This is a genomic window from Flavobacterium chungangense LMG 26729 (assembly GCF_000735715.2).
GTDB lineage: Bacteria > Bacteroidota > Bacteroidia > Flavobacteriales > Flavobacteriaceae > Flavobacterium > Flavobacterium chungangense.
This window is the reverse complement of sequence record NZ_JASY01000002.1, coordinates 749,728-807,398: the sequence shown is the minus strand read 5'-3', so window position 1 is coordinate 807,398 and position 57,671 is coordinate 749,728. Positions and strand designations below refer to the sequence as shown.

Sequence of the window (57,671 nt, the reverse complement as noted above, 5' to 3'; positions counted from 1 at the left end):
ACATGAACTATCATGATCATAAAAATGCAATCAAACTTTCTTTTCCAGAATTGGAATTGCATTTACTTGATGAGTCAGAATTCCAATCTTTCAAAAATGAGAATTTTGCAAAACAATATATCAATTCTTGCATAGAATTATGTAATAATGCATCTGACAAATTAGAAATTAATATAAATTTTGGGGTAAAATATGATTACTCTTCTAATGCTCAAGCAACTGTTAAAGGTAAACGTGGAGTAATACTCCTTAACTTAGGATTGATTGAAAAATTAGAATCTATAATCTCCGATTCAATTGAAATTTTCTCAATGGAAAATGTTTCACGGTTAACAATTCAGGAAAACGATAAAACAGAATTAAAAGCCTTATTGTCCGATTTATGTTTTTCATATATATTTTACCATGAGCTTGCACATATTTTACAACTGACAAATGCATCTTCAGACGGATACCATAATTTTCAAGAACTATATATATATGAAAATAAATTTGATGTTAGAAAACATTTATATGAAATTGATGCAGATAATTTTGGAATTTGCATGAGTATGTCCAAATTAATTGATTATGCAAGCAATAAAAATTATCCAATTAGTACTGTTTTAATATTTAATCTATTAACCTTATTCGTATTTTCAATTGCTAATATTATTATAGAATTTTCTAAAAATCAATTTAATGACATTTACTATAAAAGCCATAGTCACCCTCACCCTCTAATAAGAATAGTAAAATGTAGTGAGCGAATTGTCTCTTTTGCATCAGATAATTTAAATATTAAAGAAGAACTTTCTTATGTTGTTTTACAAAGATCAGTAACAATGATGAGCCAAATTCAATATAGCAATGGCGTAATAGATTATTTGAAGTTATTACAAGATAATATATCAGATATCGAAATTTACAACAATGAAATTGAAGTTTTAAATGAATCTTACAGAGAACTTATTCGATTCCGAATTCAAAAATTATTTAATAGCCTTTTAATAAGTAAATAAAACCGCTCGTTAACATAATCAAACTCAAATCATTTTCTTGAGGGTACGAGCGAGACGCTCGCACTAGTACAAACAATTTAATAATTTTAAAAACGCTAATCCCACTAAATAGCATGAGGGATAGAAGTGGAAATCCTTTTGTGCCGGGGTTCGGCATAAAAGATTGCAGCGGATAGCCCGACCCGCTTTTTTCGGCGGGGCATGCCCATAAAAAAACCTTAGGTCAAATGATGAACTAAGGTTTGTTTTATTTTTATATTCTGTTCGTTGCTCTGTGGATGTGATTTCTCCTTCGTCGAAATGACAAAAAATGAGTCGAATTTTGTTAACTACATCATATCGATATATCGATCGTGATATCCTAACAAATACAACACTCCATCCAGACCTAAACTCGAAATCGAATTTGAGGCACTTTCTTTTACTTTTGGTTTGGCGTGGAAAGCAATTCCAAGACCAGCTAAGTTGATCATTGGCAAATCGTTTGCTCCGTCTCCAACTGCAATGGTCTGGTTGATGTGGATTCCTTCTTTTTCGGCAATGGCAGTTAGATATTCTGCTTTTTTGATACCATCTACGATATCACCTATATATTTACCGGTTAATTTACCATCTTTAATTTCTAACTGATTGGCGTGAACATAATCGATTCCCAGCTCTTTTTGCAGGTATTCTCCAAAATAGGTAAATCCTCCAGATAGAATTGCCGTTTTATAGCCGTAATATTTTAAAGCTTTCATCAAACGGTGTGCTCCTTTTGTGATTGGAAGGTTTTCGGCAACTTTTTGCAAAACGTCTTCGCTTAAACCTTCGAGTAAAGCCATACGTTTTTTGAAACTTTCGTTGAAGTCAATTTCGCCGTTCATGGCAGATTCTGTAATCGCTCTTACCTGTTCGCCTACTCCATTTAGTTCTGCCAGCTCATCGATAACTTCTGTCTGGATTAATGTAGAATCCATATCGAAGCAAACCAGACGTCTGTTTCTTCTGTAGATATTGTCTTCCTGAAACGAAATATCAACGTCCAGTGTTCTGGAAATTGCCATAAAATTAGCCGTCATTTCGATCTTGTTTACAATATCGCCGGTAACGGATAACTGGATGCAGGAACGTGGATACTCTTCCTTTTCAACAACAGAAGTTCTTCCTGTCAATCTGATGATAGAGTTGATGTTCAGGTTTTGATCTGTCATTATTTTAGTTACAGCTGCCAATTGTACGGCCGTTAATTTTTCTCCTAAAATATTAATGATATAACGCTGATTGGATTGTGATTTTACCCAGGTTTCATAATCTTCGACAGAAATAGGAATAAATTTAACCTTTACTTCCAATTCATAGGCTTTGAACAGTAAATCTTTTAAAACAGGTCCGGAAGTTGAACCGGCTTCGATCTCGAACAAAATCCCTAAAGATAATGTATCGTGAATATCAGCCTGACCTATGTCTAAAATCACGGCATCATAAGCTGCTAATACTGTAGTTAAACCTGCTGTAACCCCCGGTTTGTCGTGTCCTGAAACTTTTAATAAAATAATTTCTTTATCTTCTGTCGCCATTTTATCTTTATTGATTTTAAGAAGCGACAAAAATCGGCAATCTATTGTTTATAAAAAAGGATATTGTTTGTTTTTTTGAATACAAAAAGCACATTCCGAATGTGCTTTCTATATTAATTTAACAATTATGTTTCGATACTGAAATTACATAACTTTTTTAATTTCCGGGTTGCGGTTCTTCAAGACTAATCATCCAGTTTACTCCAAACTTATCTTTGAGCATCCCAAAATAAGAACTCCAAAAGGTTTTTTCCAATGGCATATCTACCCTTCCGCCAGCAGAAAGCCCGTTAAAAATCTTGTCTGCTTCTTCTGTGGTTTCTGTGCCGATTGATATTGAGAAATTATCTCCAAAACCTACATCTCCATATTTGGGATGACTGTCACTTCCCATCAAGATCGTATCTCCAATTGGAAGCGAAATATGCATAATCCGGTTTGAATCTTCCTCAGAAAGTTCTTGTGCACCTTCTTCTGCAGGTGCATCTTTGTATTTTCCGACATATTGAAATTCTCCTCCAAAAACGGATTTGTAAAACAGAAATGCTTCTTCGCAATTTCCATTAAACATTAAATAAGTTGTTACTGATTTTACCATGATTTGATATTTTTGTCATTATTTATTTCTATTACTTATTGCAATTTGATATTGACATTGTAATTGATATTTACTTTTCCGCAAGTTCTTTTACAGTTTCCAGTCCTTTTGGAAATGCATCTTTAAAATAGTCAATATGCTTTTCGATTACATCAACTTGAGAAACCAGATCTGTAAATTCGTCATCGGGAATTAATCGGTAGGTTTCCATATAACCACTCCATTTTTCTGTTTCCTCATTAAGAGGCAATTCCTTAAAATCTTTTATCTCTCCAATATGTTTGAAAGCCATATATTCATTCGGAATTTTCTTTTCTATAATACTATTCATTCCTTCTCCTCCGGGAGACATGAAATGTATTTTATCACCCTCATTCCAATCGCTTACTGCATACGAGCCTTCGCAAAAAGCACTTGTCCATTTTTTATACGTTTCATCCTCCCATAAAACAGACCAGATTTTTTCCGGCGAAGCTTTGATTCTGATTTTAAATTCTAATGTTTCCATAATTATGATAATTTACTAAAATCCATAAATAAGACATTCCAACGATGGCCATCTAAATCTGCAAAACCACAACCGTACATCCAGCCCTGACTTTCTGTCGGAGCCGCAAAAACAGTTCCTCCTGCATCCTGTACTTTTTGGGCCAGTTCATCCACTTCTTCACGGCTCTCAGCATCAATCGAAATCAAAATCTCAGAACCGGCATTAGTATCTGTAATACTGTTTTGCGAAAAGCTTTCAAAAATTGATTCTTCAAAAAGCATCACTACAAAATGCCCCTCACCCACCACCATACAAGTCGAAGTTGGGGTGTCATGCTGTTCATTAAAAGAAAAACCTATTTTCCAGAAAAACTCTTTTGCTTTTGCTACATTTTTCACTGGCAGATTCAACCATATTTGTTTTGTCATTTTTGATATTTTATTTGTTAAACAATTATTTTAAATCTTAATCTTTGATATGAATTAACTTTTAATCTCTACAAATCTGTTGCTCTGAACATAGAAAACTAATTATTTTCAGCGTAATTTTTAAAATTATCCAGAATGGTCTGCCATCCTCCGCGCTGCATTTCTTCGGGATTTTGTGTTTCTGGATCAAAACTCTCTATTATTTCTACGCCGTTTGGTATTTCATTGAAACTAATTTCAACCTTTCTTCCATCGTCCATAATGTATTCAATGGATTCATTTTGTTTTACCAAAGTATATTCTCCTCCAAAGTCAAAACTCATACTGCCGTCTTTTGCCGCCATAGTCGATTTGAATTTGCCACCTTCTCTCAAATCATTTTCTGCGTAAGGTGTATGCCAGTCCGGAGATGCGAAACTCCATTTTGTAATATGTTCCGGTGAAGTCCAAAACTCCCAAATCTTTTGTATTGAAGAATTTATTGTTGCTTTTACTGTAATCATTGTAGTTCTCTGTTTTAAAATTTTACTTATTTTCCGTTGGTTTTATCCATTCGTTTATAATTTTCTCCAACTCGTCTTTTCCTTTTTTAATCTCCTGACTATTTTTAAAAGTTATGACTGCCCTGTCGTTTTCTTTCCATACTAACATTTTACTTTTATTGGCAATCAATCTGTCTTTTGGCTGCTCCTGTTTTTTTGCTCCTCTGTGAAAAATCAGTTGCACTTTTGTTGTCATGGGCTGAATTCTCATTGTAATTCTGTCTTCATTTTCAAAGCAATAGTTTGGTGCATTCCATTTAATATTTTCAGTCAGATTTTTATTTGATACTAAAATGTGATCTCTCAATTCCTCAATTTCTTTTCTGAACGGATGATTTAGTTCGTTCAGAAATTCAGTTACTTCGCTGCTCTTATTTGATTGTTTTGTCATTTAATTAGCTTCAGTATACTTTTTAAAATTATCAATAACCCTTTGGCAAAATTGTTTTTGCTCACTTGCAGGATGGGTCTTTTCAGGTTCAAATATTTCTGTAATTTTCACTATATCATCCTGAATTTCAAACTGAACGCTTCCTGTTCTGTTATCAACAAGCTGATATTCAATAACTAAAAATTTGTCGACTTTAGTATAAATTCCTTCATAATCAAAAGAAATACTTTCATCTTTTGTCGCCATTGTATACTTGAATTTACCTCCGGCCTTCACATCATTTTCTACAGCTGGTGTATGCCAGTCATCAGTAGGATTATTCCATTTATGAATGTGTTTTGGAGTCGTCCAGAATTCCCAAACTTTCTCGATTGATGCATTAACACTGGTTTGTACCGTTATCATATGAATACCTAAATTAAAGGATTAGTCTTCTTGCGGAATCTGGCTTTCATCCATAAAGAAAATCTCCCAGTGATGTCCGTCTAAATCAAAAAAATCTCTTTGATACATCCAGCCATAATCTTTAGCTTCATTGTGTAGTTTACCGCCAGCTTTAACAACAGCCATAATAATTTTATCAACTTTTTCTCTACTTTCAACAGAAATAGCAGCAATCATTTCTGTGCTTGCCGTTGTATTGCAAATTTCTTTTTGAGTAAATGTTTTAAAAAATTCTTCGACCAAAAGCATTGCAAATATATTTTCACCAATTATCAGGCAGGTTCCTTGTTCATTTGTAAATTTTGGGTCAAACGAAAAACCCAATTGTGTAAAAAATGATATCGACTTATTTAAATCTTTCACAGGAAGATTTAAGAAAATTTTTGTTTCCATATTTATAAAATTACAAATTATCTGACACAAATTTAAAATTTCAAAACCAGTTTTAAACGACAATAAAAGTCAACTTTAGGGTCATTTAAGACAAAATTCATATCTTAGTAATACTGTAAAAGCTAAAATCATGAGTAAGAAATTAGGGCTAATTTTGGGGCATGACTACAAATTACTGAGTGTAGCAGCCATTCTGGAAGTTTTTGAAACTGCCAATAAACTGAATACAGAAGCTGAAAAACCTTTTGAAATCATGGTTTTCCAGTCGGCTGAACAAATCAATGAAAAAAAATTATTTGGGTATGAAGTCAATTCTATCGAAACATTTAATAAAAGTTTAGACCTGATTTTAATTCCTGCTTTTACTACCGAAAATATGGGTGAGATGATTGCCAAAAACTGTAATTTCATTCCGTGGTTACAAAAGCATCATCAATCGGGAACTGAACTGGCCAGTTTTTGCACCGGTGCATTTTTGTTTGCCGCTTCAGGCTTGCTAAACGAAAAACTCGCGACCACACATGTCGATGCCTGCAGCGCGTTTACAAAAGCTTTTCCTTTAGTAAAATTAAAACCCGAAGAAACACTTACCGCAGATGGCAGTTTGTACACCAGCGGCGGCTCTACCTCAACGTTTCATTTATTAATTCTTTTGGTTCAGAAATATTGCGGAAACGAAGTCGCTGTACAGATTGCTAAAATATTTTCAATCGACTTAAACCGATACAAACAAAGCTATTTCAGCACTTTCAGGCCCAATCATTTACATAATGACAGTTTAGTGGCACGATTGCAGCAGAAGATTGAAAACGAATACAGTACAATTGAAACCTTAGAAGAAATCACCAAAGATATTCCCACCAGCACCCGAAACATGACACGGCGATTCAAACAAGTCACCGGTATACCGCCCATTGAATATCTTCAAAATATACGGGTCGAAAGTTCAAAAAAATATCTCGAACAAACGCAGCTTTCGATTTCTGAGATCATCGAAAAAACCGGTTATAATGACCCTAAAGCTTTTAGAAAAGTATTTTATAAAATGGTAGGCATGAAGCCCATTGAATATCGGGAGAAGTTTAGGGTTCGGTAATTTTTTTATTAGCAGAAGTTTCATTTTCAAAATTACCTCTCGTCCTGCTCTGCGCTATATCTCTGCCTGCGAACCCCGCAGCCAGAGGATACCGCTTCGATCAGGGCTAAAAAGAAAATTTAGTTTTCAAAACAAACCTCTTAAATGATTAGGATTTTATAACCCACATCAAAACTTTTTTATGCTGTTTTAGTATTTCATCGATTTCCTTCATACTTTCATTAGAAACAGCCGGACAGCCCCAGCCTTCAGGAGTCCCCTCTGGATAAACTTCATTCTCAGGAATAGCTTCCCAGGAATGCAGGACTATAGCACGTTTTGCCGAATTTGAGTTCGATTTATCTTTCCCCTGCAAGACATAATTTACTTTAATCCCCCATTGACTTACGCCTCGGTTCAATATGACATATTTACCTGTAGACGAGCAATGCGAATCGAATTCATTACTGATTACCGGATTTTCTTTGGACTCTGTTCCGCCCCAACGATTATCAGCACAACCATGACTTACCATATACGATTTTACAACAGCATTTTTATTAAAATCATAAACAAAAAAGCGTTTTAAACCTGAATGTATTCCTAAATCTATAAGAATAAATTTTTCCTGATTCAGCTTATTGTCTTTACAATATTGCTGTGCCTCTTTATAAAAATTGCTATAATCAGTTACGGCACGAGGTTTTTCTTTAGTGAACATTTCACTTTTAGATTCATTAGCCAAAACACTCTTTTCTTTATCTCCTTTAGGATTACAAGACCAAAACAGAGAGGCGCAAATTATAAAAACCGTTTTTTTCATGCTTGCAATTTACATAGAAAAACAAAATTAAAAGCATAAAAAAAACCTATTCAAATGAACAGGTTTTAGAAAAATATTATTTTAAATTATGAAGCAATTTCCATACGCTTCAATAAATTTTTACTCAGCGTATGCTCTGCATAATCTTTATCTATTGATAAAACTTTATCGTCAGAACTTGGCAATTCATACATAGCATCAGTTAAAATTGCTTCACATAACGAACGCAATCCACGGGCACCTAATTTATATTCTAAAGCTTTATCTACAATAAAATCTAAAGCTTCATCTGTAATACTAAATTCCACTTCATCCATTAAAAACAACTTCTGATATTGTTTTACCAATGCGTTTTTAGGCTGCGTTAAAATGGCTCTTAATGTTTCTCTGTCTAAAGGATCCATGTGCGTTAAAACCGGCAAACGACCTATAATCTCCGGAATCAAACCAAAGTCTTTAATGTCTTTCGGAATAATGTATTGCAGTAAATTATCTTTGTCTATGTTGTCAGCATTTTTAGACGTCGAGTACCCAACAGCCTGACGATTGAGACGTTTAGAGATAATGCGTTCAACTCCATCAAAAGCTCCTCCTGCAATAAACAGGATATTTTGAGTATTCACCTCAACAAATTTCTGATCCGGATGCTTACGGCCACCTTTTGGCGGTACATTTACAACAGTCCCCTCTAATAATTTAAGTAAAGCCTGCTGAACACCTTCACCGGATACGTCACGTGTTATAGACGGATTATCACTCTTACGTGCAATTTTATCAATTTCGTCAATAAATACGATTCCACGTTCAGCTTTGGTTACATCATAATCTGCAGCCTGCAGTAAACGAGTCAAAATACTTTCTACATCTTCTCCTACGTAACCTGCTTCTGTAAGCACAGTTGCATCAACGATTGCCAAAGGTACGTCCAGCATTTTTGCAATGGTTTTTGCTACTAATGTTTTTCCTGTTCCTGTCTGCCCCACCATGATGATGTTACTTTTTTCAATCTCTACTTCATCGTCTAATTGCTGCTGCATTAAACGTTTGTAGTGATTGTAAACCGCAACCGACATTACTTTCTTTGTCTGATCCTGTCCAATAACATATTGATCTAAGAAAGCTCTGATTTCTTTTGGTTTCTTTAAAATTAAGTCCCCAACCAGTTTAGCACTTCCGCTGGATTTTAATTCTTCTAAAACAATTCCGTGTGCCTGCTCAATACATTTATCACAAATGTGCGCATTGATTCCGGCGATTAATAAATTAGTTTCTGGCTTTTTTCTTCCACAAAACGAACATTCTAATACTACTTTTGCCATTCTTTATTTAAGTTACTAAGCTGCAAAGATAATAAGTTTCTAAGTTTTTTAAATTAAAACTTTAAAACTTAACTCCTTACAGCTTAATATTTTTATTTTATTTTCGAATTTCAGTTACAAAGAACACTTAGAAACTTAGTATCTCAGTAACTTAGAAGGTTAAAAAAATTATCCTCTTCTCAATACTTCATCAATCATTCCGTATTCTTTTGCTTCGTCAGCTTTCATCCAGTAATCACGTTCACTGTCTTTGTGTACTCTTTCAAAAGATTGTCCTGAATGCTGAGAAATGATGTTGTATAATTCATCTTTCAGTTTCAACATTTCACGTAAGTTGATTTCCATATCTGTAGCAACTCCCTGAGCTCCTCCGGATGGCTGGTGAATCATAACTCTTGAATGTGGCAATGCAGAACGTTTTCCTGCAGCTCCTGCACATAATAAAACTGCTCCCATAGAAGCTGCCATTCCTGTACAAATTGTGGCAACATCTGGCTTGATGTACTGCATTGTGTCATAAATTCCTAATCCTGCATAAACGCTTCCTCCCGGAGAGTTTAAATAAATCTGAATATCTTTTGAAGCATCAGCACTTTCTAAGAAAAGTAATTGTGCCTGAACGATATTAGCGATTTGATCGTCAATACCTGTTCCTAAAAAGATAATCCTGTCCATCATTAATCTGGAGAAAACATCTAATTGAGAAATATTCAACTGGCGCTCTTCAATAATATATGGAGTCATATTGGTTGGGTTCATTGCCGCTATGATTTTGTCATAGTACATGGCGTTTACTCCCTGGTGCTTTGTAGCAAATTTTTTGAATTCTTTACCGTAGTTCATATTTTTAGTTTAAAAGTTTGAAAGTCTAAAGTCTGAAAATGACTTTAAACGAATTAAACAAAGTTCATACCTTTTTATAAATGATGTCAATTTGTCTTCTTTTTATATTTCATAAGTTTTGAAATTTATGAAATAAAAATTTAAAACATAAGCTTAAAACTTAAAAAAAGAGCGTCAAAAATCATCTTTTTGACGCTCAAATATAACTATTTTTTATCTTTCAATATCTGGAATAAAATCTTAAAGTTAGAAATAAACTAATAAATCTCTACTTCACAACTTTTGACTTTACAACTTTTGACTTTCGACTAAATTTATTCTCCGTAAGACGCAGCAATAAATTCATCATAAGTTACCTCTTTAGTTGTTGGATTTGCTTTTTCTTTGAACAAATCTAACAATTTAGCTGCTACAACCTGCTCAGAAAGTCTTTTTACTTCTTCCTGATTAGATAAAACTCTTGCCACAATTCCTTCTACTTCTTCAGTAGTTGGGTTTGTTTGTCCAAATTGAGCCATTTGCTGTCTGATTGCGTTTGATGTAAAAGCTTTCAAATCTTCAAATGTAATTTGGATATTGCTTTGAGCCATTGCTTTTCCTTCAATCAATTGAAAACGTAAACCTTTTTCAGATCTTGCGTATTCAACTTCAGCTTCTTCAGCAGAAAGTTTTTTCTCTCCAACAGTCTGTAACCATTTTTTAAGGAATTCAGCCGGTAAATCAAATTTTGTGTTTTCGATTAAGAAATCCTGAACGTCCAATAATAATTTTTGGTCAGCCTGCTGTGCGAATTGTGCTTCTGCATCTTCTTTAATTTTAGCTTTCAAATCTTCAAGAGAAGCTACTTTTCCTTCACCAAAAAGTTTATCAAATAAATCCTGGTTCAATTCTGCAGGCTCAGAAACATTGATTGCTTCGATTGTAAAAGTTACATCAACTGCTAAATCATGTACATTATCATGACCTACTTTTAAGTAATCCATTAATTGGTGATCATCTTCAAATAAACCTTTTGTGTTTACAGTAACTACATCACCAACTTCTTTACCTACAAATAAATCAGCTGTTTTTTTATCTTTGAAAACTGACAATGAAAAAGTTGTTTTGTTTTCAATTCCGTTCTCTGCATTTACGAAAGTTCCTGTAACATCAGAATCTGCAGTAACTTTTTCAACAGGATTTGCTTTTCCAAATTGTTTTTGGATACGCTCAACTTGTCCGTCGATTAATTTATCATCAGCAGTAACGATATATTTTACGATATTATTTTTAGCTTCTAAATCAATTTCGAAGTTCGGCACTAAACCAATTTCGTATTCAAAAGTTAACTCTTCAGCATCCCAGTCGAAGTTTTCATTTTCTTTAGCAATAGGAGTACCCAAAAGATTTAATCTTTCAGACTGAATAAAACGCTCTAGAGCCAAATCAACTACTTTTTTAATTTCTTCTTGTTTAATACCTTTTCCGTATTGTTTTTCAACAAGATCTTTAGGCACCTGTCCTTTTCTAAATCCTTTAACTTGTGCCAAAGGCAATTTTTCGTTTATTCTTTTTGCTACCTGACCTTTGTAATCCATATGAACAACGTTCAATACAATTGTCTCGTTTACAGCGTCTATTGCTACTCTTTTAATATCCATCTTCTTCTTTAATTTACATAATAAAATTGGGTTGCAAAATTATAAAATTTTTGCAACCCAACCAAGTTTTTAATGTATTGTATTTGAAGCGTTTTTAGAGTACTTCGCATTTTTATTTTTTATCGTCTCCTAATATTTTATAAGTTATAGATTGCAGTACAGACAAAATAACACTAAAAATTAATGCTGTCAAAAACGAATCGACTGCAAAACCTCCAACTATTTTGGTACACAACAAAATAATAACAGCATTGATAACGAGTAAAAACAAACCAAGAGTCACAACTGTCACAGGAAGAGTCAGGAGAACCAAAATTGGTTTTATAAACATATTCAGCAGTCCTAAAACTACTGCAACAATTACGGCGGTAGCAAAACTGGCAACGTGAACCCCGGACAAAAGGTTTGATAACAATACAACCAAAGCTGCAGTAACGAAGAGTCTAAGTAATAATTTCATGGTTTTTTCTGGTTTAAAAATTCAATTAAAAGTTTTAAAATTATTAAATTAAGATTTCAAAAATGCACTAGTAAGCTCAAAAAACATTTTAGGGTTTTCAGCATGAAGCCAATGTCCAGCATTAGGAATCGTCTCTATTTTTAAATCCGGAAAATGTTCCAAAATCTGATCAATATCCGTATCTAAAACATAGCCTGAATTTCCGCCACGAATGAACAAAGCCGGCTTATCAAAAACCAAACCTTCCGCCAAAGGCTTTCCTATTGCATCCAGATTATTATTAAAAACCTGAAGATTAAACCTGAAAGCCAATTGACCGGGTTCTTTCCAATATAAATTTTTCAATAAAAACTGCCGTGTTCCAAAATCAGAAACATATTGCGCTACAATTTCTTCTACATCATTTCGGCTTGGTTTTACAGAAAAGTCAACAGCATTTAGACCTGCTAAAATATCCTGATGATGCTGTTTGTAAAATTTTGGTCCAATATCTGCCACAATTAATTTATCTACTAAATCCGGATGTGTAGTTGCAAAAAGCATTGCTACTTTTCCACCCATAGAATGTCCAAGAATATCAATTTGCGTCAATTGATTTGTCTCACAATATTCGAACACATCCTGAGCCATAGCCTCATAACTCCATTCATCCGAATGAAAACTGCGTCCATGATTCCTTAAATCTAAAAGATGAACCTGAAATCCGGCTTCTACATATTGTCCGGCAAGTGTTTTCCAGTTATCTGACATTCCCAGAAAACCATGCATAATAACGAATGGTTTTCCTTCGCCTTCTATTTTTGAGTAAAGCATATTTATATTTTTTATTCTGGAGAATTATTTCAATTTATTCAGATACATATTAACCACATTATCCAAACCAAGATATAGCGCTTCCGAAATTAAAGCATGACCAATAGAGACTTCTAATAATCCCGGAATGTTTTGTTTAAAAAACTGAATATTATCAAGACTTAAATCATGTCCTGCATTAATACCCAAACTTAATTCATTTGCTAATTCTGCAGCTTTTACATAAGGATCGATTCCGTTTTTATTTCCTAAATCATATTGATGCGCAAAAGCTTCTGTGTATAATTCGATTCTGTCAGTACCTGTTTTTTTTGCACCTTCTATGATTTCCAAAACCGGATCAACAAAAATTGAAGTTCGAATCCCGTTTCTTTGAAATTCCTGAATAACCTCGGTTAAATAGGCCTGATTTTTTATAGTATCCCAACCTGCAGACGAGGTAACGGCACCAATTGCATCGGGAACCAATGTTACCTGATCTGGTTTACATTCCAATACCAAATCAATAAAATTATGTTGTGGATTTCCTTCAATATTATATTCTGTTGTAACAATTGCTTTTAAATCCCGGGCATCCTGATAACGAATATGGCGCTCATCCGGACGTGGATGTATGGTGATTCCCTGACCCCCAAAATTCTGGATATCTTTGGCAACTTTTAATAAATCAGGAACATTTCCACCCCTAGCATTTCTCAGGGTAGCAATTTTATTAATATTTACACTTAACTTTGTCATATAAATAGATTATTAATTCTAGTAACATTATATTTGTAAAGACAAAAATACAAAGTAAAACGTAGCGTTTTTTGCTATTTTTTGATTATTTTGCATCAAATATCTTCAAACCACTTATGACAGAAATTACCAACTATATCACAAACGATTTTAGAGCAATCGACAGTCAGGAAACGATAGCATCAGTTCAGGATTTTTTTGCTGAATTAAGTTTTTCTCATTTCCCGGTTTTAGAAAACGGAACCTTTATAGGAAGCATTGCTTCTGATGATATTGAAACTTTTGATATTGATAAAAAAATTATTGACTACAAATATACATTAGAGCGATTTTTCGCCAGAAAATCAATGATTTGGCTGGATGTTTTAGAGATTTTTGCCAAAAACCATACTAATGTCATTCCGGTACTTGATGAAAACAATTCCTATATTGGATATTATGAAATGGAAGATATCATGAAATTTTTTCAGGAGACCCCATTTTTAAAAGAACAAGGAGGGATCATTATTGTTCAAAAAGGCCTTTTAGATTATTCTATGGCTCAGGTAACGCAAATTGTAGAAAGTAACAATGGTAAAATTCTGGGTTGCTTTATATCCGAAGCTGATTTAGAGAATGTTCAAATTACAGTAAAAATTGGAGTTGGACCAATGAATGAAATCATTCAGACTTTCAGAAGATACAATTACGAAATCATCTCAGAACATCAGGAAGACACTTACATTAACAGTCTAAAAGAACGTTCTGATTACTTAGACAAATACCTTAATATATAATTATAATGTGACAATTAGAAAATGAGTCAATTAGATAATTTTCACATTGGCACAGTATCAAATTTTCTCATTATCTAACTTAATAAAATGAAAGTAGCCATTTACGGACAGTATTATCAAAACAGTACCGAACCCATCATAAAAGATATTTTTGTGTTTTTCAACAACAATAATGTCGAAATGGTGATTGAAGAAAACTTTCTTAACATGCTTTATGAGAAACAATTAATAAAAAAAGAATACAAAACTTTCTCTGCAAAAACAAAACTTGATAACAGCTTCGAAATGCTGCTCAGCATTGGTGGCGATGGAACTATTTTAAGAGCAGCGAGTCTGGCTCGTAATTCAGGAGTACCAATTTTAGGAATCAATGCCGGAAGATTAGGTTTTTTGGCTACGGTGCCAAAAGAGAGCATTGATAGCTTCTTACAGTTTGTAATTGATAAAAATTACACCATCTCTGAAAGAACCTTATTAAGCCTTACCTGCGATCCTAAAAATGACGCTATCGAAGATGATTTAAATTTCGCCATGAACGAAGTCACCGTTAGCCGAAAAGATACGACTTCGATGATTACAGTCGAAACCTATTTAAACAACGAATATTTAAACTCTTATTGGGCAGACGGACTTATTCTCTCAACACCAACGGGATCAACAGGTTACTCACTCAGTTGCGGCGGACCAATATTAACTCCTGATGTAAAAAGTCTGGTAATTACACCAATAGCACCACATAATTTAAACGCAAGACCATTAGTCATTCCTGATGATACCGAAATTAAACTTCGTGTTTCCGGAAGAGAAGACCAATATTTAGTTTCTCTGGATTCCAGAATTGCATCCATTAAAAATGAATCTGTTTTAACTATTAAAAAAACAGATTTTAAAATTAAAATGGTTGAAATTCCAGGAGAAACTTTCTTAAAAACACTCAGGAAAAAATTACTATGGGGAGAAGATAAAAGAAATTAAACTCTTTTACGAATTCCGATTATACGATATGAGTACTTTTTTTCGTTTTGCACATATCTAATGTTCATTAAATGTCTCAAAATCATAAGGTAAATCTAAAAAAAGACACATTTAACTAAAGGAACGTTGATTAGTAGTGATAATTATTATATTTGCACGCAATTTTTAATTAAATGAAGAAAATTTTTAATTTATTGTTATGTTTTTTCCCCTTTATTACGCTGAATGCTCAAATTAATGAGATTGGTGTTTTTTTAGGCGGAAGCAACTTCATAGGGGACGTTGGAAGAACCAATTATATTGCTCCTGAAAATTTTGCTTTTGGGATATTATACAAATGGAACAAAAGTCCACGCCATTCCTATCGCTTTTCTTATACCCAATCAACGGTAACTGGTAATGATTCAAAATCAGAAGAATCCAGTCGAAACAAAAGAGGTTTCAACTTTAAAAATAACGTAAAAGAACTTTCTGCCGGGTTAGAATTCAATTTCTTCGACTTTAATTTACATGACTTAGACACCAAAATTACACCTTATATATTTTCAGGTATCAATTATTTTAGATATGATGAATTATATATAGAAAATGGAATAACTGAAAAAGACAAAGCATCCGGCTCTTTTGCTATACCTATAATATTAGGAATAAAATCAAACATTAGCCGTCATTTTGTTTTAGCAGCTGAAGTTGGAGCACGATATACTCTTACAGACAACATAGACGGAAGCAATCCTGAAAATGATTCCTTTACTAATAATCGTTTTGGTAATTTAAATAATAATGACTGGTATGTTTTTACGGGAGTAACATTAACATATACCTTTGGACAAAAACCTTGCTATTGCGCAGAATAAAATGAATTTATTAGAATCCATAGATAAAACAAACTTACCCCAGCATCTTGCCATTATTATGGACGGAAATGGTCGTTGGGCAAAACAACAAGGCTTTCTTCGTGCTTTTGGTCATGAAAATGGCACCAAATCAGTCAAAGAAACCATTAAAACATGTGCTAAGCTTGGTATTGGATTTCTAACTTTATATGCCTTTTCTACAGAAAACTGGAATCGCCCAAAATTAGAAGTACAAGCATTGATGAAAATACTTGTAAATTCATTAAGAAAAGAGCTTACTACTTTACAAGAAAACAACATCAGACTTAATGCTATTGGAAATCTTGATAAGTTACCAAAATCTGCTCAAAAAGAATTATTGGATGTCATCGATAAAACAAAAAACAACACCCGTCTAACACTAACATTAGCCTTAAGTTACGGATCAAGAGAAGAATTAGTAAATGCCGTGAGAATCATCAGTGATAAAGTTAAAAATAATATAATTTCATTAGACACTATTGACGATTCAATTATAAATGAGCATCTTTACACGCAAAATTTACCTGACGTAGATTTATTAATACGAACAAGTGGAGAACACAGAATAAGTAATTTTCTGCTATGGCAAATTGCCTATGCAGAATTATATTTTACTGATGTACTCTGGCCAGACTTTAAAGAACAACATTTATATGAGGCTATCATTAGTTATCAAAAAAGAGAACGCAGATTTGGAAAAACCAGTGAACAAATTAAATAATATTTTAGTGTTACAAAAAAGAATACAAATAGTACTTACCCTGTTTATTTTGGGTAGTTTTTCTCAAATTAAAGCACAAGAAAGAATTCCTTTTGATCAGGGAAAAAAATACATTCTTGCAAAAGTCTCTGTTGTTGGTAAAATAAGCTTCAATGAACAAACCGTTGTAACATTTTCAGGTTTGCAAAAAGGTCAGGAAATCACTGTTCCTGGTGAAGAAATTAGTGGTGCAATCAAAAAATTAGGAAAACTTGGTCTTTTTGATGAAATAACTTTTTACGTAAATAAGGTAGAAAATGACAGTATCTATTTAGACTTAAATATAGTTGAGCTTCCGAAATTAAATGAAGTAAAATTTGTTGGTATTAAAAAGAGTAAAGTCGAAGGATTAATAAAAGATAACAACCTGACAAAGAGCAAGATTGTAAATGAAAATTTAATCACTACTACAAAAAATTACATCGAAAACAAATACAAAAAAGAAGGATTTTATAGAACAAAAGTTACTATTACAACTACTCCTGACACTACTGCAGGCAATAATGTTAATATGCTCGTTCGTGTAGACAAAGGAGATAAGGTTAAGATTAGCAGCATAGACTTCATAGGCAACAAACAATTCACAGACAGCAAGTTGAGAAGCGCTATGAAAGACACCAAACAAAGAAATGTCCTTCGTGTACTGAAAGCTTCAAAATTTATCCCTGAAAAATACAAGACTGACTTAGAAAAAGTTATTGCAACCTATAAAGAAAAAGGATATCGTGATGCACGTATTATATATGACTCTGTCACCTATAATAAAGAAAAAAACATGCTTGCCATTAAAATTAATTTAGAAGAAGGAAACAAATATTACTTCGGAAATATCAAATTTTTAGGAAATACCGTTTACTCTGATCAACAACTTAATCGTTATTTAGGAATCAAAAAAGGTGAAACATACAACGGAGTTTTATTAGAAAAAAGAATTGCAGATAAGACTAAACCAGATGGTGAGGACATTACTAACTTATACCAAAACAACGGATATTTGTTTTCAAATATTAATGCTGTTGAGGTAAAAACTGCTAATGACACTATTGATTTTGAAATTAGAATTACTGAAGGACCAATTGCTTATTTCAACAAAATATCAGTCGTTGGAAACGATAAAACAAACGATCGTGTTATTTATCGTGAACTAAGAACAAAACCAGGTGAAAAATACAGTAAAGAACTATTAGTAAGAACCATTCGTGAAATAGGACAATTAGGATTTTTTGATCCTGAAGCAATTGACCCTAAATTTAAAAATGTAGATGCCGCATCAGGAACAGTAGATATCGAATACAATTTGGTTGAAAAAGGTTCTAGCCAGGTAGAGTTACAAGGTGGTTATGGTGGTGGAGGTTTCATAGGAACCTTAGGATTATCTTTTAATAACTTTTCGGCAAGAAACATGTTTAATAAGGAAGCTTACAAACCTTTACCTATGGGAGATGGCCAAAAAGTATCCCTTCGTTTACAAGGAAGTACCTATTTCCAAACTTATAGTGTATCATTTTCAGAACCTTGGTTTGGAGGAAAAAAACCAGTACAATTTAGTTCATCTATCTCCTATAGTAAACAATTCAATTACAGCTATGGTCGTAATGTAGATAAAAGCCAAAGCTTTAACATCCTGACTTTACAGCTTGGACTTGCTAAAAGACTGAGTGTACCAGATGATTATTTCGTATTATCTCAATCTATAAGTTACCAACATTATGATTTGAATAATTATTTCACAGGACTTTTTACTTTTGGTAATGGAACTTCAAGAAATTTAGCCTACACAATTGGTCTTACGAGAAGTAATAAAGGAGTGAATCCTATATTCCCGACATATGGTTCAGAATTTAGTGTTTCAGCAAAAATAACACCTCCTTATTCATTGTTTAATGGTATAGATTATTCATCATTAGGAGAAAAAGAAGAATATAAACGAAAAACTACTGCGGATCAAACAGATGCTACTGGCCAAGTTACAATTCCTAAAAACAGTTATTTAGATTCTGCTGGAAATGTAGTAAGTACTCCAGAGGAAGCAGCAGCTGATCCTGCAAAAGTAGATCAGGAAAAATACAACTGGCTTGAATATTATAAAATTAAATTTAAAGCAGATTGGTATAATAAAGTATATGGAAAATTAGTTTTAAGAACATTAACTGAATTTGGTTTCATGGGAGCCTATAATGCAGATAGAGGTGTTGTACCTTTTGAACGTTTTTATTTAGGGGGAGACGGTATGGCTAACTATTCTATGGATGGCAGGGAAACAGTTGGATTAAGAGGATATGAGAACAACTCTTTGACTCCAATTATTACTGACAAAACAGATTCCAGATATGGACAGCAAGTAGGAGCAACCATTTATAACAAATTCTCAATGGAATTACGTTATCCTATTACATTAAAACCATCAGCATCTATTTATGCTTTAACGTTTTTAGAAGCAGGTGCATCATATGATGGATTTAAAAATTATAACCCATTTGATTTGTATCGTTCAGCCGGTTTTGGACTACGTGTATTTATGCCAGCATTTGGATTATTGGGTATTGATTTTGGTTATGGTTTTGATGCTCAGCCAGGTGAAACCAAAGCTCATGGTCAGGAAATTCACTTTATTATTGGACAACAATTTTAAAAAGATGATATTTGGTTAAAATTTAGACAAAAACCTATCGTATGAGAAAACAATTTTTATTTATATTTTTAGCTTTGATTGCAGCAAACACAAATGAGGCACAAACAAGATCGACTAGAATTGGCTATATCGATATGGAATATATTTTAGAAAATGTTTCAGATTACAAAGAATCTAAAGCTCAATTAGAGTTAAAAGCGACTAAATGGAAGCAGGAAATCGAAATTAAAAAATTAGAAATAAACAAATTAAAAGAAAACCTTAAAACCGAAAAAGCATTACTCACAAAAGAACTTATTGAGGAAAGGGAAACCGAAATTAAATTTCTTGAAAATGAAATGCTGGAATACCAGCAAAAGCAATTTGGAGTTGACGGAAATTTAATGCGCCAAAAAGCAGCTTTGGCAAAACCAATCCAAGATCAGGTCTTTACCACTGTTCAGGATATTGCAGAAGCAAAAAATTACGATTTTATTTTTGACAAATCATCTGATTTGACTATGCTTTTTTCAGCAAAAAGATTTGATATAAGTGACCAGGTTATACGTATTTTAAATAGAACAGAAAAGAGGGAACAACTCACTAAAAAACAATTAAAAGAGCAAGAGGCCAAAGAAAACATTGAAAACGAGATTGACGAAAATCCGGCAATGGCAGATAGACAGAAGGCTTTAGATGCAAGAAAAGCAGCAAGGGAAAAATTAGTTCAGGATAGAAAATTAGAACAAGAAGCTAAAAGAAAAGAATACGAAGATAAAAGAAATGCTATAGCAGCTGAAAAAGCAGCCAAAAAAAATGGCACGGTTTCTGAAACTGCTAATACAACAGGGACAGCTAAAACTGACACAACAACCCCGGCTGAACCGACAACAACTACTGAGCCTGCAGTTAATAAGGCAGAAGAAAGGCAGAAACTTTACGAACAGCGTAAAAAAGAGTTAGAAGAAAAAAAGAAGAAAATTTTAGAAGAAAGAGAAGCGGCTAAAAAAGCTAAAGAAGCCGAGGCACAAAAAACAAATACGACCAATAATTAATTAATATTTTAAAATGATGAAACAAATCAAAACTTTACTAATTGCTGCAGTGCTTATTTTGACTGCAAACAATACAATGAATGCGCAGGCCAAAACGGCTCATGTTGATGTTAGCGAGATTATGTCGAAAATGCCAGCTATGCTTGATGCTCAAACTCAATTACAAAAATTAAGTGGAACATACGATGCTGAATACAAAAAAATGATTGAAGAGTATCAGACAAAAATCAAAAAGTATGAAGCTGAAGCTACTGGAGCTACTGAAGCAGTAAATGCTGAACGCTCTAAAGAAGTTCAGGATATGCAAAAGAGAATTGGTGATTACAGAGACAATGCTCAAAAAGAATTGCAACAAAAAGAAACTGATATCGTAAAACCTTTAATGGAAAAAGTAAGAGCTTCAATCCAAAAAGTTGGAAAAGCTAAAGGTTTCCAATACGTATTAGACGGTTCAACACTTTTATTAGCAGATGGTCCAAACATTACTGCTGATGTTAAAAAAGATTTAGGATTCTAAGAAACAAATTTGTTATTACAAAAATGGCTCAACTTAAGTTGAGCCATTTTTGTTTTTATAATTTTATTTTACGCCTCCATTAATCGTAAAACCACCCATATTTGACCTTATACGATCAAAACTGAGAATCATTTACCAAATTAGATAAATTGGTTTCTGTTAGACAAAAAAGTGCTTGCTCTTAGTCTGTAAAAATTGGATTTTTTTCTTCTTTAAAATCTGGTTTTGAAATTGAAAAATATGAACCTAAAAAAGACTCACATTCGATTAATTTTCTAATTTATTTAACTTAAAATCCAATAAAAAGTACGAATTTAGATTCTCAAAAAATATTACTTTATTTTATGACGAACAATAATCCTATAGGCGTTTTTGATTCCGGAATTGGAGGAACTTCAATATGGAGCGCTATTCACGAATTACTTCCGAACGAAAAAACCATATATTTAGCAGATAGTAAAAATGCTCCTTATGGTCAAAAAACCAAAGAAGAAATTGTTGCTTTAAGTAGAAAAAACGTAGATTTTTTAATTGAGAACAACTGTAAATTAATTGTTGTAGCCTGTAATACAGCTACTACAAATGCCATTCAGGAACTTCGTGCGGAATATGACATTCCTTTTATAGGAATTGAGCCTGCCATAAAACCTGCTGCACATAATTCGAAAACACAGGTTATAGGCATTTTAGCCACTAAAGGTACCCTGAATAGTGAGTTGTTTAACAAGACTGCTGAAATGTTTCATGACACAAAAATCATAGAGCAAGTTGGTTATGGATTGGTTCAGCTTATCGAAGACGGAAATCTGAATTCTCCGGAAATGACCCGGTTATTAGAGACTTATTTACAGCCTATGATTGAAGCCAATATTGATTATTTGGTTTTAGGATGCAGTCATTATCCATATTTAATTTCACAAATTAAAAAAATTCTTCCCGAACACATTCAAATCATAGATTCAGGAGAAGCAGTAGCCAGACAGACCAAAAATATTTTGCGTGAAAAAGTAGGTTTTTCTAATGCTGAAAAAAGTGAACCTGTGTTTTATATCAATTCAGGTCCGGCTGTTTTAAAATCAATTTTAAATAATAAATACAACGTGATCCAAAAGGATTTTTAAGCTAATTATTCTATTTTTCGTTTAACGAACCAAATTCCGTCTAATGATAAATTAAGCGATAATTTATGATAATTTTCCTTTATCAACCCATCGCCAATCTTGCCTTTTTGTCCGTAGGAATAAGAAATATTAAGAGCCGAAAAAGTATTGTCGACCGGTAAAGTAACTCCAATAGAAATTGCAGCATTATTGACCCTTTTCCCATCAACCTCGAGATAACCTGTGTCAAAATTCACTCCAGTTCCATATTGAACTCTATCCCAATAACTTCTAATATCTTTATTTTTTCTAAAACTAAACCCTAAGGCGAAGCGATCTTGGTTTACAAAATCACCATATAATTCTGATTGGTTTGTATCGTTCCAAAGACTTTTTTCATAATCAAGAGTCATAATTAAATTGTTTTTGAAGCGTTTGCTGATTCCAAAACCAATTTCTAAAGGCATATAATAATCATCGGCATCAGAAGCTACATCAGATTCTATAACGCTTTCATTTGAATTGCTTATATTTTCTACAGTCTGAACTTTAGATGCTTTTATTTGACTTGGCACTTTAAAAGTCGAAGCAATAGTAAAAGTAGAGTCAATTTTATACTGAGTTCCTAAAGTTGCACGTACACCGCTATAATCTGTTTTTTTATTGATCGTTGTTAATGAACTTGAAATTAGATAACTTCTTTCATCTGTAGTATTTCCAAAAAGCACAGTTCCCGTAACTCCCATTGCTAATTTTTTGCTTATACGATAACCATATGAAAAATCAAAATTATTTAATCCACCAGATCCCTCAGCATTCAAAGTATAATATTCCGAAGTATTTGAAATAGGCAATTTTAAATCTGAAATTTTGAATGAAGCGCTCGAATAGGGCCGCAAAGCAATACTAAAAGCAGATCTTTTAGTTATCGGGAATGCAAAAGCAATATGCGAAAACTGAAAATTATTACGCTTTTCTGTTTTAGAACTACTCTGAAAGGTTGTTCCAATCGCTTTTCCTCCAATTTCAAACATAAAATGATTCAGTGGTACATAACCTAATGAAGCGGGATTGAGATTGTTAATAAAAGTATCTGATGGAAGTGCAATTCCGGAAGAGCCAATTGAAGGAATTGAACCATAATCTGCTTCATATATACTTCCTAAACCATATAATGAATAAGGAGAACTGGAAATACTTTGCGAAAATGAGGTTACATACATTAAAATGAAGCAACTTAAAAAGGCGATTTTATTTTTCATTTAATAAGAGAGGTAATAAATTTTCAATTGAATTTTATTATTCACATGCTTTTGATCACCTAATACAAGCCTGTTTACGCCTTTATTAATATTTGGCAAAACAAAAACGAGTGATGATCTGGAATCTGATTGTTTGAGCATTTCTTTCTGCAAAAAATTCCCAAGTGATAATGAGTATTGTACATTTTCATTAAACTCATCACTTTCCTTGTTTAGCGTAGCGTATAGCGCGGTACCTGAGGAGCTATTTAAAGTACTGCTAATCCTGTTTAATTTATCTGCAACATATACCCGCAATGAATCAGCCAAAGGATACTTTTCAGAATACGTATTATTAACCGGTTTTACAATCAATTGGGCATCAACAATTGCACCTTTATCTGATATGTACTTAAGCTGTTTTATGTTTGGAAAATCAATTCGGCAAGCCAAACCGGTTCCAGACTGAATATAACTTTGATTATTGGTCAGCAAACTGGACAACTTACTGTTTGAAGCTGGCAAATTCTGAATTAAAGTACCGGTTTTATCCAGCGAAATGGCATTGAATTGTTTAGTAGGATCCAAAAAAGTAAAATCTTTAATATACGACGTTTCGGTATCGCTTAAACTTTTAGAGTAATAAAGCCGTACTTTGCTGGTTAAAGCAAATCCAATTACACTTGAAGAATTTTCAGTTGACGGAACAAGTACGAACCCTTTCAAATATTCTGTAAAACTGTCAAAATCTGTAATCTCTCTTTGCTTAAATTTTTGAAAAAGTGCCTGTCCAAAAGCAACATCCATTTTAATATTGATAGAATCTTTTTCAAGTGGTCTGGGCTTATAGGAAATAGTTCCTAAACTCTCCGGACTATAATTTAAAGATGAATTATTATAAAAAGAATCATCGTCCGTATTCGGTTTCACTTTCTGTATTAATCGATGAATATTAAATGTTTGTACTTTGGTTGTATCTCCATAATAATAATTATCATATTTTAAAATCATGGAAATAGAATCGAAAACATAATTTGTTGCTTCTGTATCAGATGAACTACTGGCTAAACTATACGAATCTGAAGCCAATTGAAAATAACTGTTTGATTTTACCTTACCAAAAAGAGGATCATCATAGTTTCCAACCAAAATTTTGCTTTGATTAGACGTAATAAGAGAATCGAAATTTATGGTCGCCATTTCGACCGTTACAGTATCGATTAAAATTACCTTGTTGTTTACTGCCAGATAATCAGATCCAACTACGAATTCCCCTGCATCTGTATCTGTGCCACATGAAACTATTGCGAAGCCAAAAAACAACATCAATATAAACTTATACATAATCCAATTTTTTGAACAAATATAAAAGGCACATTTCTGGAGAACACCATAACATATACAATTCAGCATTTTTAGCCTATAGATAGTACAAAATCATCTACAACAGGTTTTAAAAGATCAATACCCTATTGAGCCTTAAAAATTGCCATTTCGTCTACCAAAAACAACCATACATATATCTTCTTTTTTTTAAGACAGGCTGCCCATTACTTTTGGACTAATTAAAGAAGTAATGAAAATAAAGGTTTTAGTTTGGTTGGTGTTTTTAGTTTGTACTTTAAGTATTAAGGCACAAGAAAATCTTTGTGTCGATTTTAATTTAAAGAATGAACCAACAGAAGAAATTACTTTTAATGAAGTAAATAGCGTTATATCTGTTTCCAAAAAATTAAACGATAAAAATGAAATTACAAATAAACTGGAATACACAAATCTTACAATTAAATACGACGCCAGAGCTTATGAATCTTTTGAAAATCTGAATCAGTTTAATCGAATTCAAAACGAATTTAAAATTTCACATAAAGTTTCTGATGCTACCAAATTAAATTTAGTCATTACACCAACAATTAATTTTCAACAAAATTTGGGTATTTCAGATGCAAGTGTTTTAGGAAGTTTTCAATTGAATCAACAATTAAATTCAAAAATAGCTTTAAACATTGGTTTTGAGAGATCAACAGTTTTCGGCTCACCCAAATTCATACCTACGATATCATTTTCTGGAAAAATAAACAATCAAAGCAGCTTAATGATAGGCTTTCCGGATTCTAAATTTACTTATTCTAATAATGAGCGAAACCAATTTAGTTTGAGTAATAGCTATAATGGCAGTTTTTACAATCTGGATGAATCTGTTGCTTTATACACTACGGCAGCAAAAATAAGCACTTCCCAAATGACAACTGCATTAGAATATGAAAGAAATATGGATAAAAACTGGTTCATAAATTTTAAAGCTGGTTATGACTTCGACAAAAAATATAATGTTTTAGACGAAAACAATCATAAATTATATGATTTTAATACCGGTAACGGTTACATTTTAAGCATTGGGATCAAATACAAACAATAAATAAATTTAAACACTATGAATAATTTAAAAAAAGGAATATTATTCGCGGCACTATTTTCAAGTCTGTTTTTTATAGGCTGCAGTAATGATGACGAAGATGATGAATTAGTAGGAAACTGGATTAAAAAATCATCATTTGATGGGCCGGCCAGATCTAGTGCAACCAGTTTTATTATTGGAGATTATGCTTATATTGCTACTGGGTATACTGGAGACGAATATTTAAAAGATTTATGGGCCTACAACTCAAATGGAGATTATTGGGAACAAAAAGCTGATTTTACCGGAATTGGAAGAAGTTCTGCTTCTAGTTTTACATTAAACGAAAAAGGATACGTTGGTCTTGGATATGATGGAACAAACAAACTGAAAGATTTTTATCAATACGATCCAAGCAGCAATTCATGGACACAAAAAACTGATTTTACAGGATCGGCACGTTATGGAGCAGTGGGTTTTCAGGTGGGCGGAAAAGCTTATTTCGGAACAGGTTATGATGGAAATTATTTAAAAGATTTTTATCAATATGATGATTCTGCTAATACGTGGACACTTGTTAGCGGTTTTAGCGGAAATAAAAGACGTAATGCTACCGTGTTTGTCATAAATGACAAAGCCTATTTAGGAACTGGTGTAAATAACAGTGTTAATCAGGTAGATTTTTGGGAGTTCAACCCCGCAACTGATGTTTGGACCAGACTTCGGGATATTGATCAGGATGATGATGATGATTACAGCTGGAATAATGACTATGCTATAACCCGATCAAATGCATCCAGTTTCAGCTTAAACGGATTAGGATATGTTGTAGGCGGTGAAGGTATTAAAACTGTATGGGAATATAATCCTTCTACTGACTTATGGGAAGAAAGAACTGCACTCGAAGGAGCTGCCAGAACTGATGCCGTAGGTTTTGCAATTAACAATAGAGGCTTTTTAATGTTAGGAAGAATTGGCTCAACGTATTTCGATGATGCCTGGGAATTCAAACCGTTAGAAGAACAAAATGACGATGATAATTAATGCCCCAAATTTAAAATTCTTCCGGAGAATATTCCGGAAGAATTTGCTTTTTATTCTATTTTTCCTGCAGTTGACAGCTTGCACAGAAAAGGAAACTTTGCACGTTGAATCTATAAAAACCGCATCCGGCTGGGGATATACAATTTCGCATAAAGATAAAATTCTAATCAAGCAAACCATTATTCCGGTTATTAGCGAGGTCAAAAGTTTTAGTTCAGAGGAAGATGCTTTGAAAGTGGCTGATTTAGTAGTAAAAAAGCTCAATCAAAATACATCTCCATCGGTAACCAAAAATGATTTAATTTTATTAAAAATAAAAATGTAAATGAATATCGGTGCCCTTAAAAATACAAATTCAAATAAAATTTTATTCCATGTTACGATATGGACTTTCTTTATATTGACATCACTGATTCAATTTTATGAAAGCCCATTTAGAATCAACAATGATTTCTATGTACAATGGGGAACGGGAATTATTTTGTTTTATCTGAACTATTTTTACCTAGTACCTGTTTTACTTTTAGAAAAAAAATACTGGCTCTTTTTTTTCTTTGTAATTGTATTAATTGTATTCTTTATGGTTATACGAATCAATTATTTTTTTCCGGAATTCAGAAATTTCCGACCCCAGCATACAATGCCTCCAGAAATGAAAAATTTCTTAAAACATGAAAAATTTAGAATGGACATGGGGAAACAGCCTCTTTTTTTTAAAATAGGCCCATCCTTTTTTTATCTTCTAATTACAGCCATTAGTACAATTATTAGAACCTTAACGGAGTTTTATCAAAACCAACAAAACAAATTAATAGCCGAAACACACAGAACAAACACTGAATTGAATTATTTACGAAAACAAACTAATCCACATTTTCTCTTTAATTCTCTTAACAGCATCTATTCTTTGGCTCACAAAAAATCTGATTTGGTCCCTGATGCCATCGTGACATTATCTGAATTAATGCGCTATATGCTGTATGAAACAGATAATAAAACGGTGGCTTTAGAAAAAGAGATCAATTATATTCAGAATTATATTGAATTACAAAAATTGAGGCTCAACAACATTGAAGCCATAGTTATAAACGTTCATGGCGATACTAAAAATAAATTCATTGAACCTTTGTTATTAATTTCATTTATTGAAAATGCCTTTAAATACGGAACAGATTATAAAGGAGCTGCTCATGTAAAGATCAAAATTTTTATTCTAGAGAATAATCTCGATTTCTGGGTTGAAAACACTATCGAAAGCTATGAAAAAGATCCTGAAAATTCAGGCATCGGATTAGTAAATATCAAAAGTAGATTAGATTTGTTATATCCTAACGCACATGAGTTAACGATAAAAGAAGATAAGCAATATTATCATGTACATCTACATTTAAAACTAGATAGAATTCAAACTGACATTCATTAAAATCAATACCAAACAAAGCCAGCTAATTTAATATTTTAACTAAATTTTAAATTGTAAATCTTTCATTTAAAGCTACTTTTGACTTGACCAATTTATTAAAATTTAAATCGAAACAGATGAGATGTGTAATTATTGATGACGAACCTTTAGCAGTAGATTTGTTAAAAGATTTTGTTAGCAAAGTTGAATCATTAGAATTAATCACCACTTTCAACAATGCCATTGATGCCGTTTCTTTTATTAATCAAAATAATGTCGATTTAATTTTTCTCGATATTCAGATGCCTCATTTCTCAGGGATTGAATTTTTAAATACCATTGAAAAAAAACCTTTAGTTATTTTTACAACTGCTTATTCTGATTATGCTGTTGAAGGTTTTAACCTTGGTGCAGTTGATTACCTGGTAAAACCAATTCCGTTTCATCGCTTTTTAAAATCTGTAGTTAGGGCACAACAAATTTTAATTCCAACAACAGTTCAGGCTATTTCGGAAAGTACAACAGCCCCTGAATTAGAGCAGGATTTTATGTTCGTGAGAGCCGAATATGAAAATGTAAAAATGAATTTTTCGGATATATTATTTATCGAAGGATTGAAAGATTATGTCAAAATCTACACTACAGATAACAAATTCACTCTGACACTCATCAGCTTGATAAAATTAGAAAATCTACTATTCAGCAAAGGTTTTTCAAGAATTCACAGGTCATACATCATCAACATCAAGCATGTAAAATCAATACAAAAAAATAAGGTTTTGATTAGCGACAAACGCATTCCGATTAGTGAAAGTTATAAAAATGCTTTTTTCGAAAGGATCAATTTATAAATTCAATCTTCGTTTTTAAACCAGCCTGAATACATCACATAATTATTTGAAATACGCTCGATTTCGCCTGCAAAATCTGACTGATCAATATCTTTCACCTTTTTGGCAGGAACACCGGCGTAAATACTTCCTGAAGTTACCACTGTGTTTTGTGTTAAAACTGCCCCGGCTGCAATAATCGAATTACTTTCGATAACACAATTATCCATTACGATAGCTCCCATTCCAATCAACACATTATCATGAATAGTACAGCCATGTACAATCGCATTGTGTCCTATTGAGACGTTATTACCAATAATTGTTGGATGTTTTTTATAAGTACAATGAATAATAGCACCATCCTGAATATTGACCTTATCCCCAATTTTAATAAAATTTACATCGCCACGAATCACAGCATTGAACCAAACACTACATGAATCACCAAAAATAACATCACCAACAATAGTAGCATTTTCGGCAACATAACAATCGTCAGGAATTATGGGAGACTTCCCGTTTACAGCTTTTATTAACATGATATTCTAAATTTAATTAACCGCAGGACATTTACAATCGTATCGTTCTCTGGTACAAAACAAATTAATCCCAAGAGTAATCTGATGATAACCACCTGTATCAAATTTTACATCGCCTGTAACGTTTGAATAGGTATAGGCAAACATGAATTTTTTATAATTAACACCAATTATAGGTGTTATATACTGTAATTTTTGATTATTGGCTCCGCTTCCTGCGCTATATCTTGCTCCGTCAAAACTTCTTCTGTAAGACAATGCAGCCCATAAACTCCCAAAATCCATATTTTTGTAAGCTTTTAAATTCAGATCAATAGACTTTTCTTTCGTTTTATCAAAATATTGAAATAATATAGAAGGTTCCCAGGAAATATTTTCTGTTTTTCCAAAAACGTATCCCGCACTAAAAAGAAATTTTCTCAAATTATCACTTTCATAATCCGTATATAATTGCCTTCTGGTTTCAATAAGTCCCTGAACAGTCGCGTGAGCATAAAAATCCAAAAAATTATATGAAGCCCCTACATCAACATTGAAGTAAGAATCTGTTTGAACTGATCCGAAAACAATTGGGTCAAAGATGCCTCCAAATGCAGTTTCATCCAACTGACTCTGAATAAGACCACCGCTAATACCAAAAGAAAGCTGGTTTAAATCCAGTTCACTTCTTGAAAACATAATATGATGGGCATACGTAAGTTTCACTCCCTTTTGCGAATGATAACCATTTTTATCATTAAAAACGATAATACCCGCACCTGACCTTTCACCAACTCTACCATTAAAACTTAAGGTTTGCAAAGAGGGTGCATCATCCTGACCAAACCATTGTTTTCTGGCAGTCAATCTTATTTTGGCACAATTTGCTGCGCCAGCCATAGAGGGGTGAATCAAGTAATAATTATCAGACAAATAATCAGAGTATACCGGAATTCCTTCTTGCGAATAGGAATAAAGAGAAGTGATTATAAAAACAAATAAGATTCTGATTCTCAATTTCGTATAAGTAAACATATTGGATGCTTTTTAAATTTAACAAGATTGATTACAAAAAGAATCTTAATTATTTTATTAAAAAACCAAATATAGCCATTAGTAGAAAATAACTTTATTAAATTTACAAAAAATATACAGACATGGCAAAAATCACTATAAAAGAAACTCAAAATCCGACGATCATAAAATTCGAATTTGAAGATTTTATAACTCAGAATCAAAATTTTGAATTCAAAAATATCGATGAAGCAAAATCATCCCCTTTAGCCCAACAATTATTTTATCTTCCATTCGTAAAAACAGTTTATATTTCAGGGAATTTTATTGCTGTAGAAAGATTCAGCATTGTAGAATGGGAGGATGTTCAGGATGCTGTTGCTGAACAAATTGAAGCTTTTGTTAATAACGGCGGTACCATCATAAACATAGATGAAAACAAGTCTAAAAAACAACCGATAACTGTTTATGGGGAAACAACTCCAAATCCGGCTGCCTTAAAATTTGTAGTAAGCAGAATGCTGACTAAAAATGCTGTTGAATACAAAAATATAGACCAGACAGCTTCTTCTCCATTAGCAAAAGAATTATTTAAGTTTCCATATGTGAAAGAAGTTTTTATTGATGAAAATTACATTTCGGTTACAAAATACGACATCAATGACTGGCAGGAAATTACTCTTGAACTAAGAACTTTCATCAAACAGTTTATTGAAAATGGAGGAACAGTTTTAGACGAAAGTTTAATTGAAACTTCTACTAAAAATGATATTACAAAAGATGAAGCTTTTGATAAATTAGACGTAACATCACAACAAATAATTAACATTCTGGAAGAATATGTAAAGCCGGCTGTTGCAGCAGATGGAGGAAATATTGCTTTTGATTCGTATAATGAAAATGACAAAGTTGTAAAAGTGATTTTACAAGGTGCCTGTAGTGGTTGCCCGTCATCTACATTTACTTTAAAAAGCGGTATCGAAAATATGCTAAAAAGCATGCTGAATGATGAAAAAATTACTGTTGAAGCTTTAAATGCTTAAAAAACAAATTAATTTATATTTAAAAGCGTCATTTATGGCGCTTTTTTAAGCTCCATACTTTACTTATTTTCAGTAATTTATCAAAAAAACTAATATTTGAGCAAAATAGTTAATATTGCATTTAACTTATTAATTTTATGAAACATGGGACTATCATCGTTTTTAAGAAATTTACTGGGCAAATCTAAGGATTCCTCTGTCGTCCTCAGTACTCAGACACAAAATGCCAATACAGAAACCGAAGAAACGACTGCAACTTCATATATTGAAAAAGCAGAAACTTTTTTCGAGGAAACTTTTACTAAAATTAAAGAAACCTCAGAACCTATATTAGAAGAAGCTGAGGAATTTACAGATCACGCAAAAGATATCCTAAGTGAATATGTAGAAAAAGCAACAGACTCTATAAATGACATTATTGATTCCGTAAAAGAGAGTGTAGAAACTGAAAATACTCAACCAATATCTTATGATACAGTAGTAGACATTAGCGAAAAAGCAATAACAGAAAATGACTAATAACTGTTATATCTCATAAAGAATTAAGACTTTTTTTCAACAGTAAATCTTTATATTTGCAAAATTAATATACCTTCTCTTTGAGAAGGTTTTTTTATCTAAAAACATGGATGTTAACCCAGATCAACTCAGTAATTACGCAACACGATTTATTGATTTATTAATTGATTATTCGCCGAAATTAATTTCTGCTTTTTTAATTTTATTTATTGGCTTATACGCCATCAGATTGACAAACAGAATCATTAGAAACATAATGATTAAAAGAAATTTAGACCCCACTTTATCTAAGTTTCTTGCTGACATATTGCTATGGGCTTTACGAATTTTATTATTCGTAACCGTTATTTCAAATCTCGGAGTACCAACTTCATCATTTGTTGCTATTTTAGGAGCAATGGGTTTAGCTGTGGGCTTATCATTACAAGGTTCACTTTCAAACTTTGCCGGCGGAATGCTGATTATTCTTTTCAAGCCATTCAAGGTAGGAGATACTATTGAAGCACAAGGCATTATTGCTACAGTAGCAGAAATTCAAATTTTTGTTACAAAATTAATTACAGGAAACAACCAAACTGTTTTTATTCCAAATGGAGCATTATCCAATGGAAATATTATTAATTATTCAATGCAGGGTGAGCGTAAAGCTGATTTGACTTTTGCCGTTTCTTATGACTCTGATATCAAAAAAACAAAGGATATTTTGTTAGACGTGTTAATTAAAAACCCTAAAGTTCTTAAAACTCCGGCACCTGAAGTTTTTGTAAAGAACTTAACGGCAAGTTCTGTAGAATTCGCAGTTCGTCCATGGGCAAAAAACGAAAACTACGGAGCTGTTTTTTCTGAAACTTTGGAGAATTGCAAAACAGCATTAGATGAAGCAGGTATTGCAATTCAACCTTATACACTGCAGAAATAAAAAATACTTATTGTTTTTTTGAAGGAGTAATCATAAAATCTTTTAAATAATAAGGTTCAAAATAAGCGACATCTACAGTGTCGCTTTTTTGATACTTATCATAACTGATTTTACTCATTGCTGCAGCCGAAGGATATTTGACATCTTCTAAAAATATGAAGTTTTCGTTGGACAAAACTAACTTGCATTTTTCTGCACAGTCACCAACAAAATAAATTGTTTCAGTAAAATCCTTAAACGAATTTTCATCAATAACTTCTGCGAGTATTGGTCTTTCAATTTCTAAGTCAGCATTATAAATTGCGCTGTAAACCTCCATTCTTCTGGCATCCAGCATTGAAATTATTTTCCCTTCATTAACTTTAGCCTGAGATGCTAAAGTTTGCAAAGTATCTACTGCAATCAATGGGATGTTTAATGCAAAACATAATCCTTTTGCTGCCGAAACCCCTATTCGCAGACCGGTATAAGACCCAGGCCCCTGACTTACGGCAACTGCTGCTAAATCATGAACTAAAATTCCCGTTTCAGCGATTATTTCCTCTATAAAAACATGTAATTTTTCAGCATGTGAATAGCCTTCTTCTGCAATTTCTTTGCATATAACGGTTTCACCATTTTTAGCAATGGATACAGAACAATTTTTGGTGGCGGTTTCTATATTGAGAATAAAAGACAATGTAATAAGTGTTTTTATTAAAAAATCATCTGAAAATTAAAGTTGCAAAAATAAAGGTTAATAACCAAAATAACAGAAATGCTACACATAAATTTGCTAATAAAAAGCCTAAATATATAATCAGTCTTTTTTGTACTGCAAAATATCTAAACTCATCATTATAATATTTTGTCTTATAAACACTGTAATGCACCCATATCAAATATGTAACTATAACAGTAAAAGCACCAAGCAAACTGAAAAGCATTTCTGCCGGAACTCCATGCAATGCAATGATCATACTATTGATTTACTTTTTTGTAACTTCAGCTTTTTTAAGTTTTACCTTATCTCCGGAATTTAATTCTTTAGAAACGGTCGTATAAGGACCTGTAATAACAACATCACCAGATTTCAATCCAGACATTACCTCGATATTAGTATCATCCTGAATACCTGTTTTTATAATTCTGATTTTTGCTTTATCCCCGACTTTTACGAAAACACATTCGAATCTTTTATCACTTTTCGGCGTTACTTTTTTATCCTCATTCGGATCCTCAACTTTAAAATCTTTTACAGCAGATGTATCTGATTTTACTACTACAGAACTAATTGGCACTGCCAAAACATTATGTTTTGTATTTGTGATAATATCAACAGTTGCTGTCATTCCCGGTCTGAATGGTGAATATGATGCAGGCTTCCCTTCCAGCAGATCCAGGTAAGATTCTTTTAAAATCCTAACCTTTACCTTAAAATTAGTCACCTGATCTGAAGTCAAAGTGGTACTTGCAGAATTCGAAATACTTGTTACAGTACCTTTAAATTTTTTCTTTAGATAAGCATCAACTTCTACATTTGCTTCATCACCTATTTTTATTTTTACAATATCATTTTCATTTACATCTACTTCAACTTCCATGTTGTTAAGATTTGCCACTCTTAAAAGTTCTGTTCCGGCCATTTGCTGCGTTCCCAGAACACGTTCACCCAACTCTACATTTAATACTGAAATAGTTCCGTCTGCCGGAGCATAAATTGTGGTACGCCCTAAATTATCTTTTGCCTCATTTACAGATGCAGAAGCACTTTGAACATTATAATACGAACTTTGTCTGGTCGCTTTAGCAACTTCAAATGAAGCGATAGCCTTGTCCCAGTCAGATTTTGAAATAACACCTTTATCATACAAGGTTTTATTTCGCTCATAATTCGCTTTTGCTTCTTTAAAACTTGCTTCTGATTGAGTTAAGCCAGCCTTGGTTCCGGATAAATTCGAAACAGAACGATTATAACTTGAGGTGTATAAATCCGGATTTATTTTTACCAGCAAATCACCTTTTTTTACAACCTGACCTTCTTTTACGTTTAACAAAATAATCTCCCCTGAAACTTCCGGAGATATTTTAACTTCTATTTCAGGTTGAATTTTTCCTGTAGCTGAAACTGTTTCAATAATAGTTGAAGCTGTTACTTTTGATATTTCTACTTCTTTGCCTTCGTCCTTATTTCCTATTACTCCCGATTTTGAAAGTACTAGTAAAGTAGTAATAATAACTATTGCACCACCGACTAAGAAATAAATTGTTTTTTTTGACATAATAAATTATTTTTGAATAACCGGAACTATTGGAATCCCAAAGTAAAATTCAAGTATTTTTATTTTGAACATGTAATCATATTTTGTTCTGATAAGATCAGATTGCGCGTTGGTCAGTAATGTCTGCGCCTGGGTGAAATCAAATGAATTCATTAAACCAACATCGTATTTTTCTTTCGCATAATTATATGATTGTTGTCTTGCTTCTAATGTCACAGTCGAAGATTCATAAGCATTTAATGCTCCTTTTGCATCTGTAAAAGCTGTGTAAACATTACGTTGCAAATCTAAACTTTTTTGCTCTAAATCTATTTTAGATTTTTCTAAACTTACTTTATTACGCTCAACATTATTTCGTACTGAAAAACCGTTGAAAATTGGAACTGACAATTGAAAACCAAAAGATTGACCTTTATTGTTACTAAATTGATCCAAAATTCCATCCGGACTTCCCAAAACCGGAGAATAATTATTCGTCAAAACTGACTGATTTGTTCCTTCTACATAACCAATTTGTGAAGTTGGATTTAACGTATTCGGAACTGATCCCGTCACAATATCTGAATAACTTGCTCTGGTATTAAAATTATAAAAAGCACTCAAAGTAGGCTGATAAGCACCTTTAGCAATCGCTACATTTTTTTCAGCAATTTCAAGATTAGTCTGTGCAATCTTTAAGTCGGTTCTAATCTCTTTGGCTTTGTTGTAAATATCTACCGGATTTTGCGCCAAGATATTATTTTCATCTTTTACATTGGTATCATCAATTACATCAAAATCTGTAAAATCCTTAAGCTGTAATAATTGCGCCAAACTCAATTTAGAAATTAACAAACTATTTTCTGCAACAATAATTGCTTGCTGGTCTGTTGCGACAGTAGCTTTAAGGTCGTACAAATCACCACGTGGAATTGTACCTGCTTTAACCATCTCTTCCGAACGGGCAAATCGTTTTTCATCAATTATCATTTGCTCTTTTTTAACTTTCAAATTTTCTTTATTGAAAAGAATTTCTAAAAAAGCATTTGCAACATTTAGAGAAATATCCTCCTGCATTTTTACCAATTGATATTGTGATGCAATAATAGATAGTTTTGTTCTTCTATAAGTATTTTGAATTTGTAATCCTTTGTAAATATCAACACCCACACTAAGACCTACAGAAGAATATTGTGTAGTTTGATTTTCAAGTAAACCGGTAGTAATATTTTGATTCAAACCAACGTTCCATGAATGGGAAGCACTACCGTTTACAGAAGGCAGATAATTTCCAAAAGCATCTTTTTTATCTATTGCTGCGTTTTTAACATCTAACTCAGATAGTTTTATGGTGATATTATTATCTAATGCATATCGCACACATTCTTCCAGTGTCCATTGTTTTGTTTGTGCCTGAGCTGATAATCCAAGCCCAAATAACAAGGCAAAAACAAGATTATTATATTTATTTATTTTCATATATTTCGAATGAAAGCAGAGTAAAGATACCATGCAAATTTAACATTTTATAAACCCAAAAATCTTTTACAAAATCAAATTATTTTTTTTCGCCTTCTCCTTCACTAATCAATCCCTGATTCCAGATTTTAATTTTATCAGAAGATTTGATCCCGCCCTTAACCTGAACATAAATTCCATCACTAACTCCTAAAACCAAATTTTTACGTTGAAATTTTTGAGCAGTAGTCTCTACTTCTACATATGGTTTTTGCGTTTTTTTGTCAAATTGAACCAATGATTCTTTGATAGCCAAAACCTTGTCTGCCTTTTCCAAAATAATTGAAGCATTTGCACTTAAACCAGCTCTAATAAAAGTAGCATCTCTATTTTCTAAAGAAGCTTTAATCTCAAATTGAATCGCTCCGTTTTCAGTTACTCCTTTGGGAGCTATATAAGTTAAAACTGCATTAAATTTTTTATTTTCTATGGCTCCGACTGTAATTTCGATTGCCATTTTTTCTTTTATTTTTCCAACTTCAGATTCATCTATCTTTCCAATAAAAATCATTCTTCCAACATCTGCAACACTTGCTATAGTCGTTCCTTCATTAAAATTATTACTCTCAATAACCTGATTCCCTACTTTCACCGGTACGTCTAAAATCATTCCGTTAACTGTAGAACGAATAAGTGTATTGGCATAATTTCCTAATGATGCTGTTGTTCCTGTTTTTACAATATCCAGGTTTTGTTTTGCAGACAAATAATTTTGTTTAGCCTGCTTATAAGCCAATTGTGCTGCGTCAAAATCATTAGCAGAAATTACATCTTTATCAAATAAGGTCTTTTGTCTTTGATATATCTTCTCCTGATTATCTAAAGCAATTTTAGCTGTCTGAACCTGATTTTGAGTACTGCTCACGTTAGATACATTTGCAACAACCTTAATTTTTGCAATCATATCTCCGGCTTTAATTTTTTCTCCGGCTTTAATATAAACCGCTTCAATAATACCTGAAATATTTGGTTTGATTAAAACTTCTTCATCAGGCTGAATATTACCGGTAGCAATAGTATTTTTTACAATCGTTTTAATTTCAGCTTTTTCTGTTTTAAAAACAATTGGTGATTCCTGGTTTTTAGCATACAAATAATATAAAGCGCCAAAAAAGATAATGGTAATAAGAACTAAAATAGTTATGGTTATTCCTTTTTTCATTTGTTATTATTTAATCGATTATTTTGATTGATAATTTTATTCTGTTCTTAATGCATCAACGGGCTTTACTTTTATTGCAATCTGAGCCGGAATAAAACCCGCTAATAGCCCTGATCCCACTAATATTAGTAAAGCAACAAATACAACTCCTAAGTCTACACTTGGGTTTGCAAACATGGTATTGCTATTTGGAGGCATTGAATCTAATGCCATGTTTAAAAGCGCAATGATTCCGGTCGCTACGGCTATCCCAAACATACCTGAAATGATTGTTAAAAATATGGCTTCTGATAAAATCTGTCCTCTAACTGCTGCCGGAGTAGCACCCAAAGCTCTCCGAATTCCAATTTCTTTCGTACGTTCTTTAACTACAATAAGCATAATATTTGAAATACCGATTACACCGGAAATCAACACCAAAGTTCCTACAAAATAAGCAATGATTTTTAAAATATTAAAAAGACTTTGCACTTTATTAAACTGTTCGTATAAATCAAAATTCCCAACTGCTCTTTCATCAGCAGGATTAACCGAGTGAAGTGCTTTTATTTTTTCTAAAATCTGTGGTTTTAAAGCCGTAATAGATGTTTCATCTTTGGCTGTAAGCGCCATCCATCCTACTTTATCTCCATAATTAAAAGCTTGCTGAAAAGTTGTAAACGGGACAAAAATATTTTTTTGTTCCTGCTCAGCATTTCCTCCTTGTTGTTTAGAGTTATATACCCCAACGACCATAAAATTAATTCCGTTGATTTTTACATATGTCCCAACAGCTTCTTCTTCTTTTCCATAAAGCTCAGTAATAACACCTTTTCCAATTACCGCTACTTTTCTTCTTTCAAGTATGTCCTGTTGATTTATAAAACGTCCTTTTGTGATATCCATTGGCTGCTGCTTTATCAATTCAGGATAATCACCATAAATGGTAAATGCAGAAGTTTTTGTCCCTCTAACTACATTGTTTGTCCCATTAAAATCACCCAATTGATTTCGGGGAGAAACATATAATAAATCTGGGAAAGCTGCTTTTAAAGATGCAACATCACTATTTCTAAAATCATAACGACGTACTTTTGGTAAGCCTTTATATGCTTTTGATGTCGTCTGGCTCCACATAAACATAGTGTTTGTAGCTATTCCGTCAAAACCTTTTTTTACCCCGTTTTCCAATCCATTTCCTGCAGCAAGTAATATTACTAAAATAAATATACCCCAAAACACACCAAATGCAGTTAAGACTGTTCTAAAAACATTGGCTGTTAAAGCCTGTAAAATCTCATCCCAATTATCTTTGCTAAACATAGTTATTCGTCTCTAAGTGCTACAATAGGTTTTATTTTTGCAGCTCTGTATGCCGGGAAAAAACCTGCCATGGCTCCTGCAAATACAAGTAAAACAAGTGTTGTTAGAGCTACACTAAAATCGACTTCAGGATTTCTGAAATATTCGCTCTGAACCATTGGTCCAACAAATTCCAGCAATAACAAACTAGCCAATAGTCCGGAAAAGCCGGCAATAGTGGTGATAAAAATAGATTCATGAAGTATCATCGAAATAATAGAAAAAGGTGATGCTCCTAACGCTTTTCTGATTCCAATTTCTTTAGTTCTTTCTTTTACAATGATAAGCATAATATTACTTACCCCAACAACACCGGCAATAATAGTACAAATACCAACCCACCAAAAGAACAATCTGATATAAAGATTTAAATCATAAAATTGTTTTGCTTCTTCAACAGAATTATAAACTCCTATAGCACTATCGTCATTTGGAGCAATAATGTTTTTAGCTTTTAATAACCTTTTGACATCTTCGGTAAATTTTTTTGACTGTGCCAAAGCTTCATCATAATTGGCTTTCTTATTCAAAACAAACTGCATACCGGTTATTTTATCACCTGCACCAAAAGCACGCTGATTAGTGGTCATAGGCATATAAATCCTGGATTCTTCTCTTTCTCCGGAAGGATCTGTAAAAACTCCAATTACTTTAAAATTTATATTATTGACTAAAATCTCTTTTCCTATTGGGTCTTTCTCTTTAAACAAATCCTGCTTAACCTTCAAACCAATGGCAACTACTTTCTCATTATTTTTCATATCACTATTGTTAATGAAACGTCCCTTAATAATAGTACCATTTTCAAGAGACAAATAATCCGGGCTAATACCCCTAAACTGATAATTTCCGGATTCTTTTCCATAACTCACAATACCTCCCCACGTATTACGAACAGATGATTTTTTATCAATCTCTTCATCAAATTTTTTAACCGGAAGATCATAATCACTGTTTCTTAACTGAATTTGCCTGCCTGGATTTAATCCTTTGTATTCTTTAGTTGTGACATTTGACCAAACTTCAATAATTCCTTTAGCATCATTCTCGAATTGCTTTTCAATTCCATTTTGAAGTCCTTTTCCGGCACCAAGCAAAATCACTAAAATAAAAATTCCAGAAGCCACAGAAATTCCGGTAAGAAATGTTCTTAACCTGTTTTTGGAGATTGCTTCAAAAATTTCCTGCCAACGTTCAATATTAAACATAAGATGATGCTCTAACTTGTTCTACCTTTTTATCGTCAATAATTAATCCGTCTTTCAGGACTACATTTCTTTTGCACATAGCGGCAATATCAGGCTCATGAGTAACAATTAAAATAGTCTTTCCTTCATCATTAATTCCCTGAATAAGTTCCATAACCTCATAAGAAGTTTTAGTATCTAAAGCCCCTGTTGGCTCATCTGCCAATAAAACTTTCGGATTTGATGCCAATGCCCTTGCAATGGCAACACGTTGTTTTTGACCTCCTGAAAGTTCATTTGGTAAGTGATGCGAATGAGACCCCAGTCCTACTTTCTCCAAATATTTCATTGCAATATCGTAGCGTTCTTTTCTTTTTATTCCTTGATAATATAACGGCATAGCTACATTATCAAGAGCAGTCTTATAATTTATTAAATTGAAAGATTGAAAAACAAATCCCAGAAATTTATTCCGATATTTTGATGCTATTGTTTCGTTAAGATTTTTTATCGGAGTTTTATCTAATATGTAACTTCCTGAATCTGCCTCATCCAGAATTCCTAAAATATTAAGAAGTGTAGATTTTCCTGAACCGGAAGATCCCATTATGGCAACAAGTTCTCCTTCTTCTATATTAAAATTTATCCCTTTTAACACATGCAATTCTGAACTTCCCATTTTATAGGATTTATGCAAATCTTTGATTTCAATCATAATACCGCTGAATTTTAAGACAATAATAACATTTTAATTACGTATTTTATGGTAATAAAAAGTTAATAAATTTTATCTGACTTTTAGAATAAGACTACATAATTGACTAATTGTTACACTTTTTTCAAAGAATATAAAAGTTTTCTTAATTTTGACCCACTAAAAACCTTCACATGAAATTTCTTTCTTTTTCAGTTCTTTGTATAACCTTAACATTATTGGTTAGCTGTTCTACATCTAAAAAACTGGCCACATTAAAACCTGAACCAGATGATGCTAGTCCGTTAATTTATGACAGTAATCCATCTTTTATTAATTTACCGATCACTGTAAAATTAAAAGATATTGAAAATCAAACCAACACACTTTTAAACGGATTGATTTTCGAAGATAATAATATTGAGGATGATGACATCGAAATAAAAATCTGGAAACAAGCTCCAATCAAAATTCAAAATGATCCGGCAAACGCAGATAAAAAGATAAAAACCATATTGCCTTTAAAAGCAAATATTAAATATCGAATTGGAACTAAGAAGTTAGGAGTCGAACTTTACGACACACGTGAATTCAACTTGAATGGTGTAATTACTTTGTCAAGTGAAGCCAACTTAACAAACTGGAAACTAAACACAAAAACAGAATTTAAATCTCTTGACTGGAACGAAAGTCCAACCATGACTGTTTTTGGAAAAAACATGCCTATCACTTATTTAGTAAATCCGGCAATTTCTATTTTTAAATCAAAAATTGAACAAAGTATAGATTCGGCAATCGAAGAATCAATGGATTTTAAGCCAAATGTTTTATCAGCTTTAGAAAAAATCTGCACGCCTTTGAAAATGAACGAAACTTATGAAAGCTGGCTTCAAATTGTTCCGGTAGAAGTATATTCGACTAATGTAAAACTCAAAAACGATTTGTTTTTACTGAATATGGGAATGAAGTGCAATATGGAAACTTTGATTGGAAAACAACCTGAATCTAAGTTTAATAGCTCTAAAATTGTTTTGAAACCGATAGCCAAAATTCCAAATCAAATTGCAACTAATATCGCTGCTATATCAAGTTATGTTGAGGCTTCAAAAATCATGACTAAAAATTTTGCGGGACAGGAATTTGGAACCCGAAGTAAAAAAGTTACCGTAAAAAACGTTGAAATTTGGCATAAAGACGGAAAAATGGTAATTGCTCTTGAGGTTTTAGGATATGTAAACGGAACCATCTATTTAAACGGTTTTCCCCAATATAACCCACAGACTAAAGAAATTTATTTCGATAAACTGGATTATGTTTTAGATACGAAAAGTAAATTAATACGAACTGCAAACTGGCTGGCTCAAAGCTATATTCTGAAAAAAATGGAAGAAAGCTGTCGATATTCAATACAGCCTAATTTAGAAGAAGGTAAAAAAAGTATGGCCACTTATCTTAAAAATTACTCCCCAATGCCAGGTGTTTTTATTAACGGAAAAATGGAAGATATACAGTTTGACAAAATACAATTAACCAATCAGGCCATTATAGCATTTATCAAGATCAACGGAACAGTGAATGTCTCTGTTGATGGATTAAAATAAAAAAAAGACCGGATTCATTCGGTCTTTTTGCTTTTTGATTGATACATTCTATAAATTAAAAATCCAATTATAGCAACAAGCAAATACGGAATTACCATTAAATAAACGATTCCATCATTTACTGCCTCAGCTTTTTTAATGTTTGATTCTCCCGAAAGAGCAGCACGACACATTGCACATTGAGCATTTGCAGTAAGAGAAAAAAATATAGAAAATAGAATATAGAAATATTTCTTTGAGACCAAACTCGCAGCTATACTTCTATACGCTATTCTATTTTCTTTATTCGTTATCCTATTTTGTATGTTAAGCATAATAAGGAGAAATCATTAAATAAACCACAACACCTGTTACGGCAACATATAACCAAAGCGGAAAAGTTATTCTGGCTATTTTCCTATGCCTGTCAAAACGTTGTCCAAGAGCCCTCACATAACTAATTAAGACCAACGGAATAATAGCAACCGATAATATAATATGAGTTCCTAAAATAAAGTAATACAAAAATCTAACAGCTCCCACTTTTGCTTTTTCTACAGCATCAACAATTCCATCATGATTTAGGTCTCCCAATTTTACAGACTCAGCCGTCATATGATACGCTACATACATAACCAGAAAAGCTAGTGACAAAGCAATAGCAAAAGTCATTAAACGCTGATGGAGCTTTTGTTTACCATTTTTAATTGCTATTACTGCCAAAACTAAAACCACAGCAGTAATGCCATTTGTAGTGGCATAAATTGGGGGTAAAAACGAAAGGGGCTCAACATTAATTCCGAAGTCTTTTAATTTAACAGCAAATAAAACACCTACTACAGTTGGAATTAAAATAGAAACTATAGCTATAATTTTATTGAATTTTTTTTCTAATGAATGATCTTCCATTTTATTCTTCTAATAATATTTTAATATCCTGCTGAATGTCTCTAACGCCTTTTTTATCCAGGCCGTCATAATATAAAATTGGATTTCCGAAATCATCCTTACGACAACGAATATTCCCGTCTTTATCAATTAATGCAAATAATCCGGAATGTTCAAAACCACCATTTACTTTCGCATTCTCTCCCGCATACAAATTAAATCCTTTATTGGATAAATCCATAATAGTTGTTTTATCTCCGGTAAGAAAATTCCATGTAGATGATTTAACACCTAATAGCTCTCTATGCTCTTTTAAAACTTTTGCAGTATCATGAGTTGGATCAATAGTTATAGAAACAATGCCAAAGTTAGGATTCCCAAAAAAAGTTTTTTCAATCTCCAGCATACTCAGATTCATTTTTGGGCAGATCGACGGACACGTAGTAAAGAAAAACTCTAATACATAAACTTTACCTTTATAAGTTTCATTTGAAATTTTAATATTGTCCTGATTAGTTAATTCAAACTTAGGAGCGACACCAATTTTTACTAATTTTGTATCTGCTTTTGAAGTTTTCTGATCTACATTATCCAAGCGGTCCCCTTTTATGACTTCGCCATTTTTTATCCTGTCTACAATTTTAGGTACTGCATAAATTCCGAAAATTAAAATGATAAACGAAATTCCGATATAAGATTTATTTTTAAACATACAGTTCTAATTTATAGTTGTTTAGTAGCATTATGATTTTTTTTAAGAGCTGCACGGTATTCGTACAAAATTATTTTAAAATCATCCAGCATTTCGTTGCTTAATTCAGACGGATGAAAAGTACTATAACCTTCTTTATATTCCTCTTTTTTGTCTTTGTTATCCCCTTTTCTACCTCTAAGATTTCTTTCTTTATCAACAATAAAAACATTAGGTGTTCCCAGATTTTGATCTAGTTTACCTTTTAAATGTAATTGATTATAAAAAGCTTCAATTTGAGCAGGAGGAGCAAAAATAAAATTCCACCCTTTAACATCCGTAAAAGGTTTAAGTGCATCAACCACTTTTTGAGCATCCTTTTCCTTACCTATTGGACAAACTATTACAAATTGAAGATCTTCAAAACCATAATAACGTTTGTAAATTTTTTCATTTAAATTAAAATAATTTCCCCGGTTGCTTAAAATATCAGATCCTGAAAATCCTAAAACAGTAATTTTTTTATTAAGAGAAACTTTTTTATTATCTAAAGATTTCCAATTTCCAAAATCAGCAATTTTTGGAGTAATTACAGGAAGTGTAGTAAAACTATTCACGCCAGAAGCAAAAAACAAATAGGCAACAATTGGCAATACAAAAAGCGAAAAAAGAACTATATTTTTTTTCATTGTTACAATGGAAGTTAATGAGGTACAAAAATAAAAAAAGCTCCGTTAAACGGAGCTTCTTTTCGAATTAATATCATGTTAAAAATTCCATTTAATAGTAGAATCTTTAAAAACCCCATAAATATAATTTCCTTCTGTTAAGAGAATAAACAATAAATATAAAACAAGGAAGATAACCGGTGAAACAACAGACCATCTAAGGCTACTTTTCTCACCTTCCATATGCATAAATGCCCATACAATATAATATGCTTTGAAAATTGTAAGAATATAGAAAATCCAGTTTAACAAGTTCAAACCAACAAAATGATTAAATTCTAATGATTCAGGTTTTAAAATACCCAAAATAACTTCTACTGTAGTTACTACTGATAGTAATGCAAAAACAAACCAGATTCTTTTTGTATTTGATACGTGCTCGTGTGACATAATAATTAAAATCTAAAATTAAACTAAGTAGAAAACTGTAAATACAAATACCCAAACCAGATCGACAAAGTGCCAGTATAAACCAACTTTCTCTACCATTTCATAGCTTCTTCTTTTCTCGTAAGTACCTAATAACACATTAAAGAAAATAATGATATTAATAATAACTCCCGAAAATACGTGGAATCCGTGGAATCCTGTGATGAAGAAAAAGAAATCAGCAAATAATTTACTTCCGTATTCGTTTCTTGTCAGGTTTGCTCCTTCTACTACATATTTTGCAGTACCTAAACGAGACTCAGACTCTACCCTTGTGAGTACTGTTTTCTTCTTTTTATCAGTAAGCTGTTCTGTTCTGATTAATAATTCAGGATGCGCTTTAAAACCAGCCTGAACTTCAGCAACAGTATATGTTGGTTGTGTTTCAGCATCTTCAACAAACCAGGTTGCGTGGCTTCTTGTCAAAGCCTCTCTTTGCTCTGGTAATTTTACTGCAAAATCAGCCAAAGCTACTCTTTTACCGTTTGCATCAACAAACTGCAATAAACTTCCTCCAGCAGTTTCAACTGCACCATATTCCCCTTTAATGAAGTTTTTCCATTCCCAGGCCTGAGAACCAACGAAAATTAAACCTCCAATAATAGTTAAGAACATATATACAGCAACTTTTGTTTTCTTTAATTGGTGACCTGCATCAACAGCCAAAACCATTGTTACAGATGAAAAAATCAAAATAAAAGTCATTAAGGCTACATAATACATCGGAGCCGAAACACCGTGCATAAACGGGAAGTGAGTAAACACCTCATCAGCCAAAGGCCAGGTTTCAATAAATTTAAATCTTGAAAAACCATAAGCAGCCAGGAATCCAGAGAATGTTAAGGCATCTGATACGATAAAAAACCACATCATCATTTTACCATAACTTGCTCCTAATGGCTGGATATGCTCTCCGCCTCCCCAAGTTTTTTCGTCGTTATTTGCAGTAGTAACTGTCGCTTCCATAAAAGATATTCGTTAAAAAGTTCACAAATTTACGTTTTTTTCTTATTTAAAGAAATATAAAAATAAAAATAATAATACCCACAATAAGTCCAGAAAGTGCCAATACATTGCACCTAGTTCTATACCAAGAGTTTGACTCGAATTGTATTTTTGTTTAAAATGATTATAAATTATAATTAAAAGTGAAATTAATCCGCCTGCTAAGTGCAAGAGGTGCATAAGAGCAATAACATAAAGGAAAGTTGTAGTAATCGAACTACCTTGTCCTGTCATATAATACCCGCTTTCGATAATTTGTCCAAAGCCTCTGAACTGTAAAATTACAAAAGCAATTCCCAAAGCAAATGTTGATAAAAGAAATGCAGAAGTGGCACTTCTATTTCCTTTTTCAATTGCTTTTTTAGCTAAATAAAAAGTAACGCTACAACCAATAATAACCAATGTACTCCAATAAAAGGCAGTTGGCATCTGAAAATCCTTCAACCAGTCTGCTCTTGATTTACTAACTACAAAAGCACTTGTTAATCCGGCAAACATCATTGTCATACTTACCATTGCGAACAATAAAATCAACTTTGCCGACTTTGATTTTTGCACTTGTTCTTCACTTATTTTCATTGTCATTTCCATAACTATCTTAAAAATTTATCTACTATATATACAATCTGTAATAAAGAAATATAAGAAACACTAACTAACATTAATGTTCTGGCAGCCTTAGAAGTCCGCAACTGATATAATCGCACCGCATAAAACAACATCCATAATCCCAATAAAAAAACCACAACTGCCGCGATAGGTGTAACAAACAATTGTCCTGTATACCCTAAAACCGGCAATAAAGAAGCTATGATTAACCATATCGTATATAGCATTACCTGCAAAGCTGTTCCTTTATCTTTTTTTCCTGTTGGAAGCATAAAGATTCCAGCCCTTTCATAATCTTCATACAAAAACCAGCCAATAGCCCAAAAATGCGGAAATTGCCAGAAAAACTGAATTAAAAACAATGTACCGGCTTCTATTCCAAATTCTCCTGTTGCTGCCACCCACCCTAACATAAATGGAATTGCGCCCGGAAAAGCTCCAACAAAAACAGATAATGAAGTTACCGTTTTTAAAGGCGTATAAAGACTTGTATACAAAAATATAGATATTGCAGCAAACATTGCCGACTTTGCATTTATTGTATACAACAATACGACACCAATAATTGTCAATAAACTTGCTACAAATAAAGCTACTTTTGGAGTCATGCGTCCTGAAGGAACCGGACGATTTTTGGTACGATCCATTAAAGAATCAATATCTTTTTCGATTACCTGATTAAAAGCATTTGAAGCCCCGACCATACAGTAACCTCCAACCATCAACGCAGCTAAAACGCTCCATTGAAAAGGATTCTCACTATTTACACCTAACAAATATCCCGCAATCGAAGAAAACAAAACACTAATTGCTAAACCAGCTTTGGTAATCTCTTTGAAATCCAGAAATATTGATTTAAGTGAAATTGTATTTTTAGTAGCGCTCAATACCGTAATTGTTTGTGTATTTTTTTAAGTGGTGCAAATGTACAAATTAGATTATAGAATTTTGACCTATAAAATTAGATTTTTCTAATAAAACCTTTATAAAGTAAGGACTTTTAAATCTTTAACACAATTTCCTCGAAAAATCTTATTAAATATTAGTAATCAAAATACCAATTAAATACATCTGAACGCAGTCCTACAGTAAACCAGGTTGTATTTTGTGAAAAAGTAGCTGCAGTATTCTGCATTGGATCAAAATTTCTGTAAATAAAACTTCCGAAAAGCTTTAAATTAGTCATAGGGTTTATAAGATATCCTCCTTGAATATCAGCGATAAAAATATTGGTTTTATTACCCTGACCTACTTTTACACCAGAATCATACGGGCGATTTTCTTCATAACTTTTATAGATATTTCCTCCATAATTATAACCATCTTCTGTTGTATCAAAATCAAACCCTCTTTTTCCAATTGTTAGCTTCGCATCAGCATAATAACGGCCTTTGTGGTAACGTGCTATTGCAATTAATTCATTAAAATTACCACCCCATTGATGACCAAGACTTTGATTATTATGACCATAATTTGTTATTACCGCACTATGGGAATACACATACGGACGCACATGATTATACTCTAACTGCATTAGCAAATCTTTTACTTTAAAAGCGTTAAAATATTTAGCCCCTATTTGGTAACCAAATTTGTTTTTCCAACTATTATCTCCCCCTTTTACATCTCCAAATGAAAATTCATCGATTAAAAACTGCCCATACAAATTAATCTGATTACTCCATTTGTATTTAGATGTAAACCCTAAAAGAGCATTTCCACTTTTTGATGACGAAGCGAACTCAACAGAACGATAAAAAATAATTGGATTAACAAAATTCACATCAAAACCTCTATTATTACTATCTGTCCAAACTACAGATTCAAAAAAACCTAAATTCAGTTTATTTGAAACGTTCCAACTCAAATAATGGTTGGCCATATATTTTGATGCATACGTTTTATCTACCGTAACACCTGGACGAACATCTTTGAGCCACATATATGTATTGGTATATTTTATTTTCCAAAACGTAGTATTAATTTTTAAATAAGGATATGGACTTGCTCCGTCACTTTCTAACAATGACCGATACCCATCACCAATAAAATTTCTTCCATAGCCCAATTGAAAATCGAAAAATTTACTTGGAGTATAGGTTATATTCGCCTCGGCCAAAGGAAAATCATAAGAATCTGTTTTAAATTTTTTCGCAATACCCATACCTGGAATTATAGCAGGATTCCCTCCCGAAGGTTTTAAAGAGTTCGCATAATCGTTAAAATAACCGGCAAATCTTCCCTGACTTTCAAAAATTGTAGTTGTAAAATTGATTTGCTTTCCTACACCTCCTCTAAAATTAATAGCTCTGGTATTTACATAGGTAGAACCATCATAGTCCGAAGCCTTACCCATTTGCAAATCAACAATAGGATTCAAAGCTAACCAATAATCTTCACCCTGAATCTGAACCATATTTTCATTCCACCATTTTCTTCCTAGCCAGCCTGAAGTTTTCTTTTGAAGCGATTCGTTTACCGCTTTTAAATTATAATATTTTGAAACTTCAGCATACGTATAGGGCTTAGATGCAGTATGATTATTACTGCCAACCTGATTCATTGCTCCATCAAATTGCGCATAATAACTATGCGAAAGAGGAATATTCAAATGACTTTGGAATTCTGGGTTGTTGTATTTTTTATACACAATACTATCCAATTCTGTCATTGGCTTTTCTATTGGCTTTAAAATTTCTGCAGCAGCTAATGCCTCTGCTGCGATTTGCTCTGAACTTTTTAATGGCAAATCTATTGAAATAGTATATTTAGAATAGGTTGCAACACCATTATATGTGGAAGGTTTGATTTTAGGAAACTTACTAAAAACGCGTTTAGCCTCTTTAGCTAAATCATCATTTACTGCATTGATATAAATCACTTTAAAAGAACCATTTGTATCAACTTCAAACAACACTTTAACTTCACCTTTATAATTTGTCTGTTTTAAATTCTCAGGAATTTGAAAGTTCTCATATACAAAATCCTGAACTTCTTTGTAAAAACAATTTTCTAATTGTTTAGATACCAAATTTTCGCAATTAGGAAAAACAGGAAGCTGCTCAGCTGCAAAACCTGCCTTTACAGAAGATCGGTTTGTTTCCTGAGCTAAAACAACAAATGATGATAATGCCAGACACAAAGTTAAAAAACTTTTATTCAAAATATTTTTGATTTTCATTAGTATTGATTTGTGGTATTTTCTCCATTTACAATTGCTTTAGCAGATGAAGTTCCGATACGTTTAACTCCTAAACGAATCATTTCTATTGCTTCCTCATATGACTTAACACCTCCGGCAGCTTTTATTGGCAAAGGTGAAGCATTTTCCAACATCATAATTATTGAAGAAATAGTTGCACCATTTGGAGAGTTATCCTTAGTTTTATAAAAACCAGTTGATGATTTTACAAAAACCGAAGTATATTCTTCCTCTTTAAAATTCGAAATAACAATATTTTTTATCAAAGAAGAAAGCTGAATAATTTCTTTTTCATTCAATGCTGCCACTTCTATAATCCATTTAACTGTTTTATTATTTGCTAATCCTATTTGCGTGGCTATTAAAATCTCTTGTTTTACTAATTGAACATCTCCGTTTTTAAACGCTTCGTAATTACAAACAAAATCAAGATCATCTGCACCATTCGCTATTGCTTCATTTGCTTCCCTGATTTTTGTTTCAATATCAGATTTGCCTTCAGGAAAATCTATAACAGTACCAACATCAAGATTAGAATTGGCTTTTAAAATCATTTGTTTAGCTAAAGTCACATATTCCGGCCGAACCATAACCAGTTTAAAACCTTCGACGATAGCTTCAGCAATTACATTTTTAACCACAATCTCATTTTCTGTTTCCGAAAGACCGGCTTGAGATGCTGTTTTTAAGTAAGTGGAATCTAAATACTGGTTAACATTCATGATTTTAAAATTACAAGAATTGCAACAAAAATACATTTAAAATTCAAAAAAATGACATACTTTTTTTAAGCTTGCCTTATTGAAAATAAAAAACCCACCGAAGTGGGAATTAATATTTTATATTTTATCGATTTGCTTTTTAAAAGCTATTGCCGTAAAAACAGCCGCTGTAGCCCCAATTGCATTACCTAAAATATCCGTTACATCTGCTGCTCTTGTTTTAGTAAAAACACCTTGCAGTATTTCGATAGTTATTCCAAAAAAAACTGAAAATATAAACGAAATCAAATACACTTTATAATCATCTGTTGTCTTTCCTTTGAATTCTTTTTTAAAAAACAAGATCCACGAAATTGTAAATCCAAAATGAAAACAAAAATGTACTATTTTATCGATACTGGGAAAACTTACTGCCGGGATATTACTTGAGTCTGTAAGACAAAAATAGGTAATGATTCCTGAGCAAACTATAGCCCACAATAAAAGCAATTGTTTAGGCACCTATCAGTTGTTTGTATGCTTCATCTGATAACAATGAGTCAATCTCTGAAGCGTTAGCAATTTTTATTTTAATCATCCATCCGGCTCCGTATGGATCAGAATTTACGCTTTCAGGTGTGCTCTCTAAATCTTCGTTAAAAGCAATGATTTCTCCAGTTAAAGGTAAAAACAAATCCGAAACCGTTTTTACAGCCTCAACAGTTCCAAAAACTTCGTCTTTATCCAATGTCTGATCTAAAGTTTCTACTTCAACATACACAATATCGCCTAATTCTTTTTGAGCAAAATGAGTAATTCCTACAGTTGCAACATCTCCATCGATGCTAACCCATTCGTGATCTTTTGTGTACTTTAAATTTGCTGGTATACTCATAATAGTATGTTTGAAAATTGATAATTTAATTTTAGAGCCACAAATGTAACAATCTTCTAATAAAAATTAGTTTAGAATCACAAAATTAATTTCCGAAGTTATATCGAAGTGTAAACCCTGATCGAATGTTTGTTAACGGAAATGAAGTCGAAATTACTGCTTTCGAAAACGAATGATCATAATAGAATATGGCAGTAAGATTCTTGCTGAATGCATAATCAGCAGTAAGTTTTAATGACCATATATTTTGACCGGCTGCTAATTGATTATTGTCATAATCCAAATATCGAACCAGAGTCTGGTTATTTCTATAAGAGAAATCTGCTTTGATATTAATATCGCTTTTTATAATTCCGGTAGGATTATCTGCTAAAGTGGATGAAAAAATAACATCTTTAAAACGATATCCTAAACCAACAACATACTCAATACCTTTTACTTCTGTCAATAAATTATTATCAAAACTCATTGATAAAGCTCTGTCTTTTTTAACTTCCGTAAGCACTCTTAAAGATCCTTTTAATTCAAAATCAACACGAACCAACGGACTAAACTGTTCAACCAAATTCACATTTGACATGATCGTTTTATTGAAGAAATTACCATTTACATCCGTGCCATCTGGATTTTCATTATAATCAAAATTAGATCTGAATTGATTAATCGTATAGGAAGCACGATAATTGTGCTGCAAAGAAAAGCGTTTAAACCTGTCTTTGAAATATTTGTAACGCATCAATCCATTATATTTTATACTCCAGTTTGGAATAGGAAAATTTCTAAAAATTCCTGTAGAAGTTTTTGAGGCATCCGTTCCAGAATAAGCAGCTAAGAAGGCAGGCAATAAAACAGCCTGATTACTTTTTCCAAATCCAATAGGATATCCTGCATTTGCTGTATAGAGATCTCTCTTACTTTTTTCAGGATCGCTATTCGGATCTGTAGAAGGTGCTGGGATTGGGTTTGCAGCGTCACCATATCTCGGAATTGCATCAGCTCCGTAATAATCTCCTGCAAGACGATTTGCTATAATCAAACGATTACTTCTAAAATCATCAAAAGCTGCTGATACATTTTCATCACTTGCAGAAAATGCTGTTTTAATTAATACAGTTGAAATTGAGAACATTCCATATGTATAAGGCGACAGAGATTCATATTGACCATTGGTAACACTATACTGTTCTGAAGAATTTTCAGAATAAGATCTGTCCATTGTTAAATCTATTTTTAAATCCGGAAACAAATCAAGATTAGCCGTTACCTTTAATGCCTTAGTATTTACTTGTGTGAAATTTTGATTGAACTTATCCGAAGTGGTCAGCCAGCCGTTTTTAGCAGATTCGTAACGTACGTCATCCTGACTTCCAAAAATAAAACCTAAACTTGGCTTAGACGTTCCTAAAAATCCAATACTTGGTGTATAGCCGGGTAAAACGGTACCACTATTCTCTGTATAATTTACCTGAATATTTTTTACACTCGTTAAAACACCAATCAACCCATCATAAAAAGGTCTGCTCGTTGCAACTGTTTTATTGGTATTTACTATTTTCTCTCCAGGTTTTGGAACTGTTGTAGCTTTTGGCTTAGCAGCCTTTTTTGCTCCTGGCGTTAATCCCAAATACTTGTACAACGTTGTCATACTAAAAGTTGTATTTAGCGTATTTGAATTTGCATTTTGAATCGTATTTCCCAGATTATTGACTGTAATCGATCCATCAGGATTTTCTACTTCAAGTCCAGACATCGCAGATGAAGAACGTTGCCAGTTATAATCAGCGGTATAGGAATAATTTGCTTTTACAAAACTAAAAATCGGTAATTTATTGATTGGGATATCATAATTTAAGATTAATTGCTGTGTATGTTGATTTGGTATTCCAATATTAAAATAATCATCCCAAAAATTAAAATCGTCTTTTGGGGTATTATCATCATTCAGATAATTTTTGACAATATTATTTGATGAAGCTGTATAGTTTAGTTTTAAAGATTTAGTCAAATTAAATCCAAATCCATATTGATAATTATACGCAAAGTTTCTTCTGTAAAGAGTTTCCAAGCCAATTCCCGGCACATCTTGTACCTGCCTGAATTGTTGGCTATTGCTCTGTCTTATTATGTTTGTATTGAATGAAATATTAGAAGGCAGGTAATTAAAATTAAAATCACTTAACAGTTTCCAATACTCACTTTTTTTCATGAATTTAGTCTGCTTAAAAGGCACTACTTCTTTTGGCTGAAACGTATAAGCATAGTTTACAGATGAATTTGACATTTGGTCTTGATATTCCTCTATTTCATAATCATGACGCTCCACCTGATTGTAGGATTGAGAAAAAGTAAAATTCTCTACATCATAAACATGTGGTTTTTGCTCTTGTGATCTGTCTTTTCTAACGCCAATAAAATTAATACTTTTTCGCTTGGTATAATCTATTGCTCTATTTTTGTAAATATCCTTTTGAGTCTGATCTGTTGTTTCGTTTAACAACTGTTCCAATTTAATATCCTGGTTAAAAGGATCATATTCAGGTGTAATTATTTCTTCACCGATTGCATAATTAAATGGAAGATTTATACCCCATTTCGGCGGCAATAATTTTCCTAAGTTCAAATTCGTAACAATATTATACTGCTGGATATCTTCACGATCCCTTTCATTTGCTCCTTCTTCAATAGATCCAAAACCAATGGTGCTTTTTCGCCCTGTTGCCGAAACTGTAGCAAAATCAGCCATGTTGGTATCAATGCTTAAAATGGCAGCCATACCGCCTTTGTTATCCATATCAGATAATCGAAGTTCATTAAACCAAACCTCCCCTTTTATCTTCTTTTCATTAGCATTACCAATACCACCACTATTATCATTTTTAACTCCTACCATTAAATTTCGGACTAAACCAAAATTAGGATTACCTTTTATCCCCAGTTTTAATTTACTGTCGCCATCACCGCCTTCTAAAATTAAATCAGGATCATTATCCGGATAATAAATTCCGTTGATATCTCGCTTAGGAGAGTTCATATCAACACTCATTCCCTTAATTTTCATTTTAGTCAATAGAGCAAGAGCCAAATTCATTTCGTTTTCTGCCGGCCAGACCAAATCCGGATTTATATCGGTAGGACCGTTTTCAATAAATTGAGTTGCTTTTAATGGTATTTCAATCTGATAAAAGTTTTCTGTAAAATCATTTCCAAAACGAATAAATGCAACCATTTCATTATCATCAAGAACAACCTCTCCTTTTAATGATTCAGCGTGAAGAAACATCTTCAGTTTTTTGTACTGACGCATATCAAGACTTACATTTTTAAAAGCAGCCCTTGAATCCTGTTCTTCCAAACCGTTCCCTGATACACGTAATGCTAATGACTGTTCATTTTGATTAATTACAGTATTATTATTAAACAGCTGTTCCCTTTGAACATTTGGCGGCATAACATAATTTACCGGAGATTTTGTGCTGTTTTCCTGAATATTAACTGCCTGTACTTCAAAAACAGTTCCGTCATCCTTAGGGTTTGTATCAGCTGCATCCAGAGTACCATCAAACCTTCTCCATTCACCTCTAACCAAATCCAATGCCCCAAAACGTACCGTAATCTGATCGTTAAATCCAGTCATAAACATTCTCATAAAACGGATAGATCTAAAATCTGAAATACTACCAATTCTATTTTTATATTCTGAAACCGGTATTTTAAACTGAATCCATCTTGCTGTAGTAGTTGTACCATTAGGCAATGGAACATCATTTACTATTCGATCATCAGTAATATAATTTTGTCCAACAGCCATACCTGGCTTCATATCTATGCTATACTCATAATAAGCATTAATAGTATTCATGGTATTATCCCGATTAATATCTTCGACATCAGGCAGTGTTGTAGATGCTCTGTTAGCATTGTTTATGTCCACAGCGGAGTTTCCTTCAACGCCATTGTATTTTTTATAACGGTCCAGAACGCCTCCGTCTGAATTTAAAAAATAAGTATAATTATCTGCTGCAGGATCTTCTGCTGCTGCATAGTTAGTATAAACTGTAGATTCTTTAGAATCTGGCAAACCATCCAAACCTACATCCTGATTAGTCCTGTTTCCTGCATTATTATCAAAAGCATAAATTAGTGATTGAGAAGCAGGAACATCCCCCCAAATTGGCTTAGGTGTAACTAATATCTGATCAGGTCCCAATCCGTTTTCATATTGCTTTCTTCCGTCTTTTAAAACATCTTCTGAAATCTCTCCTAAGTTAAAATAAATTTTACCCGTATTGGAAGGCTGGACTGCGCCATTTCCTTCATAATAAGGGTCCAACATCCAAAACTGGATAAACTCTACATTACTTTGCTCAAAATTGGTTGAATTTAAAGAACGCATAATTCCGCCAAAATTACCATTTACCGGATCTGTCCCAAAATCTGGATTATTGTTATACGGCCCTCTCTCTGAAGGATAATAACTCAAATCAAGCGTATTAATTACCTGTAATTGTCCTTGAGCGATATCGGTATTAGGATATAATTCTTTGCTGTAAATTCTTCTGGTAGTATTTAAAGACAAATCGTCATTTGATATTCCGGATGGTTTTTGGGTATAAAAAATTGGATCTATAGAATACCATGCCAGTTTAGCCCTTTTATAGCCATAGTCCAAATTAGTATTAGAAGCTCCAAAAGTATTATCATTTGAATCATTAATAAATGGTGTTGAAGCCAGACTCCAGGCATAAGCAGATCGCATGTCAATGGTTGACTGTGACCCCTCGAAATCATCTACATATATTGTTGCTTCTCCTTCAAAATCGCTTGCTTTTGGGGCATCAGGCTTTAAAAAAGCTACTTCTCCTCTTATCGAAAGATTGGAAGGAACATCTGTATCTATGTTAGGTAGTTTATTTACTAATCTTGTAAAAAATGGAATTTCAGTTGAATAATTTCCATTAAATCCAAAAATCGTATTATTTACAGATTCCTGACCATAACTCGATTTTTGAGTAAACGGTTTTTCGGTCATTTTTAAATACGTACCACCAATAACAAATTTATCAGAAATTTTATGTTCAATATTGATTCCCATAAACCTTCTGGTCTGTTGACCGAAGACCGAATTATTCTCTAAGGAAACCTCTATTGGTGTATTGGACGCCTGTAAAGATGCATCTAAAATCTGCACTCTTCCTAACTGATAATCGACACTATAATCAATTCCTTCAACCAAAACTCTTCCTCCAGCGGTAACGACTACTGAACCTTGCGGAACGTTAAAAGCACCAATAGGAATTCCATCGCTGCCTGATGATTTATATTTTCCTCTTAATAAAAACTTGTTTTTATCGCTGTCCTGTAAAGCACCTGACTGTGTTGTCTTATACATGCTTTGAAACACATATTTCTTTTGATTCGCGTTATAAGTAGAAGGTATGTCATAATTTTCTCCCGCTGTTCCCGTATTTAATTTATCAAATAGTAACTTTCCAAAAGGCTCTTTGGTAGTAAAAATAATACGTCCGTTTTGAGCATCAAAAGTGATTCCCTGAAGATAATCGAAGAAACCGTCACCTCCGGCTTGCGGATCGTTATTGTAATTTAATTTATCTAAATTAAAAACTTTCAATAACGGCGTATC

Annotated in this window: 58 protein-coding genes (1 of these 58 running past the window's edge); 19 read left to right on the top strand and 39 right to left on the bottom strand. The window is 32.8% G+C overall.

Annotated elements, in window-relative coordinates:
- The first annotated feature begins 2 nt into the window (after positions 1-2).
- Positions 3-1,001, top strand: a complete 999-nt coding sequence (locus JE46_RS06685; RefSeq protein WP_031454488.1) for a hypothetical protein — start codon at positions 3-5, stop codon at positions 999-1,001.
- A 329-nt stretch (positions 1,002-1,330) separates the two neighbouring features.
- Here JE46_RS06685 and serB read toward each other — a convergent pair whose 3' ends face one another.
- From serB to JE46_RS06645, 8 genes are all read right to left on the bottom strand, one after another.
- A complete protein-coding gene (gene serB / locus JE46_RS06680; protein ID WP_031454487.1) occupies positions 1,331-2,560 on the bottom strand; it encodes a phosphoserine phosphatase SerB in 1,230 nt (409 codons plus the stop codon).
- Positions 2,561-2,717: 157 nt separating this feature from the next.
- Positions 2,718-3,158, bottom strand: coding sequence for a VOC family protein (locus JE46_RS06675; protein ID WP_031454486.1), 441 nt, complete (start codon positions 3,156-3,158; stop codon positions 2,718-2,720).
- Between the two features lie 70 nt (positions 3,159-3,228).
- Entirely contained in the window at positions 3,229-3,666 is a 438-nt protein-coding gene (locus JE46_RS06670) for an SRPBCC domain-containing protein (RefSeq protein ID WP_031454485.1), read from the bottom strand.
- A 2-nt stretch (positions 3,667-3,668) separates the two neighbouring features.
- Positions 3,669-4,076: a VOC family protein gene (locus JE46_RS06665; protein WP_031454484.1), complete on the bottom strand. Its 408-nt coding sequence runs from the start codon at positions 4,074-4,076 to the stop codon at positions 3,669-3,671.
- 98 nt (positions 4,077-4,174) lie between these two features.
- On the bottom strand, positions 4,175-4,579 hold the full coding sequence (locus tag JE46_RS06660; RefSeq protein WP_031454483.1) for an SRPBCC family protein: 405 nt from the start codon (positions 4,577-4,579) through the stop codon (positions 4,175-4,177).
- Between the two features lie 22 nt (positions 4,580-4,601).
- A complete protein-coding gene (locus JE46_RS06655) occupies positions 4,602-5,009 on the bottom strand; it encodes a DUF1801 domain-containing protein (protein ID WP_031454482.1) in 408 nt (135 codons plus the stop codon).
- On the bottom strand, positions 5,010-5,414 hold the full coding sequence (locus JE46_RS06650; protein WP_031454481.1) for an SRPBCC domain-containing protein: 405 nt from the start codon (positions 5,412-5,414) through the stop codon (positions 5,010-5,012). It lies immediately after the preceding gene.
- Positions 5,415-5,435: 21 nt separating this feature from the next.
- On the bottom strand, positions 5,436-5,846 hold the full coding sequence (locus tag JE46_RS06645) for a VOC family protein (RefSeq protein WP_031454480.1): 411 nt from the start codon (positions 5,844-5,846) through the stop codon (positions 5,436-5,438).
- Between the two features lie 130 nt (positions 5,847-5,976).
- On the opposite strand from JE46_RS06645, the gene JE46_RS06640 reads away from it, so the two are divergent.
- Positions 5,977-6,942, top strand: coding sequence for a GlxA family transcriptional regulator (locus tag JE46_RS06640; RefSeq protein ID WP_031454479.1), 966 nt, complete (start codon positions 5,977-5,979; stop codon positions 6,940-6,942).
- Between the two features lie 148 nt (positions 6,943-7,090).
- On the opposite strand, the gene JE46_RS06635 is transcribed toward JE46_RS06640, so the two are convergent.
- The 7 genes from JE46_RS06635 to JE46_RS06605 all read right to left on the bottom strand — a co-directional run bounded on the left by JE46_RS06635 (position 7,091) and on the right by JE46_RS06605 (position 13,557).
- Complete coding sequence (locus JE46_RS06635) at positions 7,091-7,744, bottom strand: murein L,D-transpeptidase catalytic domain-containing protein (RefSeq protein ID WP_031454478.1); 654 nt, start codon at positions 7,742-7,744, stop codon at positions 7,091-7,093.
- Positions 7,745-7,830: 86 nt separating this feature from the next.
- The gene (clpX, locus tag JE46_RS06630; RefSeq protein WP_031454477.1) at positions 7,831-9,063 is read right to left on the bottom strand and encodes an ATP-dependent Clp protease ATP-binding subunit ClpX; all 1,233 of its coding nucleotides are present in this window, start codon (positions 9,061-9,063) and stop codon (positions 7,831-7,833) included.
- Between the two features lie 168 nt (positions 9,064-9,231).
- Positions 9,232-9,906, bottom strand: a complete 675-nt coding sequence (gene clpP, locus JE46_RS06625; RefSeq protein ID WP_031454476.1) for an ATP-dependent Clp endopeptidase proteolytic subunit ClpP — start codon at positions 9,904-9,906, stop codon at positions 9,232-9,234.
- 314 nt (positions 9,907-10,220) lie between these two features.
- Complete coding sequence (locus JE46_RS06620; protein WP_031454475.1) at positions 10,221-11,546, bottom strand: trigger factor; 1,326 nt, start codon at positions 11,544-11,546, stop codon at positions 10,221-10,223.
- Between the two features lie 112 nt (positions 11,547-11,658).
- On the bottom strand, positions 11,659-12,006 hold the full coding sequence (locus JE46_RS06615) for a phage holin family protein (RefSeq protein WP_031454474.1): 348 nt from the start codon (positions 12,004-12,006) through the stop codon (positions 11,659-11,661).
- A 48-nt stretch (positions 12,007-12,054) separates the two neighbouring features.
- Positions 12,055-12,819, bottom strand: coding sequence for an alpha/beta fold hydrolase (locus tag JE46_RS06610; RefSeq protein ID WP_031454473.1), 765 nt, complete (start codon positions 12,817-12,819; stop codon positions 12,055-12,057).
- Positions 12,820-12,843: 24 nt separating this feature from the next.
- Positions 12,844-13,557, bottom strand: a complete 714-nt coding sequence (locus JE46_RS06605) for a pyridoxine 5'-phosphate synthase (RefSeq protein ID WP_031454472.1) — start codon at positions 13,555-13,557, stop codon at positions 12,844-12,846.
- A 116-nt stretch (positions 13,558-13,673) separates the two neighbouring features.
- Here JE46_RS06605 and JE46_RS06600 point away from each other — a divergent pair, with 116 nt between their 5' ends.
- The 8 genes from JE46_RS06600 (at position 13,674) to murI (ending at position 22,250) form a co-directional block, all read left to right on the top strand.
- Positions 13,674-14,333, top strand: a complete 660-nt coding sequence (locus JE46_RS06600; RefSeq protein WP_031454471.1) for a CBS domain-containing protein — start codon at positions 13,674-13,676, stop codon at positions 14,331-14,333.
- Between the two features lie 87 nt (positions 14,334-14,420).
- On the top strand, positions 14,421-15,308 hold the full coding sequence (locus tag JE46_RS06595; RefSeq protein ID WP_031454470.1) for an NAD kinase: 888 nt from the start codon (positions 14,421-14,423) through the stop codon (positions 15,306-15,308).
- A 173-nt stretch (positions 15,309-15,481) separates the two neighbouring features.
- Positions 15,482-16,165 carry a type IX secretion system protein PorG gene (gene porG, locus JE46_RS06590; RefSeq protein ID WP_031454469.1) on the top strand — a complete coding sequence of 228 codons (684 nt, stop codon included), beginning with the start codon at positions 15,482-15,484 and terminating at the stop codon, positions 16,163-16,165.
- Between the two features lies 1 nt (position 16,166).
- Positions 16,167-16,907, top strand: a complete 741-nt coding sequence (locus tag JE46_RS06585; protein ID WP_031454468.1) for an isoprenyl transferase — start codon at positions 16,167-16,169, stop codon at positions 16,905-16,907.
- Positions 16,840-19,578 (top strand): BamA/OMP85 family outer membrane protein, encoded by a 2,739-nt coding sequence (locus tag JE46_RS06580; protein ID WP_031454467.1) that lies wholly within the window; start codon positions 16,840-16,842, stop codon positions 19,576-19,578. Before JE46_RS06585 ends, JE46_RS06580 begins: the two co-directional genes overlap by 68 nt.
- 41 nt (positions 19,579-19,619) lie before the next feature.
- Entirely contained in the window at positions 19,620-20,612 is a 993-nt protein-coding gene (locus tag JE46_RS06575) for an OmpH family outer membrane protein (RefSeq protein ID WP_031454466.1), read from the top strand.
- A 13-nt stretch (positions 20,613-20,625) separates the two neighbouring features.
- Positions 20,626-21,129 carry an OmpH family outer membrane protein gene (locus tag JE46_RS06570; protein ID WP_180904065.1) on the top strand — a complete coding sequence of 168 codons (504 nt, stop codon included), beginning with the start codon at positions 20,626-20,628 and terminating at the stop codon, positions 21,127-21,129.
- A gap of 344 nt (positions 21,130-21,473) precedes the next feature.
- On the top strand, positions 21,474-22,250 hold the full coding sequence (gene murI, locus JE46_RS06565) for a glutamate racemase (RefSeq protein WP_031454464.1): 777 nt from the start codon (positions 21,474-21,476) through the stop codon (positions 22,248-22,250).
- A 5-nt stretch (positions 22,251-22,255) separates the two neighbouring features.
- On the opposite strand, the gene JE46_RS06560 is transcribed toward murI, so the two are convergent.
- Positions 22,256-23,491 (bottom strand): PorV/PorQ family protein, encoded by a 1,236-nt coding sequence (locus JE46_RS06560; RefSeq protein ID WP_031454463.1) that lies wholly within the window; start codon positions 23,489-23,491, stop codon positions 22,256-22,258.
- A complete protein-coding gene (locus JE46_RS06555) occupies positions 23,492-24,814 on the bottom strand; it encodes a DUF4270 family protein (protein ID WP_031454462.1) in 1,323 nt (440 codons plus the stop codon).
- Positions 24,815-25,046: 232 nt separating this feature from the next.
- On the opposite strand from JE46_RS06555, the gene JE46_RS06550 reads away from it, so the two are divergent.
- The 5 genes from JE46_RS06550 to JE46_RS06530 all read left to right on the top strand — a co-directional run bounded on the left by JE46_RS06550 (position 25,047) and on the right by JE46_RS06530 (position 29,165).
- The gene (locus JE46_RS06550; protein WP_031454461.1) at positions 25,047-25,889 is read left to right on the top strand and encodes a DUF6268 family outer membrane beta-barrel protein; all 843 of its coding nucleotides are present in this window, start codon (positions 25,047-25,049) and stop codon (positions 25,887-25,889) included.
- 15 nt (positions 25,890-25,904) lie between these two features.
- The gene (locus tag JE46_RS06545) at positions 25,905-26,912 is read left to right on the top strand and encodes a Kelch repeat-containing protein (protein ID WP_031454460.1); all 1,008 of its coding nucleotides are present in this window, start codon (positions 25,905-25,907) and stop codon (positions 26,910-26,912) included.
- A gap of 70 nt (positions 26,913-26,982) precedes the next feature.
- Positions 26,983-27,237, top strand: a complete 255-nt coding sequence (locus JE46_RS06540) for a DUF4907 domain-containing protein (protein WP_223255418.1) — start codon at positions 26,983-26,985, stop codon at positions 27,235-27,237.
- 327 nt (positions 27,238-27,564) lie between these two features.
- Entirely contained in the window at positions 27,565-28,335 is a 771-nt protein-coding gene (locus tag JE46_RS06535) for a sensor histidine kinase (RefSeq protein WP_236010736.1), read from the top strand.
- 116 nt (positions 28,336-28,451) lie between these two features.
- Positions 28,452-29,165: a LytR/AlgR family response regulator transcription factor gene (locus JE46_RS06530; RefSeq protein WP_031454457.1), complete on the top strand. Its 714-nt coding sequence runs from the start codon at positions 28,452-28,454 to the stop codon at positions 29,163-29,165.
- A 2-nt stretch (positions 29,166-29,167) separates the two neighbouring features.
- Here the strand turns inward: JE46_RS06530 and JE46_RS06525 are convergent, their stop codons facing one another.
- Together JE46_RS06525 and JE46_RS06520 are read right to left on the bottom strand one after the other, a co-directional pair.
- On the bottom strand, positions 29,168-29,686 hold the full coding sequence (locus JE46_RS06525) for a gamma carbonic anhydrase family protein (protein WP_031454456.1): 519 nt from the start codon (positions 29,684-29,686) through the stop codon (positions 29,168-29,170).
- 12 nt (positions 29,687-29,698) lie between these two features.
- Positions 29,699-30,700 (bottom strand): PorP/SprF family type IX secretion system membrane protein, encoded by a 1,002-nt coding sequence (locus tag JE46_RS06520; RefSeq protein ID WP_031454455.1) that lies wholly within the window; start codon positions 30,698-30,700, stop codon positions 29,699-29,701.
- 122 nt (positions 30,701-30,822) lie between these two features.
- On the opposite strand from JE46_RS06520, the gene JE46_RS06515 reads away from it, so the two are divergent.
- From JE46_RS06515 to JE46_RS06505, 3 genes are all read left to right on the top strand, one after another.
- Entirely contained in the window at positions 30,823-31,722 is a 900-nt protein-coding gene (locus JE46_RS06515; protein WP_031454454.1) for a NifU family protein, read from the top strand.
- A gap of 144 nt (positions 31,723-31,866) precedes the next feature.
- Positions 31,867-32,241 carry a YtxH domain-containing protein gene (locus tag JE46_RS06510; RefSeq protein ID WP_031454453.1) on the top strand — a complete coding sequence of 125 codons (375 nt, stop codon included), beginning with the start codon at positions 31,867-31,869 and terminating at the stop codon, positions 32,239-32,241.
- A 106-nt stretch (positions 32,242-32,347) separates the two neighbouring features.
- Entirely contained in the window at positions 32,348-33,160 is an 813-nt protein-coding gene (locus tag JE46_RS06505) for a mechanosensitive ion channel family protein (RefSeq protein WP_031454452.1), read from the top strand.
- Positions 33,161-33,167: 7 nt separating this feature from the next.
- On the opposite strand, the gene tsaB is transcribed toward JE46_RS06505, so the two are convergent.
- From tsaB to JE46_RS06465, 7 genes are all read right to left on the bottom strand, one after another.
- Complete coding sequence (gene tsaB, locus JE46_RS06500; protein WP_031454451.1) at positions 33,168-33,839, bottom strand: tRNA (adenosine(37)-N6)-threonylcarbamoyltransferase complex dimerization subunit type 1 TsaB; 672 nt, start codon at positions 33,837-33,839, stop codon at positions 33,168-33,170.
- Between the two features lie 289 nt (positions 33,840-34,128).
- Positions 34,129-35,421, bottom strand: coding sequence for an efflux RND transporter periplasmic adaptor subunit (locus JE46_RS06490; protein WP_031454449.1), 1,293 nt, complete (start codon positions 35,419-35,421; stop codon positions 34,129-34,131).
- Between the two features lie 6 nt (positions 35,422-35,427).
- Positions 35,428-36,879: a TolC family protein gene (locus JE46_RS06485; protein ID WP_031454448.1), complete on the bottom strand. Its 1,452-nt coding sequence runs from the start codon at positions 36,877-36,879 to the stop codon at positions 35,428-35,430.
- Positions 36,880-36,958: 79 nt separating this feature from the next.
- Positions 36,959-38,080 (bottom strand): efflux RND transporter periplasmic adaptor subunit, encoded by a 1,122-nt coding sequence (locus JE46_RS06480; RefSeq protein WP_031454447.1) that lies wholly within the window; start codon positions 38,078-38,080, stop codon positions 36,959-36,961.
- 36 nt (positions 38,081-38,116) lie between these two features.
- Entirely contained in the window at positions 38,117-39,382 is a 1,266-nt protein-coding gene (locus JE46_RS06475; RefSeq protein ID WP_031454446.1) for an ABC transporter permease, read from the bottom strand.
- Positions 39,383-39,384: 2 nt separating this feature from the next.
- The gene (locus tag JE46_RS06470) at positions 39,385-40,629 is read right to left on the bottom strand and encodes an ABC transporter permease (protein WP_031454445.1); all 1,245 of its coding nucleotides are present in this window, start codon (positions 40,627-40,629) and stop codon (positions 39,385-39,387) included.
- The gene (locus JE46_RS06465; protein ID WP_031454444.1) at positions 40,622-41,323 is read right to left on the bottom strand and encodes an ABC transporter ATP-binding protein; all 702 of its coding nucleotides are present in this window, start codon (positions 41,321-41,323) and stop codon (positions 40,622-40,624) included. The genes JE46_RS06470 and JE46_RS06465 overlap by 8 nt, the downstream gene beginning before the upstream one ends.
- A 173-nt stretch (positions 41,324-41,496) precedes the next feature.
- Between JE46_RS06465 and JE46_RS06460 the strand changes: the two genes are divergently transcribed.
- Positions 41,497-42,903, top strand: a complete 1,407-nt coding sequence (locus JE46_RS06460; protein ID WP_031454443.1) for a DUF4403 family protein — start codon at positions 41,497-41,499, stop codon at positions 42,901-42,903.
- A gap of 14 nt (positions 42,904-42,917) precedes the next feature.
- On the opposite strand, the gene JE46_RS06455 is transcribed toward JE46_RS06460, so the two are convergent.
- The 13 genes from JE46_RS06455 to sov all read right to left on the bottom strand — a co-directional run.
- Positions 42,918-43,217: a hypothetical protein gene (locus JE46_RS06455; RefSeq protein ID WP_078227271.1), complete on the bottom strand. Its 300-nt coding sequence runs from the start codon at positions 43,215-43,217 to the stop codon at positions 42,918-42,920.
- Positions 43,210-43,791 (bottom strand): DUF420 domain-containing protein, encoded by a 582-nt coding sequence (locus JE46_RS06450; RefSeq protein ID WP_031454441.1) that lies wholly within the window; start codon positions 43,789-43,791, stop codon positions 43,210-43,212. The genes JE46_RS06455 and JE46_RS06450 overlap by 8 nt, the downstream gene beginning before the upstream one ends.
- 1 nt (position 43,792) lies before the next feature.
- Complete coding sequence (locus JE46_RS06445; RefSeq protein ID WP_031454440.1) at positions 43,793-44,482, bottom strand: SCO family protein; 690 nt, start codon at positions 44,480-44,482, stop codon at positions 43,793-43,795.
- An 11-nt stretch (positions 44,483-44,493) separates the two neighbouring features.
- A complete protein-coding gene (locus JE46_RS06440; RefSeq protein WP_031454439.1) occupies positions 44,494-45,150 on the bottom strand; it encodes a hypothetical protein in 657 nt (218 codons plus the stop codon).
- 78 nt (positions 45,151-45,228) lie between these two features.
- Complete coding sequence (locus JE46_RS06435) at positions 45,229-45,579, bottom strand: cytochrome C oxidase subunit IV family protein (protein ID WP_031454438.1); 351 nt, start codon at positions 45,577-45,579, stop codon at positions 45,229-45,231.
- An 18-nt stretch (positions 45,580-45,597) separates the two neighbouring features.
- Positions 45,598-46,584, bottom strand: a complete 987-nt coding sequence (locus tag JE46_RS06430) for a cytochrome c oxidase subunit 3 (RefSeq protein WP_031454437.1) — start codon at positions 46,582-46,584, stop codon at positions 45,598-45,600.
- Positions 46,585-46,626: 42 nt separating this feature from the next.
- Positions 46,627-47,214 carry a cytochrome c oxidase subunit 3 gene (locus JE46_RS06425; protein WP_031454436.1) on the bottom strand — a complete coding sequence of 196 codons (588 nt, stop codon included), beginning with the start codon at positions 47,212-47,214 and terminating at the stop codon, positions 46,627-46,629.
- A gap of 2 nt (positions 47,215-47,216) precedes the next feature.
- Positions 47,217-48,119, bottom strand: a complete 903-nt coding sequence (gene cyoE, locus JE46_RS06420; protein ID WP_031454435.1) for a heme o synthase — start codon at positions 48,117-48,119, stop codon at positions 47,217-47,219.
- Between the two features lie 155 nt (positions 48,120-48,274).
- The gene (locus tag JE46_RS06415; RefSeq protein WP_157505880.1) at positions 48,275-50,413 is read right to left on the bottom strand and encodes an energy transducer TonB; all 2,139 of its coding nucleotides are present in this window, start codon (positions 50,411-50,413) and stop codon (positions 48,275-48,277) included.
- Positions 50,413-51,156: a deoxyribose-phosphate aldolase gene (gene deoC / locus JE46_RS06410; RefSeq protein ID WP_031454433.1), complete on the bottom strand. Its 744-nt coding sequence runs from the start codon at positions 51,154-51,156 to the stop codon at positions 50,413-50,415. The genes JE46_RS06415 and deoC overlap by 1 nt, the downstream gene beginning before the upstream one ends.
- Before the next feature lie 117 nt (positions 51,157-51,273).
- Entirely contained in the window at positions 51,274-51,657 is a 384-nt protein-coding gene (locus JE46_RS06405) for a VanZ family protein (protein WP_031454432.1), read from the bottom strand.
- A complete protein-coding gene (gene gcvH / locus JE46_RS06400; protein ID WP_031454431.1) occupies positions 51,650-52,030 on the bottom strand; it encodes a glycine cleavage system protein GcvH in 381 nt (126 codons plus the stop codon). The genes JE46_RS06405 and gcvH overlap by 8 nt, the downstream gene beginning before the upstream one ends.
- An 85-nt stretch (positions 52,031-52,115) precedes the next feature.
- Positions 52,116-57,671, bottom strand: the 3' portion of a protein-coding gene (gene sov, locus JE46_RS06395) for a T9SS outer membrane translocon Sov/SprA (RefSeq protein ID WP_031454430.1). 1,713 nt of this gene lie beyond the right edge of the window; only the last 5,556 of its 7,269 coding nucleotides appear in the window; its start codon lies off the right edge, out of view; the stop codon is at positions 52,116-52,118.

Coding starts and splice junctions, on each gene's coding strand:
- JE46_RS06685 (WP_031454488.1), top strand. CDS start 3: ATGAACTATCATGATCATAAAAATGCAATCAAACTTTCTTTTCCAGAA.
- serB (WP_031454487.1), bottom strand. CDS start 2,560: ATGGCGACAGAAGATAAAGAAATTATTTTATTAAAAGTTTCAGGACAC.
- JE46_RS06675 (WP_031454486.1), bottom strand. CDS start 3,158: ATGGTAAAATCAGTAACAACTTATTTAATGTTTAATGGAAATTGCGAA.
- JE46_RS06670 (WP_031454485.1), bottom strand. CDS start 3,666: ATGGAAACATTAGAATTTAAAATCAGAATCAAAGCTTCGCCGGAAAAA.
- JE46_RS06665 (WP_031454484.1), bottom strand. CDS start 4,076: ATGACAAAACAAATATGGTTGAATCTGCCAGTGAAAAATGTAGCAAAA.
- JE46_RS06660 (WP_031454483.1), bottom strand. CDS start 4,579: ATGATTACAGTAAAAGCAACAATAAATTCTTCAATACAAAAGATTTGG.
- JE46_RS06655 (WP_031454482.1), bottom strand. CDS start 5,009: ATGACAAAACAATCAAATAAGAGCAGCGAAGTAACTGAATTTCTGAAC.
- JE46_RS06650 (WP_031454481.1), bottom strand. CDS start 5,414: ATGATAACGGTACAAACCAGTGTTAATGCATCAATCGAGAAAGTTTGG.
- JE46_RS06645 (WP_031454480.1), bottom strand. CDS start 5,846: ATGGAAACAAAAATTTTCTTAAATCTTCCTGTGAAAGATTTAAATAAG.
- JE46_RS06640 (WP_031454479.1), top strand. CDS start 5,977: ATGAGTAAGAAATTAGGGCTAATTTTGGGGCATGACTACAAATTACTG.
- JE46_RS06635 (WP_031454478.1), bottom strand. CDS start 7,744: ATGAAAAAAACGGTTTTTATAATTTGCGCCTCTCTGTTTTGGTCTTGT.
- clpX (WP_031454477.1), bottom strand. CDS start 9,063: ATGGCAAAAGTAGTATTAGAATGTTCGTTTTGTGGAAGAAAAAAGCCA.
- clpP (WP_031454476.1), bottom strand. CDS start 9,906: ATGAACTACGGTAAAGAATTCAAAAAATTTGCTACAAAGCACCAGGGA.
- JE46_RS06620 (WP_031454475.1), bottom strand. CDS start 11,546: ATGGATATTAAAAGAGTAGCAATAGACGCTGTAAACGAGACAATTGTA.
- JE46_RS06615 (WP_031454474.1), bottom strand. CDS start 12,006: ATGAAATTATTACTTAGACTCTTCGTTACTGCAGCTTTGGTTGTATTG.
- JE46_RS06610 (WP_031454473.1), bottom strand. CDS start 12,819: ATGCTTTACTCAAAAATAGAAGGCGAAGGAAAACCATTCGTTATTATG.
- JE46_RS06605 (WP_031454472.1), bottom strand. CDS start 13,557: ATGACAAAGTTAAGTGTAAATATTAATAAAATTGCTACCCTGAGAAAT.
- JE46_RS06600 (WP_031454471.1), top strand. CDS start 13,674: ATGACAGAAATTACCAACTATATCACAAACGATTTTAGAGCAATCGAC.
- JE46_RS06595 (WP_031454470.1), top strand. CDS start 14,421: ATGAAAGTAGCCATTTACGGACAGTATTATCAAAACAGTACCGAACCC.
- porG (WP_031454469.1), top strand. CDS start 15,482: ATGAAGAAAATTTTTAATTTATTGTTATGTTTTTTCCCCTTTATTACG.
- JE46_RS06585 (WP_031454468.1), top strand. CDS start 16,167: ATGAATTTATTAGAATCCATAGATAAAACAAACTTACCCCAGCATCTT.
- JE46_RS06580 (WP_031454467.1), top strand. CDS start 16,840: ATGAGGCTATCATTAGTTATCAAAAAAGAGAACGCAGATTTGGAAAAA.
- JE46_RS06575 (WP_031454466.1), top strand. CDS start 19,620: ATGAGAAAACAATTTTTATTTATATTTTTAGCTTTGATTGCAGCAAAC.
- JE46_RS06570 (WP_180904065.1), top strand. CDS start 20,626: ATGATGAAACAAATCAAAACTTTACTAATTGCTGCAGTGCTTATTTTG.
- murI (WP_031454464.1), top strand. CDS start 21,474: ATGACGAACAATAATCCTATAGGCGTTTTTGATTCCGGAATTGGAGGA.
- JE46_RS06560 (WP_031454463.1), bottom strand. CDS start 23,491: ATGAAAAATAAAATCGCCTTTTTAAGTTGCTTCATTTTAATGTATGTA.
- JE46_RS06555 (WP_031454462.1), bottom strand. CDS start 24,814: ATGTATAAGTTTATATTGATGTTGTTTTTTGGCTTCGCAATAGTTTCA.
- JE46_RS06550 (WP_031454461.1), top strand. CDS start 25,047: ATGAAAATAAAGGTTTTAGTTTGGTTGGTGTTTTTAGTTTGTACTTTA.
- JE46_RS06545 (WP_031454460.1), top strand. CDS start 25,905: ATGAATAATTTAAAAAAAGGAATATTATTCGCGGCACTATTTTCAAGT.
- JE46_RS06535 (WP_236010736.1), top strand. CDS start 27,565: ATGAAAAATTTCTTAAAACATGAAAAATTTAGAATGGACATGGGGAAA.
- JE46_RS06530 (WP_031454457.1), top strand. CDS start 28,452: ATGAGATGTGTAATTATTGATGACGAACCTTTAGCAGTAGATTTGTTA.
- JE46_RS06525 (WP_031454456.1), bottom strand. CDS start 29,686: ATGTTAATAAAAGCTGTAAACGGGAAGTCTCCCATAATTCCTGACGAT.
- JE46_RS06520 (WP_031454455.1), bottom strand. CDS start 30,700: ATGTTTACTTATACGAAATTGAGAATCAGAATCTTATTTGTTTTTATA.
- JE46_RS06515 (WP_031454454.1), top strand. CDS start 30,823: ATGGCAAAAATCACTATAAAAGAAACTCAAAATCCGACGATCATAAAA.
- JE46_RS06510 (WP_031454453.1), top strand. CDS start 31,867: ATGGGACTATCATCGTTTTTAAGAAATTTACTGGGCAAATCTAAGGAT.
- JE46_RS06505 (WP_031454452.1), top strand. CDS start 32,348: ATGGATGTTAACCCAGATCAACTCAGTAATTACGCAACACGATTTATT.
- JE46_RS06490 (WP_031454449.1), bottom strand. CDS start 35,421: ATGTCAAAAAAAACAATTTATTTCTTAGTCGGTGGTGCAATAGTTATT.
- JE46_RS06485 (WP_031454448.1), bottom strand. CDS start 36,879: ATGAAAATAAATAAATATAATAATCTTGTTTTTGCCTTGTTATTTGGG.
- JE46_RS06480 (WP_031454447.1), bottom strand. CDS start 38,080: ATGAAAAAAGGAATAACCATAACTATTTTAGTTCTTATTACCATTATC.
- JE46_RS06475 (WP_031454446.1), bottom strand. CDS start 39,382: ATGTTTAGCAAAGATAATTGGGATGAGATTTTACAGGCTTTAACAGCC.
- JE46_RS06470 (WP_031454445.1), bottom strand. CDS start 40,629: ATGTTTAATATTGAACGTTGGCAGGAAATTTTTGAAGCAATCTCCAAA.
- JE46_RS06465 (WP_031454444.1), bottom strand. CDS start 41,323: ATGATTGAAATCAAAGATTTGCATAAATCCTATAAAATGGGAAGTTCA.
- JE46_RS06460 (WP_031454443.1), top strand. CDS start 41,497: ATGAAATTTCTTTCTTTTTCAGTTCTTTGTATAACCTTAACATTATTG.
- JE46_RS06455 (WP_078227271.1), bottom strand. CDS start 43,217: ATGCTTAACATACAAAATAGGATAACGAATAAAGAAAATAGAATAGCG.
- JE46_RS06450 (WP_031454441.1), bottom strand. CDS start 43,791: ATGGAAGATCATTCATTAGAAAAAAAATTCAATAAAATTATAGCTATA.
- JE46_RS06445 (WP_031454440.1), bottom strand. CDS start 44,482: ATGTTTAAAAATAAATCTTATATCGGAATTTCGTTTATCATTTTAATT.
- JE46_RS06440 (WP_031454439.1), bottom strand. CDS start 45,150: ATGAAAAAAAATATAGTTCTTTTTTCGCTTTTTGTATTGCCAATTGTT.
- JE46_RS06435 (WP_031454438.1), bottom strand. CDS start 45,579: ATGTCACACGAGCACGTATCAAATACAAAAAGAATCTGGTTTGTTTTT.
- JE46_RS06430 (WP_031454437.1), bottom strand. CDS start 46,584: ATGGAAGCGACAGTTACTACTGCAAATAACGACGAAAAAACTTGGGGA.
- JE46_RS06425 (WP_031454436.1), bottom strand. CDS start 47,214: ATGGAAATGACAATGAAAATAAGTGAAGAACAAGTGCAAAAATCAAAG.
- JE46_RS06415 (WP_157505880.1), bottom strand. CDS start 50,413: ATGAAAATCAAAAATATTTTGAATAAAAGTTTTTTAACTTTGTGTCTG.
- deoC (WP_031454433.1), bottom strand. CDS start 51,156: ATGAATGTTAACCAGTATTTAGATTCCACTTACTTAAAAACAGCATCT.
- gcvH (WP_031454431.1), bottom strand. CDS start 52,030: ATGAGTATACCAGCAAATTTAAAGTACACAAAAGATCACGAATGGGTT.